The organism is Enterobacter sp. HK-058-C-ECC (genome assembly GCF_047531125.1).
GTDB classification, from domain to species: domain Bacteria; phylum Pseudomonadota; class Gammaproteobacteria; order Enterobacterales; family Enterobacteriaceae; genus Enterobacter; species Enterobacter quasiroggenkampii.
Genome location: NZ_JBLKCH010000010.1, coordinates 93,429 through 149,178, shown reverse-complemented (window position 1 = coordinate 149,178; position 55,750 = coordinate 93,429). Strand labels below are relative to the sequence as shown.

The following is a 55,750-nucleotide window of genomic DNA, read 5'->3' as shown; positions in this document are numbered from 1 at the left end:
TGCTTTATAACGGCCTTTCAGCAAACGGCAGCCCGCCAGCATACACAGCAGGTAGATCATAATAAAAATGCCGTTGGCATAGACGAGCAGCGTATCCAGATTGATCTTCAGGGCGTAAATGCACAGCGTACTCAGCACGCAGCAGCCCAGTACGGCATTCAGGGCATTCAGCGGCAGCTGGCGTTTAGACAGGCGCGCGAGGCGGTTATCAGGTTTATCCAGCGCCTGCGACCACACCAGACGGGCAAAGCTCTGGATATAAATGTTGAGGCTGGCAAAACAGGCCAGATAGCCGATGACGCAGGCGATCCACAGCGCCTTCACACCAAACAGTTCAACCACGATACCCGGCAGCGATGCCGCGGCGGCGAGATCCGCGCCGAACGCGTGGAAGTGCAACACCAGCACGGTACACGCCCAGTAGACCGTACCCGCCAGCAGCAGGCCGATCATCAGCGCGCGCGGGAAATCACGTTCAGGTTGCTTAAATTCCGACGCCAGATGGGCAAAGGCTTCCAGACCGACAAAACACCAAAACATGACGGAGAGCGCGGCAAAAAGCTGCGCGTGGTCGACGTCTGTTACCGCCGGGAAGGGAATCTCCTTTACGGTGATATCGCCCGCCCACCAGATAGCGGCCACAAGCGCGACAATCAGCACTGCAACCAGCGTCTGCAGGTTGGCGCTGGAGCTGGCGCCGCGTGAGCCCACCCACCAGACGATAGCCAGCGTCCCCAGCTCGGCCAGCAACAGCTGCTCGTGATGCCAGCCAAACAGCGCCTGCCCAAAGCCTGTCGCAATATGCAACGCCGCCGGGAGGCCAACCGGAATGACGGAGAGAAACAGCCAGCCGGTCACTCGCTCCAGCCGTGCGCCAAAGGCCAGGCCGACAAAGTGCGCCACGCCGCCCGCGCTGGGAAAATGCCGCCCCAGGATGGCAAACACAATGGCTATCGGGAAAACCAGTACAATCAACACCGGCCACGCCCACAGGCTGTTATTTCCTGCCACCAGCGCCGCCAGTGCGGGTACGGCAAACACGCCCGTACCTAACAAGGAGGTTGAGAGCAGGCCAACGCCCTGCGCCAGCCCCAACTCCTGCTTGAGTCCACTCATTGACATCGCCCTGCCAATACCAAAAGAGAGGCGATGGTAACACTTTCGCAAATTTTTTTTTCAACTCCCCCTTGAAGGGGTAAAAAGCTATCCCCATCTCTCAGGGCACTAGTCGGAAAACCGCATGCGGGCCGGCGTCATCCATAACTGATAATGACTTTCTCAAAGGAGAGCTATCAATGAGTATTCGTCCGTTACATGATCGTGTGATCGTCAAACGTAAAGAAGTTGAAACCAAGTCTGCTGGCGGCATCGTTCTGACCGGTTCTGCAGCAGCCAAATCAACGCGTGGCGAAATCATCGCTGTCGGTAAGGGCCGCATCCTGGAAAACGGAACTGTGCAGCCGCTGGACGTTAAAGTTGGTGACATCGTAATTTTCAACGATGGCTACGGCGTGAAATCCGAGAAGATCGACAATGAAGAAGTGTTGATCATGTCCGAGAGCGACATTCTGGCAATTGTTGAAGCGTAATTTACGCACGAGAATTTGAGGAAATAAGAACATGGCAGCTAAAGACGTAAAATTCGGTAACGACGCTCGTGTAAAAATGCTCCGCGGCGTAAACGTACTGGCAGATGCAGTTAAAGTGACCCTGGGCCCGAAAGGCCGTAACGTAGTGCTGGATAAATCCTTCGGCGCGCCAACCATCACCAAAGATGGTGTTTCTGTAGCACGTGAAATCGAGCTGGAAGACAAGTTCGAAAACATGGGCGCGCAGATGGTGAAAGAAGTTGCCTCTAAAGCGAACGACGCTGCAGGCGACGGTACCACCACCGCGACCGTTCTGGCGCAGGCGATCATCACCGAAGGTCTGAAAGCCGTTGCGGCGGGCATGAACCCAATGGATCTGAAACGTGGTATCGACAAAGCTGTCGCCTCCGCTGTTGAAGAACTGAAAGCGCTGTCCGTACCGTGCTCTGACTCTAAAGCCATTGCTCAGGTAGGTACCATCTCCGCTAACTCCGACGAAACCGTGGGTAAACTGATCGCGGAAGCGATGGATAAAGTCGGTAAAGAAGGCGTGATCACCGTTGAAGACGGTACCGGTCTGGAAGACGAACTGGACGTGGTTGAAGGTATGCAGTTCGACCGCGGTTACCTGTCCCCATACTTCATCAACAAGCCAGAGACTGGCGCTGTTGAGCTGGAAAGCCCGTTCATCCTGCTGGCTGACAAGAAAATCTCCAACATCCGCGAAATGCTGCCAGTGCTGGAAGCCGTTGCGAAAGCAGGCAAACCGCTGGTTATCATCGCTGAAGACGTTGAAGGCGAAGCGCTGGCGACCCTGGTGGTTAACACCATGCGCGGCATTGTGAAAGTGGCTGCGGTTAAAGCACCTGGCTTCGGCGATCGCCGTAAAGCGATGCTGCAGGATATCGCTACCCTGACTGGCGGTACCGTCATCTCCGAAGAGATCGGTATGGAGCTGGAAAAAGCGACCCTGGAAGACCTGGGTCAGGCGAAACGCGTTGTGATCAACAAAGACACCACCACCATCATCGATGGCGTGGGTGAAGAAGCCGCTATTCAGGGCCGTGTTGCTCAGATCCGTAAGCAGATCGAAGAAGCGACTTCCGATTACGACCGTGAAAAACTGCAGGAGCGCGTAGCGAAACTGGCAGGCGGCGTTGCGGTAATCAAAGTCGGTGCTGCGACCGAAGTTGAAATGAAAGAGAAAAAAGCTCGCGTTGACGATGCCCTGCACGCGACCCGTGCTGCGGTAGAAGAAGGCGTGGTTGCAGGTGGTGGCGTTGCGCTGGTGCGCGTTGCCGCTAAACTGGCTGGCCTGACTGCTCAGAACGAAGACCAGAACGTGGGTATCAAAGTTGCGCTGCGCGCAATGGAAGCCCCTCTGCGTCAGATCGTGTCTAACGCCGGTGAAGAGCCATCTGTGGTGGCGAACAAGGTTAAAGCGGGCGAAGGTAACTACGGTTACAACGCTGCAACCGAAGAATACGGCAACATGATCGACTTCGGTATCCTGGACCCAACTAAAGTGACCCGTTCTGCTCTGCAGTACGCGGCCTCTGTTGCTGGTCTGATGATCACCACCGAGTGCATGGTGACCGACCTGCCAAAAGGCGATGCGCCTGACTTAGGTGCTGCTGGTATGGGCGGCATGGGCGGAATGGGTGGCATGATGTAATCATGTTGTTCTGAACCTCTCAGAACGAACCCCGGGCAGAAATGCCCGGGGTTTTTTATTGCGTGCTATTCGAAAGTCCCTTTGACGCATACGGCACCTTCACGCACCATCTGTCGGCCTTTGGCCCAGACGTCGCGGATCTGCAGGTCATCCGTTAGCACCAGGAAATCGGCATCGCATCCGGGCGCGATCCGGCCCTTATGTTCCAGACCGAGAAATGCCGCCACGTTTTGCGTAAACGGAAGAAGCGCCTCTTCCAGCGGCAACTGATGTCGGTTGACCAGCTGTTGCAGGGTTTCGAGCAGGGATTCGAACCCCGCCACGCCTATACCCACCAGATTGCCGCTCTCATCAAATTTCGGCTGGCTGCCGTTACCGTCAGAACTGAGCGTAAGCCGGTTAAACGGCACTTGCGCCTCGCGGGCCATCACGATGGCGCTGGCGGCGTCAATCGGTTCGCTGATGCTGGTCGTGATGTCGATAAAGCCGCCTTCGCGGGCATAGTTCAGCGCGGCATGGAACAGCGCCTGGGCGCGGTTAACGTGGGTTGGCAGCAGTTTTACGCGGGGAACGTCGGCGTTATGCAGGATGCTTAATAGCGGCTCCAGCAGCTTTGGGCTGTTGCCGAGGTGAAACACGGATATGCCCGCTTTGGCACCCAACAGCCCACCTACGCGAGACTGGGCAGCCATACTGGCGAGCTGGTGGTCTGCTGGCGCGGAAGAACGATGGTCAGAGATTGCGCATTTCACGCCGATAATTTTGTCTATCAGCGCCACGTCTTTTTCGACACTGCCGGTGATTGTCGGTGAAGGCAGCCCGTACGCGCCCGTCAGCATCCATGCGCTGATCCCTTCATGTTCGAGCGCCCGCGTTTTTGCCAGCAGCGATTCAGGATGGCGGGTTACGCCGTCGGTGCCGAGCAGGCCAACAACGGAGGTGATGCCTGCGGCCACGAGTGCAGACAGGCGAACCTCAGGCGTGCGGGTGTGAGGGCCTGCCTCACCGCCGCCCCCGATCAAATGCACATGCTGGTCGATAAACCCCGGGCAAACCACCGCCCCGGCGAGATCGCTTTCCGGGCAGTCTGGCCTCGTTGTTCCCTGGCTCGCTTTTTCGATCGCCACGATTTTCCCCGCAGCGATCAGCAGATCGCAACGTCCTTTATCCTCCGGAGCGAAGAGATGCGCGTTGCGGAAAAGGTGGGGGGTCAGCACTGAAAAATCCATTTTTATCTCCTCAGAAGAGTAGCTGCATCACCCACATTGAGAGAAGGGCATTAATGACGCAAAGAGTAATAATATGCGGATAATATTTTGGGTTCACGCCGGCGGTCCCCAGGCAGCGACCGGTGTTTTGCACCGGATTGCCCATCAGATAGATGGCCGGCAGCAGGATGGTAGCATCGTGGCCGTTGAGCGTGCCGGCGGCGACCAGGCTGGCGCAGACGCCCACGCCGCCTCCCATACTCATCACCGAGGCCAGAAGAACCGTTGCCGCCGCGCCCGGAAGGCCCCACAGCGCCATAATCGGCTCACATAGTTTGCCGACAATATCCAGCAGGCCGGTGACCTTGAGCGCCTGAATGATGACAAACGCCATGACGACGTTCGGCAACAGGCTGGTGGTGGCGATGGTAAAGCCGCGGCGGGCGCCATCAATAAACATATCCATGATATTTTTACGCGGCTGGGCGATCATGTTCTTCCTCCTGAAGACGATTTTCCATGTGGGCGATCCACAGGCGCAGGATGTTCGCGCCAACAAACTTAAACACCAGAATGACGGCCAGCGGCGTAATTACCGGGACGGTAATGAAGGTGAAGAGCGCGGCACCGGAAGAAAAATAGTTGGTAATGATGGCGCTACCGCTGGTCTGGAAGGTGGCGAAAATAGCGCGCTCCTGGTCCGTAATCGCGCCTTCATCGGTTAACTCTTTGGTCATCCCTGCCGCCGCATCGGTGTTTTGCAGGTTGGCAATCAGCGCCAGGGAGCAAACGCCCGGCACACCAAGCAGCGGACGTAAAACAGGTGTCATAAGCTGCTGCGCGGCACGCAGCCCGCCCAGACCTTCGGTGACGGCAATAATACCGAGCGATAAAATGACCGAGGGAGCCAGCTCAAGGGCAAACAGAAAACCGTCTTTCGCCCCCGTTCCGCCCGTTCCGCGAAACGTCAGGGCGCCGTTAACCGGGCCAAAGCTGCCGTTTAAGACGGTAAAGTCCAGCACGCGCCACCAGTCAGTGCTTTTTGCGAAAAAACCGGAGAAAAAAACGATGGTCAGCACAAACGCCAGATAGCCCACCCACGTCACTCTTTCCTCTCCTGAGGATGATGCACTCATGTAACCTCCTTTTCGTTGCGTACAAAAGTTGTACGTCGCATCACTAAAAACGATCGGAGAAGAAAACACGATATCCCAAAGGCCAATATCAGAATTCATTTAGGATATCAGGGACGGGATGACTGGAATCAGGCCCGCAGAATTGCTCAACGTTTTTCTTTTGGTCATCTTTTAGGTATAAGATTTACACACGGACAACTACTGTCCAGCTTATTGAAAACGAGGAATAACATGCGCGTAAAAGTCTGTGCAGGGATTGTAGGGGCAGCACTGCTGCTGGCGGGGTGTAGCTCCAGCAATGAGCTGTCGGCAGCGGGCCAGGGCGTTCGCTTTGTGGAAGATAAGCCTGGCACTGAATGCCAGCTGTTAGGCACGGCAACCGGTGAGCAAAGTAACTGGATGTCAGGGCAGCATGGCGAAGAAGGTGGCTCAATGCGCGGTGCGGCGAATGCCCTGCGTAATCAGGCTGCGGCAATGGGCGGCAACGTGATTTACGGCGTAAGCAGCCCAACGCAGAGTATGCTGTCCAGCTTCGTGCCGACCGCCAGCCAGATGACGGGCCAGGTCTATAAGTGCCCAAACTGATGTAATGTGCTGATGGCGCTGCGCCCGGCCCTGTAGGGCAGGTAAGCGTAGCGCCACCTGCCTTTTTAGTGCTGCCGCAGCTGCAAATCCAGCGGCGTCTTGCTCGGCTCTCCGCCAATCTCACGTGCCAGCTTCGGCACCATATAGCCTGAAACCAGCGTTAACAGTTCGCGCATAATCTGCCGGGCTTCTTCATCCGTCACCATGAAATGCGCCGCGCCCTGTACGCGATCCAGCACGTGCAGGTAATACGGCATCACGCCCGCATCAAACAGGGCATTGCTCAGATCGGCCAGCACGCGGGCGCTGTCATTCACGCCGCGCAGCAGCACGCTCTGATTCAGCAGCGTCACGCCCGCTTTACGCAGTCGCGCCATCGCCGCGCAAAACGCATCGTCAATTTCGTTCGCGTGGTTAATATGATTCACCAGCAGCACCTGCAGGCGGGACTGCTCCAGGCGTGACACCAGGTCGTCGGTGATCCGTGCCGGAATGACAATCGGTAAGCGGCTGTGAATGCGCAGGCGCTTAATGTGCGGGATGGCTTCAAGCTGAGTCAGCAGCCAGTCCAGCTCATGATCTTTCGCCATCAGCGGATCGCCGCCGGAAAAAATAATCTCATCCAGCTCCGGATGGGCGGCAATATAGTCCAGCGCGACCTGCCAGTTGCGTTTATTGCCCTGATTTTCGGCGTACGGGAAGTGCCGGCGGAAGCAATAACGACAATTTACCGCACATCCGCCTTTGACCAGCAGCAGGGCGCGGTTGAGATACTTATGCAGTAAACCCGGCACCACGCTGTTCTGCTCTTCCAGCGGATCGGTGCTGTATCCCGGTGCAGTAATGAATTCATCCTGCGAAGTAAGCGTTTGTTTTAATAACGGATCGTCGGGGTTGCCTTTCTCCATCCGCGCCACAAACGCACGGGGAACGCGCAGGGCGAAAAGGCGCTTTGCCTCGCGGCCTGCAAGCAACTCTGGGTGCTGATCGAGGTCTAAAAGACGCAGCAATTCATCAGGACTGGTGATTACATCGGCAAGTTGCGATAACCAATCTTCTCTGGACGGGGTGTTTAGGGTTACAATATGCGCCATTTTGTGGCTTAGCTACCAGTTAACAAATTTAGAGGGCCTTATGGCAACGTACTATAGCAACGATTTTCGTGCTGGTCTTAAAATCATGATGGACGGCGAACCGTACGCGGTTGAAGCCAGCGAATTCGTTAAACCAGGTAAAGGCCAGGCATTCGCACGCGTTAAGCTGCGCCGTCTGCTGACCGGTACCCGTGTTGAGAAAACCTTCAAGTCTACTGACTCTGCTGAAGGCGCTGATGTTGTTGATATGAACCTGACCTATCTGTACAACGATGGCGAGTTCTGGCATTTCATGAACAACTCCACTTTCGAACAGCTCTCTGCTGATGAGAAAGCGGTAGGTGACAGCGCTAAATGGCTGCTGGATCAGGCTGAGTGCATCGTGACCCTGTGGAACGGCCAGCCTATCGCGGTAACCCCACCAAACTTCGTAGAACTGGAAATCGTTGAAACCGATCCAGGTCTGAAGGGTGATACCGCAGGTACCGGCGGTAAGCCAGCCAAACTGTCTACCGGCGCAGTGGTGAAAGTGCCACTGTTCGTACAGACTGGCGAAGTGATCAAAGTGGATACTCGCTCCGGCGAATACGTGTCCCGCGTGAAGTAATTTACGTATGACTGAAGGCGCAGCGCCCGCTGCGCCTGATTTTTGCAGGCAGGGATGATGAAACGTACCGTTAAAATTCTGCTTCTGTTAGCGCTCTCCAGTGCATTACTTTCCGGCTGTAACACCACGCGTGGAATGGGACAAGATATCCAGGATCTGGGTCATATCATTTCTCACGCCGCCAGCTAAGTTCGTCTAATTTTCCTAAAAATGTGTCCTTTTCCGTCAACCGGCGGGATTTTGTCTATCCTTAAGTTGCTATACACAAAACAACTTTGGCTATAAAAGGAAGATATTATGGTTAAGAAGACAATTGCAGCGATCTTTTCAGTCCTGGTACTTTCTTCAGTGTTAACGGCCTGTAATACCACGCGTGGCGTCGGTCAGGATATTTCTGAAGGTGGTAGCGCAATCTCTGGTGCGGCAACAAAAGCTCAGCAGTAACGAATAAACGGTACGGGACCACCCGGGTTTCGTACCGTCAGCTTTCTGATTCCTGCAGGGATAAGAACGGAGAAAAACGCGTATCCATATGTAATTTCATGCGGATATTGCGTTTATAGGTATAAACCGTTTTTCCATTGATACTCAGGTGAGCGGCAATTTTTTGATTGCTCGCGCCGTCCATCCACAATGTCAGCACCTTCTCTTCCTGGCGGGTCAGCAAGGGGGCCGCCGCCGTTGGTCTGTCAGCGCCTGCGCGCGAGCGTAATGCGTCGTTGATAACCGTCGCCACTTCTTTGAGACTGGCGTTTTTCAACAGTGACGACCACACCGGGAACTTCCCAAGCCAGTCGGTCATGCCGCTGTCCTCTCCCGACTGCAGTAAAATAAACGGTAAGCGTTCACTGGCGTTAAGCAGAGAAGAGAGCTGCTGAAAATGGTGAATATCCTGCCTGAAGCCGTACAGGTCAGCGATGACCAGCGCAGGTTTCCATTGCAGAATGTGTTCTCTGGCAAGAAACAGATTATTCAGCCCGGTCACAACGTAGTGTCCCGGGAACAAACCGGAATGATTGAGCCATGCTTCAAACCCCGCGCGGGTGAAGTGACAACGGTCAATCAAAAGAATTTTGAACATATTTTATTCGCAGTCGGCTAGTGGTTTGGCTTCCTGCCATCAGAAAGCACATCATCATAGAGAAGTCGGATGAGTGCTAAAAGCCGGAACTCCGCGCCATACTGCGGCTATTTCTTGCCTTAACGTGTTCAGCAAAAAATGATTGAAAAAAAATAGCACGCTAACCACAATAGGGGGCGTAATCTCTGCCTTACGGGACGACTCGTAAGCGTTTCTTTCACCGGGGACGGCCCCAACTTGCATTAAGTTAAGGAGCCTGACATGTCCTGGATCATTCTTTTTATTGCTGGCCTGCTCGAAGTGGTATGGGCGATTGGTCTCAAGTACACCCACGGATTTACCCGCCTGACGCCCAGCGTCATTACCGTTACCGCCATGATCGTCAGTATCGTTCTGTTATCCTGGGCGATGCGCTCTCTGCCTGTGGGAACGGCTTATGCCGTCTGGACGGGTATTGGCGCGGTGGGGGCTGCCATCACCGGCATTCTGCTGCTTGGCGAGTCAGCGAGTCTGGCGCGTATCGCCAGCCTCGCGTTGATTGTGGCCGGAATCGTTGGGCTTAAGCTCAGTACCCACTAATGGGGCTGTTTTACCCAGATAAGTTTTGACACATCAAACCCTTGCCGGGTCGCGACGTCCAGCATCTGCTGCTTCATTTCGGGTGAAAGAGTTGGCGTGCGGGAGAGTATCCACAGGTAGTCGCGATCCGGCCCGCAGACCAGCGCGTGACGGTACTCTCTGTCGAGCGCGATCACGTTATAGCCGCCATAAAACGGGCCAAAGAAAGAGACCTTGAGCGCGGCTCGCCGCGGGTCGCCAGTGAAGTACGCTTTCCCAACCGACTGCTGCCACATCTCACGATCGGGATTATAGCCCCGGTTGATCACCTGAATACCGCCATCATCCATCGGAGTGTAATTCGCAGTGACCTTCTCTAAGCCCTGCTCAAACCGATGGTCGAGGCGCGCGATTTCATACCATGTTCCAAGGAAGCGTTGTGCATCAAAAGGCGTGACGACGGTAACGCCAGGCGGTGGGGTAGGAGAACTGCAGGCAACCACTAAAAACGCGGCTGTCACCGCGGCGATAACAGGCAGAATGCGCATAGGAGTTTCCTTACTGTTTTTTGTTAAGTGTAGATGACAGCAGGAAAAATGCGGAAGAGTGTGCGGGGTATTTCGCCGCACACTGTGGATTTTATAGGCCGGGTAAGGCGAAGCTGCCACCCGGCAATGTTTTACTGCAGCGCGTCGAGGATACGGTATGCCGCCTCAACGCGTGCCGGGTTCGGATAGCTTTTATTCGCCAGCATCACAATGCCGAGCTGCTTTTCAGGAATAAATGCCACGTAGCTGCCAAATCCGCCGGTAGAGCCCGTTTTATGGACCCAGGAGGCCTTAACCGGTGGTGCCGGTGGATTCACTTCTCTTGCAGGCAACGGCGCCAGCGCCACCTTATTGTCGCTGCCCCCGACCACCGTTTGGGCGTCGACCGGCCAGTTCAGCATTTCCCAGCCCAATCCTTGATACATGGCTCCCACGCGCCAGTAGCGAGACTGTGCCAGGGCGATACCGTGCTGAAGTGGGGAAGCCTGAAGGGAGTCCGGCATCATGTTGACCATCACCCAGCTTGCCATATCCTGCACGTTGGTTTTTACGCCATAGGCTTCCGCGTCCAGCATCCCTGGCGAAACGTGGACCGCTTTACCGTCACGGTATCCCCAGGCGTAATGCGCCTCTTCCGCTTTCGGGACGTTAATCCAGGTATGGTCCAGCTTGAGCGGCTTAAAGACCCGCGTCGTCATGGCCTGCTCATAGCTCATGCCGGAGGGTTTGACCGCCAGCGCGCCAAAAAGACCGATGCTGGTGTTAGCGTAAAGACGCGTGGTGCCCGGCTTCCACTTTGGCTGCCAGTTTTGATAAAAGCGCAGCAGGGAGGCGGTATCCGTGACCTCATCCGGCACCTGCAACGGCAGACCGCCTGCGGTATAGGTTGCCAGATCCAGCATGCGAATGCCCTGCCACTGCTTGCCCGTGAGCTCAGGCCAGTATCTGGTCACCGGATCGCCCAGCGCTATTTCACCGCGCGCAATCGCATCGCCACCCAATACGCCGGTGAAGGTTTTACTTATCGAACCCAGCTCGAACAAGGTTTGCGGGGTGACGGGTTTGTCCGCTGCAACATCAGCTTTACCGAAGGTAAAGTAGTGCGGCTGACCCTGATAAATCACCGCCACCGCCATACCCGGGATGGCCTGCGCTTTCATCAGCGGCGTAACGGTACGTTCCACCACCTCAGCCAGCTGTTTTTCTGACATCGGTGCAGCTAATACTGAGCAGGAGGCGCTGAGCAGCAGGGCACAGCTTAGGGATTTTTTCATCATCAGTTATCTTCCGTAATAGCGGTTCAAGGGAGTGTCCGGGCCCGTCAGACCGCTGTAGTCTGTGAGATTTGACTGTGGCTGACAAACGGTTAAATTTAGCATTAGCTGTTAATTTTTCTAACGGACGAGACCATGACGCGCAGCTATCTTCCTCTTAATTCCCTGCGGGCGTTTGAAGCCGCCGCCAGGCACCTCAGTTTTACGCATGCCGCTATCGAGCTGAATGTCACCCATTCCGCGATTAGCCAGCACGTAAAGGCGCTGGAGCAGCACCTTAATTGCCAGCTGTTCGTCCGCGTTTCCCGTGGGCTGATGTTGACCACGGAAGGCGAGAATTTGCTGCCGGTACTGAATGACTCGTTCGACCGAATTGCCGGAATGCTGGATCGCTTTGCCAGCCAGCGCGCTCAGGAGAAGCTGAAAATTGGCGTGGTGGGTACCTTTGCTACGGGGATGTTATTCTCGCAGCTCGCTGACTTTCGTCGCTGCTATCCGCATATCGATCTTCAGCTGTCGACGCACAACAATCGCGTCGATCCGGCAGCCGAGGGGCTTGATTACGCCATTCGCTATGGTGGTGGGGCGTGGCACGGTACGGAAGCGACATTTCTCTGTTCTGCGCCGCTGGCACCGCTTTGCACGCCTGATATCGCTGCCGCGTTGCATACTCCTGCCGATATCCTGAAGTTTACCCTGCTGCGTTCTTACCGGCGCGACGAGTGGACCGCCTGGATGCAGGCCGCGGGAGAAAACCCGCCTTCACCGACGCACCGGGTGATGGTATTTGATTCGTCCGTGACCATGCTGGAAGCCGCGCAGGCAGGCGTGGGCATAGCGATTGCCCCTGTCGATATGTTTACCCACCTGCTGAACAGTGAGCGCATTGTGCAACCCTTTGCGACGCAGATTGATCTTGGCAGCTACTGGCTCACGAGGCTGCAGTCACGCGCAGAAACGCCCGCAATGAGTGAGTTTGCCCAGTGGCTGGTGGGGAAGATGCAGAAATAAAAGGCCCGCCGGATGGCGGGCCAGAGGCGTCAGAGGGTGACCACCGCAATCAGCGTCACCACGGTCAGGATGGTCGCCAGACCGTAGAATACCCATTTCCCGCTCGGTACATGGATTTTCAGGTCATGCATCGCATGGTGAATACGGTGCAGGCCACACCACAGCGGCAGGACGATCATCAGGAAGATGAACACGCGGCCGATAAAGCTGCTCGCGAACGCCAGTACGCGCTCGTAGCTCAGCGCATCGCCCGGGAACAGCCCCAGCGGCAGCATAATGCCGACCAGCAGAATGATGACGGGGGCAATGATGGCACTCCACATGCCGCCTGCGCCAAAGAGGCCCCAGAAGACCGGCTCATCAGAACGTTTTGGATTTGGATTGATCACAATAGTCTCCTTACCAGAACAGTGCGACAAACAGAATGACCACGGTGACCAGAACCGTCACCGCCCAGAGCCCCTTAATCACCGGCTCTGGCCCCATTTTCTCGCCTTTTACAATGATGTTCGCCGCTTTTGGCGCCAGTTCAAACCAGGTTTTGGTATGCAGCAGCGCGGCCGCAAGCACGATCAGGTTCAGAATGACTATGATCGGGTTTTGCAGGAAACCGACGAAGCTGGCCCAGGTTTCCGGGCCATGCTTGAGGGCAAAAACGCCGTACATCAGCTCAAGGCTGAACCAGACCGCCGGTACCGCCGTGCCTTCACGCAGCATGTAGAAGCGATAAAACGGCAGGTTTTTCCACCAGGTGGACGGCACAGGCCGCACATAGGCTTTGCGTTTAGTCGTCATCATGCACTCCTTAGCGTGGTTTCAGGGTAGCGATAAGAAAGTCTTTCGAGCTTTCCACTTTACCCTGCTGAATAGCGGCGGCCGGGTCGACGTGCTTCGGACAGACTTCGGAGCAATAACCCACAAAGGTACAGGTCCAGACGCCGTTCTGGCTGTTAAGCTGCGCCATACGTTCTTTTTTACCGTGGTCGCGGCTGTCTTCGTTATAGCGGTGCGCCAGGGTAATGGCGGCCGGGCCGATGAACTCGGGGTTCAGGCCAAACTGTGGACAGGCAGCGTAGCAAAGACCGCAGTTGATGCAGCCGGAGAACTGATGGTATTTCGCCATCTGAGCCGGGGTCTGGGTGTTTGGCCCCTGATCCGGCGTGCGCGGGTTGCCGATGATGTAGGGCTTAATGGCTTCCAGGCTTTCGATAAAGTGGGTCATATCGACCACCAGATCGCGTTCAATCGGGAAGTTGCCCAGGGCTTCGACCTTGATGCCTTTGGTATAGTCACGCAGGAAGGTCTTACAGGCCAGCTTCGGCACCTTGTTGACCATCATGCCGCAGGAGCCGCAGATCGCCATGCGGCAGGACCAGCGGTAGCTCAGGTCTGGCGCCAGGTTGTCTTTGATATAGCCGAGCGCGTCCAGCAGGGAGGTTTGCTCGTCGTAAGGGACTTCATAGAAAGCACTGTGCGGTGCGGCATCCACTTCCGGGTTGTAGCGCACCACTTCAACTTTGAGTGTTTGCATCTCAGCCATTCGCCTTCTCCTTCTTCTCGGCGGCTTCTGCTTCTGCACCGTACACGCGTTTAGCCGGTGGCAGCGTGGTGATTTTCACGTCGCTGTAGTCCAGACGTGTGGTGCCATCCGCATCGCGCCAGGCGAGCGTGTGTTTCAGGAAGTTGACGTCGTCACGCTCGGTACAGCCTTCGTCCAGACGCTGGTGGGCACCACGCGACTCTTTACGCGCCAGAGCAGAGTGTGCCATACATTCCGCCACGTTCAGGCCGTGGCCCAGTTCGATGGTATAGAGCAGGTCGGTGTTGAAAACGCTGGAGGTATCGGTGATGCGCACGCGCTTGAAGCGCTCTTGCAGTTCCGCCAGCTTGTCGACGGTTTTTTGCATTAGCTCAGGGGTACGGTAGATACCGCAGCCTTCTTCCATCGACAGACCCATCTCGTCGCGGATCTTAGACCAGTTCTCGTTACCTTCCTGGTTCACCAGATCTTTCAGGCGTTTTTCAACGTCGGCGACCTGTGCATCCAGCGCGGCACCGTTGGCTTCGCCTGCGGTTGCCGCCCGCTCCATCGCGCGCTCGCCCGCCATGCGGCCAAAGACGACCAACTCGGCCAGCGAGTTTGAGCCGAGACGGTTGGCGCCGTGCAGACCCACGGAGGAACATTCACCGACGGCGAACAGACCCTTAATACGGGTTTCACACTGCTGATCGGTTTCGATCCCGCCCATGGTGTAGTGCGCCGTTGGGCGTACCGGAATCGGCTCTTTCACCGGATCGACGCCGACGTAGGCTTTCGCCAGCTCGCAGATGAACGGCAGACGTTCCAGCAGTTTTTTCTCGCCCAGATGGCGCAGATCGAGATAGACCACATCGCCGCGCGGCGTGGAAATAGTGTTGCCTTTGCGCCACTCGTGCCAGAAAGCCTGAGAGACTTTGTCACGCGGGCCGAGCTCCATGTACTTGTTCTTCGGCTCGCCGAGCGGGGTTTCCGGACCCATGCCGTAATCCTGCAGGTAGCGGTAGCCGTTTTTGTTGACCAGAATACCGCCTTCACCGCGGCAGCCTTCCGTCATCAGAATGCCGGATCCTGGCAGACCGGTTGGGTGATATTGCACGAATTCCATATCGCGCAGCGGCACGCCGTGGCTGAGCGCCATACCCATACCATCGCCGGTAACGATGCCGCCGTTGGTGTTATAACGATAAACGCGGCCCGCACCGCCCGTCGCCATCACCACCGCATTAGCGCGGATCTGGACGAGCGTGCCTTCCATCATATTCATCGCCACCAGGCCGCGCGCGTGTCCCTCATCCACCAGAATGTCGAGGACGAAATGCTCATCGAAGCGCTGAATTTGTGGGAACTGAAGGGAGGTCTGGAACAGGGTGTGCAGCATGTGGAAGCCGGTCTTATCGGCAGCGAACCAGGTGCGTTCGATCTTCATGCCGCCGAAGCGGCGAACGTTGACGCTGCCGTCCGGACGGCGGCTCCACGGACAACCCCACTGCTCAAGCTGGGTCATCTCCGTTGGACAATGGTGCACAAAGTAGTCAACGACATCCTGTTCACAAAGCCAGTCGCCCCCTGCAACCGTGTCGTGGAAATGGTATTCAAAGCTGTCATGATCCTGCGCAACGGCGGCGGACCCTCCTTCTGCGGCCACCGTGTGGCTGCGCATTGGATAGACTTTTGAAATCAATGCGATTTTAGCGTTGGGATTAGCTTGCGCTGCAGCAATCGCAGCACGTAATCCAGCCCCGCCAGCGCCTATTACGGCAAGATCGGCCTGAAAAGTTTGCACGACATTCCTCCAGATTTTTGTTATTTCGCAACGCGACAAACTAAAGGTAGTTCACCCGTCCAAAAGGACGATTGCGAAAGCGTTTCCACTGCTCCTTTATGGGTAAAACAGTATAACCGTGTAGATGTCAGGGAAATTTGACGTGTTCGATTTTTTTGCTGTTCTGTCCGGCGATTTATCATTGAGATTGATGAATTGCATCACGCAATTGTTCACCTAAATGAAATGCGCTTTTTTACTGCGCAAAATTTGTCTCTGTCCCTGCTAACGAGTAGACTTCGTGCCCTTGTCTGAAATCGGAGAACAACTCATGAGCGAAACGGCCACCTGGGAGCCGAGCGCATCCATCCCTAATCTGTTAAAACGCGCTGCAATTATGACGGAGATCCGCCGTTTCTTTGCCGACCGCGGCGTCCTGGAGGTGGAAACCCCGTGCATGAGTCAGGCAACGGTAACGGATATTCATCTGGTCCCGTTTGAAACCCGTTTTGTTGGCCCCGGCCACTCTCAGGGCATGAATTTGTATCTGATGACCAGCCCGGAATACCACATGAAACGCCTGCTGGCGGCGGGGTGTGGTCCGGTCTATCAGCTGTGCCGCAGTTTCCGTAATGAAGAGATGGGGCGTCACCACAACCCGGAATTCACCATGCTGGAGTGGTACCGACCGCATTATGATATGTACCGCCTGATGAATGAGGTGGACGATCTGCTGCAGCAGGTCCTGGACTGCTCTGAAGCTGAAACGCTCTCTTATCAGCAGGCCTTCCAGCGCTATCTGGAAATCGATCCGCTGTCGGCGGACAAAACCCAGCTGCGCGAAGTGGCGGCAAAACTGGATCTGAGCAACGTGGCGGATACCGAAGAGGATCGCGACACGCTGCTGCAGCTGCTGTTCACCTTCGGCGTGGAACCACAGATTGGCAAAGACCGTCCGACGTTTGTCTATCACTTCCCGGCAAGCCAGGCGTCACTGGCGCAGATCAGTACCGAAGACCATCGTGTCGCAGAGCGTTTTGAGGTCTATTACAAAGGTATTGAGCTGGCGAACGGCTTCCACGAACTGACCGACGCCCGCGAGCAGGCGCAGCGTTTCGAGCAGGATAACCGCAAGCGCGCCGCGCGCGGCCTGCCACAGCAGCCGATCGATACCAACCTGCTGGAAGCGTTAAAAGCGGGCCTGCCGGATTGCTCCGGCGTGGCGCTGGGCGTAGACCGTCTGGTGATGCTGGCGCTGGGCGCCGAGCAACTGGGCGATGTGATTGCCTTTACGGTCGATCGCGCTTAAAGAATTGCCGGGTGGCGCTGTCGCTTACCCGGCCTACTCGGTCACTTGGCCCTGCCACATTAAAAACTGCCATATTATCAATATACGGGTGTTTTTCTTAATTTGGCCCTTATAGCCACAATATTAGTCTGGTCTTCTGCTACCATCCGCGCAGTTTAATTCCGCTTTGGATGGTTCTATGTCCCACTCACTCAAAAAGATGACCCTCACTGGGCTCATCCTGATGATATTTACCTCAGTGTTTGGCTTTGCCAACAGCCCCTCCGCGTTCTATCTGATGGGCTATAGCGCGACGCCGTTTTATATCGTTTCTGCTCTGTTCTTCTTTATCCCGTTTGCGCTGATGATGGCGGAGATGGGCTCGGCTTACCGGAAAGAAGAGGGCGGGATTTACTCATGGATGAACAACAGCGTCGGCCCGCGTTATGCCTTTATCGGTACGTTTATGTGGTTTTCATCCTACGTCGTCTGGATGGTCAGTACGGCCGCTAAAGTCTGGGTGCCGTTCTCGACGTTTGTTTTCGGCGCCGATAAAACCCAGGTCTGGTCGTTAGCCGGGCTGAGCTCCACGCAGGTCGTTGGGATTCTGGCGGTATGCTGGATGGTTGTCGTGACGCTGGTGGCGTCTAAAGGTATCAATAAAATTGCCCGGATTACCGCCGTGGGCGGGATTTCCGTGATGTGCCTGAACCTGGTGCTGCTGCTGGTGAGTATCGCTATCCTGTGCCTGAACGGTGGTCATTTTGCGCAGGAGGTGAACTTCGTTTCATCGCCGAATCCAGGTTACCAGTCCGGGCTGGCTATGCTCTCCTTCGTGGTGTTTGCCATCTTCGCTTACGGCGGCATTGAAGCCGTTGGCGGTCTGGTCGACAAGACCGAGAACCCGGAGAAAAACTTTGCCAAAGGCATTATTTTTGCCGCCATCGTGATTTCCATCGGCTATTCGCTGGCGATTTTCCTCTGGGGGGTCAGCACCAACTGGCAACAGGTGTTGAGCAACAGCACCACCAACCTCGGGAACATCACCTATGTGCTGATGAAAAGCCTGGGGATGACGCTGGGGCAGGCGATGAACCTGACGCCGGATGCGGCGGCAACGCTGGGCATTTGGTTTGCGCGTATTACCGGTCTGTCGATGTTCCTCGCCTATACCGGCGCATTCTTCACGCTGATCTATTCGCCGCTGAAAGCGATTATCCAGGGTACGCCGAAGGCGCTGTGGCCTGCGCGCATGACCCAGCTCAACACGACGGGGATGCCTGCTAACGCGATGTGGATGCAGTGCCTGCTGGTATGTGCGTTCATTCTGCTGGTGTCATTTGGCGGCGATACGGCGTCTGCGTTTTACAACAAGCTGACCCTGATGGCAAACGTGTCGATGACCCTGCCGTACCTGTTCCTGACCCTGGCGTTCCCGTTCTTTAAGGCGAAGCAGGACCTTGAACGTCCGTTTGTGATCTTCAAAACCCGCGCGGCAACGCTGCTGGCCACCACGGTGGTGCTGCTGGTGGTGGCGTTTGCCAACATCTTCACCATTATTCAGCCGGTGATTGAGGCGAACGACTGGAACAGCGCACTGTGGATGGTAGGCGGTCCCATCTTCTTCTCGCTGCTGGCGATGGGGATTTATGAGAATTACCGTCGACGCGCGACGGCGTACGTCGCAGAAGTGGCGTAGCGGGAATATTCCCCTCCCGAAAGGGAGGGGAGACGCGTTACAGGCTGCCCGCCGGGCGCGTACGCGCCGCTGACGTCAGCGTTCTTCCCGTTTTACGCCCGTCCAGGCTTTCCAGACGCATCTGGAACGGTGGGAACGGCATATCAATACCGTGCTCGCGGAAGCCCGCCAGAATCAGCTGGTGGATCTCATGGCGCAGCGGCATACGGTGCCCCATTTCGGCGGCGTAGATACGCAGCTCAAAAATCTGGATCCCCTGCTGTAAATCCACAAGGAAGACTTCCGGCGCCGGGTTGTCGATCACCAGCGAGCAGCGCTCAGCGGCGGTGTAGAGGATCTGGGTGACCTCTTCGCTGTTAGCGTCCGACGGTGCCGGTACCGTCAGCACCACACGGGTAACGGAGTCTGACAGCGACCAGTTGATGAACTGCTCGGTAATAAACGCCTTGTTTGGCACGATGATCTCTTTCCGATCCCAGTCGCTGATCGTCGTCGCACGGGTGTTGATCTTCGTGATACTGCCGGTCAGATCGCGGATCGTGACGGTATCGCCAATACGGATCGGTTTTTCGAACAGTATGATCAGGCCAGAGATGAAGTTGGCGAAGATCTCCTGCAAACCAAAACCTAACCCGACGCCGAGCGCTGCGACGAGCCACTGGAGCTTCGACCACTCAATGCCGATCATCGAGAAGCCAACCAGTCCACCAAACAGCATGATCAGATACTTGGTAATGGTCGTGATCGCATAGCCCGTACCCGGCGTTAAATCCAGATGCTGCAGCAGCGCCAGCTCCAGCAGCGCCGGGAAGTTGCGCACCAGCTGGGTGGTGATGATCAGCACCAGAATGGCAATCAGCACTGCCCCTAGAGTGATCGGCTCCAGGCTTTCAACGCCCTGCACCGTGGAGGTCACATCCCACAGCGAGATGTTCTCCAGGAAGCCAAATGCGGAGTGGATCTCCGACCACAGGAAGATGACCGACAGGAGTGCAATCAGCATCAGAATAGAGCGAACCAGACGCAGGGACTGGGTACTGATGGCATCCAGATCCAGCTCGACCTCATCCGCCTCCGTCGTGCCTTCCGTACTGTTGACGTGGTTTGGCTCTTCCTCACCCCGCGCGCGCTGGGCGAGGATCTCCGCTCGGCGATGTTTGGCACGATCAAACGCCAGACGGCGGCGCTGAATCAGCATCCAGCGGCGGATCACGTGATACACCACCAGCAGCAGGAACCAGATGGCCACCGAGGTTTCCAGACGTGCCAACAGCGCCTGCGACGTCGCCAGGTAACCCACCGCGGCTGCCAGCATCGCAATCAACGGTGCGCTGAGCAGCAGGTTCCAGAGCAGCCGGTTGAACATGTTGTCGCCGCTGCCGGTTTTATCCAGATAGAGCGGAATACCCGCGCGTTTCAGGCTGAGCGTGACGATAGCCAGCGCTCCACATATCAGCATAAAGCAGAGGCGGCCCAACGAGCCTGAGAATTCGCGGTCGTTGAGATTATCGAACATGATCAGCGCCATAATCAGCGGCACAATCAGCCCGATGCTCATCAGATAGTAACGCATGGCGCGCGCCACGCGATTACGCGGCCAGCCAAAGTGGGCGATAAACAGGCCATTGGGTCGCGCAAAGGTGGCGCAAATCATCACCACCCACAGCAGCGGCACCGTGGCGGTGACGCCATCGCCAATCGCTACCGCGAGCGGATAGGGCCAGGCTTCCCGCAGGCCATAGCCCAGCGTCATCCACAGCACAGGCAGCGGGGAGGCGACAAGAATCGACCAGAATACGGTGCGCAACGTCAGCCAGAAGTGATCCTGGGTAACCTTCCCCACCCGGGAGCTGGAACGCTCGAGGAAGCGGGTGAAATGTCTGCGCGAGTAAATGCTGAAGCCCACCAGAATCAACGCCCCCAGCAGCGGGAAAATGGTCTCTTTGCTGGTGAGCATCATCACGCTGGCCTGTCCCAGCTGGCTGAAGGTATCCAGCGAAATCAGACGGCGCAGATCCTGGACAATCTCTATTGGCCACGAGAAGGTCATCGGACGCACGTCGGACGTCCAGAAGAGATAACGGTGCGTCGCCTCGTTCACCTCTTTCAGCGCATCTTCCAGCTGGCTGTTGGACACTTTTAGCTTGGTCAGCTCCAGAATCAGCGTATCCCCGCCCTGGAGCAGAGAGTTCAGCAGTTCACGCTGGGTACGCATCTGGGCTTCAAGAATGCGGTTTTGCTCGCTGGTCAGAGGCTGTCCGTCAGCCTGACGGATCTGGCGGATTTGCGGCTGTTTGTTGAGAAGATCTTCAAAATGCAGCCGTTGAACGCGCAGCTGGGCCATTTCGGTGTCCAGCTGCTGCGGTTTGGGCATTTCCGGCAGCCGCGCGACCTGGGCGCGCAGCGCTTCGCCCAGCAGGTTTGACGATCCGAGCCACTGGGACTGTTCGCGCAGGGTGTTAAGCGCCTGGCGAACCTGAAGGGTTTGATTGGTGGCCTGACGCTGCTGCGAGGCCACCAGATCCATACGCTGCGCCTGTTGGTTCAGCGCGGCCGAAAGCTCACGGTTGACCTTAAACTGCTGGACGATGCCGGCAGGCAGGTTATCGCTGTTTTCTGCCAGCAGCTCGGTACTTTCCAGCGCGCGCTCCGCTTCACGCTGGCGCTGGCTGTTGAGCTGGTTGCGCAGGGCCTGAAGATACGCGTCCAGCTGCTCGCTCTGCTTCTGAGCGAGTTCTGAGCGCATCCGTGACAGCTCCTGGCGGTTATTGGCGGAAAGCTGCGCCAGCTCAAGCTCATCGACAAGGGCCTTCAGGCGAGCCGATTCTGCCTGCAGGCCCAGATTTTGGGCCTGTGCCTGCGGCGTGTTGCCGTTTTGCGTACCCACGCGGCGCTCAACTTCATTAAGCTGGCGACGGGCGTCGGTTTGCTGCTGCGGAAGCTGGCTGAGAGAGTCGGCAATTTCGCGCGCTCGCTCCTGCTCCTGCTGAGCAAGGCGGCTCTTTTCCAGAAGCTGGCTGCTGACCTGCAGGATCTCCTGGTTCAGCGCGTCGGATGTCATCCCTGCGGGCACATCGCGCGGCTCGTCACGCAAGTTATTGAGCTGCGCGCGCAGTGTCTGCGAGAGTTTGGGGAAGTTGTCGATAACCTGCTGATATTGCTGAGCGCGCTCAAGCGAGCCTTTTCGCTCCTCAAGCGCGTTCAGTGCGGACTGGAGCGACTCGACGGTTTCTGGCTGAGCGGGTTTGGCCGCTTTTGCCTGCTCCAGTTCCTGGGTTATCTGTTTGGCGTCGGGGGCTGTCGCTGCGTACGCCCCCATGCTGAGGCACCAGGCCATCAGTAGAACGATAATCGGGCGCACGTCAGCGATCCTTCTGTTGTTAGCCTTCGTCTTTTTTGTCGTCAACCAGCGGGCTGGCGTCGTGCTCGGCCTGGATCTCTTGCTGTGACAGCGGAGCAGGCTCTGCCTCTGGCGTCACGAAGGTTTCAGTAGAGACCGCCAGCGGCTGGCCCAGCTTTGTCACCGACAGGCTTTCAAGCTGTTCAGCCAGCTTCACTTTGCCCGGCGCAAACAGGTTGATCACGGTGGAGCCCAGCTTAAAGCGACCCATCTCCTGGCCTTTCAGCAGGGCCACAGAGCCTTCCGCTTCACCGGCAGGCCAGGTCCAGCGTTTGATCACGCCTTCGCGCGGTGGGGTAATGGTGCCAGCCCAGACGGTTTCGATGCTGCCGACGATGGTCGCACCGACCAGAATCTGTGCCATAGGGCCGAATTCAGTATCAAACAGGCAGATGACGCGCTCGTTACGGGCAAACAGGTTTGGCACGTTCTGCGCGGTGAGGTGGTTCACGGAGAACAGATCGCCCGGGACGTAAATCATTTCACGCAGGATGCCGTTACACGGCATGTGCACGCGGTGGTAGTCGCGCGGTGACAGATAGGTGGTGGCAAAGGTACCGTTGCGGAACAGATCCGCCATCAGGTAGTTACCCGCCAGCAGCGCTTCCAGGCTGTAGTTATGGCCCTTCGCCTGCAGAATTTTGTCGTCTTCGATGTTACCCAACTGGCTGATCACGCCGTCTGCCGGCATCACCAGGACGTTAGGGTCGGTGTTCACCGGGCGCACGTCGTCACGCAGCGGGCGCACGAAGAATTCGTTGAAGGTGCGGTAGCTGGCGGTATCCGGCTTCTGCGCCTCTTTCATATCGACCTTGTAATATTTTACGAAAAGGTCGATGACCAGTTTGGTCAGCCAGCCTGCGCGTTTGCTCGCGCCCCAGCCCGCCAGGCGAGTGAGCCACAGTTTTGGCAGAATGTATTGAAGCGAAAGTTTAAATGCGTTTAACAAGGTAGCCTCCAGGCCATTGTTTTGTCGTTCCTGATCCGGCGTTAAGCCGCCGGAACCTGAAAAAAGGGGACGATTTTAGCGATGCTTAGCTTAGTTGTCAGTTATCAGAATCAGAAAAGTTTTTACGCGTTTTTACCTGATCCATGCTCTCAAGAATACGGTGGTAATTCTCGAAGCGGGTCTCCGCAATTTCGCCTTTCTCAACCGCTTCACGTATAGCGCAGCCTGGGTCGTTATCGTGTTTACAGTCGCGGTACTTGCAAGCGCCTAAATAATCATGGAATTCGACAAATCCGTTAAAGATTTGTTCCGGCTCCAGGTGCCATAAACCGAACTCTCGCACGCCCGGGGAGTCGATGACATCGCCCCCGTGCGGGAAGTGATACAGGCGTGACGCGGTGGTGGTGTGCTGGCCCAGGCCCGAGACATCAGAGACATCGTTGGTGAGGATCTCTTGTTGCAGACCAAGCAGGTTGTTCAGCAGGCTCGATTTGCCCACGCCGGACTGGCCTGCAAAGATGCTGATGCGATCGGTAAGCGCCTCTTCCAGCGGTTTTAGGCCATCTTTGGTGTAGCTGGAGACCATCAGGACGCGGTAGCCAATCTTGCGATAGATATCCATCTGCTCATTGACGAAGGCCATTCCGTCGTCGTCCAGCAGATCGATTTTGTTCAGCACGATAATCGGCTCAACCTGCAGCGTTTCGCAGGCGACGAGGTATCGGTCGATAATATTGAGCGACAGTTCGGGCAAAATCGCCGATACGATAACAATCTGGTTAATGTTGGCGGCAATCGGTTTGACCCCGTCGTAGAAATCGGGACGGGTTAACACAGACGTGCGCTCATGGACCGCTTCAACGATACCTTTTACCGTCACGCCTTCCGCCGCCTCTTTCCCCGGCCGCCAGACGACGCGGTCGCCGGTCACCAGAGAACGAATGGTCCGGCGGATGTTGCAGCGGTGAATCGCTCCATCGGCGGATTCCACGTCAGCGTGCATACCGAAACGGCTGATGACTACGCCTTCCGTTGGGTCGCCAAACAGGTTGTCGTCGTAATCGACCTTCTCCGCAGTGGTTTTAAGACGGCGCTGGTGATTGGCATTCACGCGGCGCTGCTGCCCTTTGGAGAGTTTATTTTTACTCAATCGCACTGGCTCCTGGTCGCCCGTAGGGGGCAAAACCTCTATGATACACTCTAATTAATACTAGTTAACCTGCTACTGCCGGTTATGCGAGAAGGGTGGAAAATAACATGAGCGCGGATGAAAACAACCTGATTTGGATCGATCTCGAAATGACCGGGCTGGATCCCGAGCGCGATCGCATCATTGAAATTGCAACCCTGGTGACGGACGCCAACCTGAATATCCTGGCGGAAGGGCCAACGATAGCGGTGCATCAGTCCGATGACCAGCTGGCGTTGATGGATGAGTGGAACGTGCGTACCCACACCGGCAGTGGTCTGGTGGAGCGCGTGAAGGCGAGCACCATGGGTGACCGTGAGGCGGAGCTGGCGACGCTTGAGTTCCTGAAACAGTGGGTTCCGGCGGGCAAATCGCCTATCTGTGGGAATAGTATCGGTCAGGATCGTCGTTTCCTGTTTAAGTACATGCCGGAGCTGGAGTCTTACTTCCACTACCGCTATCTGGATGTCAGCACGTTGAAAGAGCTGGCGCGTCGCTGGAAGCCTGAAATCCTCGACGGCTTTAAAAAGCAGGGGACGCATCAGGCGATGGACGATATCCGAGAGTCCGTGGCGGAGCTTTCCTACTACCGCGAAAACTTTATTAAGCTGTGATTTTGAGATCCGGCGCCTTGCGTGGCCGGGTTTTTGTCGTTAAATTGTTCAGCTTGCCGATTAAATAAGCATTTGAACTGAATTTCGAAAAAATCGCTTTAAGGGGGGTTGCAGCTAAAAGGATTTCTCGTATAATGCGCCTCCCGTAACGACAGAGAATTACACGTTACGACAGCAACAAAAGCAGTGCAGATTTGCGGGAATAGCTCAGTTGGTAGAGCACGACCTTGCCAAGGTCGGGGTCGCGAGTTCGAGTCTCGTTTCCCGCTCCAAAATTTGAAAGTGCTTTCACAGCACAGACTGCCCAAGCGGGAATAGCTCAGTTGGTAGAGCACGACCTTGCCAAGGTCGGGGTCGCGAGTTCGAGTCTCGTTTCCCGCTCCAAAATTTGAAAGTGCTTCCACAGCACGGACCACCCAAGCGGGAATAGCTCAGTTGGTAGAGCACGACCTTGCCAAGGTCGGGGTCGCGAGTTCGAGTCTCGTTTCCCGCTCCAAATTCTTCTTCATCTCTAAAATATCCACAGCGAAAAGCGTCGCTGGGGGCGTTTTCTATTGTCTCTGAAATACTCTTGTGAACAGAGTTATCCACAGAAACTGCGCTTAACCGAAACAGGGTTAAAACTTAGCAGGGTGAATAATATCTTCATAACGCACTGTATTTGCAGTATAAAATTTGATTTCAAAATGTTATTGAGATCACTTGACCTCATCTCCAGCCCAGATGGCGCTTGAGTTTGTAATTTTATTCACAGGCTGTGAATAGTTCAGGCATCCCGCGGAAGCCCTTTCTCAATCACCCTCACCAGACGCTGTTTCTTCGGTAGCTGCACCTCGACCACGCAGGCATTACGCTTCTCTATCTGCTGCGCAATCGCCCATTCTATGTGTTCATCAAGAAGTGGGTGCTCACCTCGACGGCTTTCAAGCGCCCGAATATTGGCTTCATCCCACGGGGCATTCCCCAGCGCGACGGCGACATTTCGCAGCCAGCGCAGATGGCCGATACGGCGAATAGCCGAACCCTCCGTCACTTTCAGGAACCAGGCCTCGGACCAGGCGAACAGCTCAATGAGCGGCGGGGCATGGAGCGCCTTACGCGGGCTGAAATCCTCTTCGTCAGTAAGCTGCGAATAGCGGTTCCATGGGCAGATGAGCTGGCAATCATCGCAGCCGTAGATGCGGTTGCCGATAAGCGGTCGGAATTCCTCTGGAATGGCTCCTTCCAGTTCGATAGTCAGGTAGGAGATACAGCGGCGCGCATCAACGGTGTAGGGCTCAACGATGGCGCCGGTAGGGCAGATGGTCATACAGGCCACGCAGCGGCCACAGCCTTCCTCTACCGGGCCGTCTACCGGCAGCGGCAAATCGATCAGCAGTTCACCGAGGAAGAAGAACGATCCGGCGTCGCGGCTAAGGATAAGTGAGTGCTTACCTGTCCAGCCAAGCCCGGCTTTTTCGGCGATCGGACGCTCAAGAATAGGCGCGGAATCGACAAAGGGTCTAAAATTCAGCGAAACACAGTGCTGCTGAATAGTTTCCCCGAGTTTTTTTAAACGGTTACGCAGAAGCTTATGGTAATCACGTCCCAGGGCGTACCGGCTAACGTAACCCAGCGAGGGGTCTTTTAGCGTGCGCGCAAAGGCCGCGTTGGCGGGCAGATAATTCATGCGCACGCTGATGACGCGTAATGTGCCCGGCAAAAGCTCGTGTGGACGGGCGCGCATCATGCCATGACGCGCCATCCACTCCATTTCGCCGTGGTATTGTTTATCCAGCCAGGCCTGCAGTTTCGGCTCGCTGGCGGAAAGGTCGGTATCGGTAATGCCCACCTTCTGGAAGCCAAGCTCAGCACCCCACTGTTTTATTTTTTGCGCTAATTCATTGAGATCGAGGGGCTGTGACATGACGGACCATACGGTGAAGAAAAACCCCGCAAGTATACCACATTCCATCTGGCATGCGGATGACCTCCGGCGCGCCGAAAAAGAGGCTGCAGACAGCCTCGGGATTACCCTGTATGAACTGATGCTGCGCGCGGGTGAGGCGGCATTTGACGTTGCCCGAAGCGCCTTCCCGCAGGCGGCTCACTGGCTGATTCTGTGCGGGCACGGCAACAACGGCGGTGATGGCTACGTCGTTGCACGTCTCGCGGTGGCTGCGGGTCTCCGCGTGACCTTGCTGGCTCTTGAAAGTGATAAACCGCTGCCGGAAGAGGCCTGCGCGGCGCGGGAGGCATGGCTGAACGCAGGCGGTGTGATTCATGCGCCTGATATCGTCTGGCCAGAGGAGGTTGATCTGATTGTTGACGGGCTGCTGGGCACCGGGCTGCGCAGTGCGCCGCGCGAAAACGTTGCCGCGCTTATTGAACACGCTAACAGACATTCCGCGCCGGTAGTCGCCCTGGATATTCCCTCTGGCCTGATGGCACAAACCGGCGCGACGCCGGGGGCGGTGATTCAGGCGGCACATACGGTGACCTTCATCGCCCTCAAGCCGGGGTTACTGACCGGCAAAGCGCGGGATGTCGTCGGCGTGCTGCACCACAGTGCGCTGGGACTGGAGAGCTGGCTCGCCGGGCAGGACATGCGCATCGCGCGTTTTGATGCATCGCAGCTTGCTGAATGGCTCCCGCCGCGCCGGCCGACGTCCCATAAGGGCGATCACGGCAGGCTGGTCATTGTGGGCGGCGACCACGGTACGGCAGGTGCGATTCGCATGACCGGTGAAGCAGCCCTGCGCAGCGGCGCCGGATTAGTGCGAGTGCTCACTCGCATTGAGAATATTGCGCCAATCATCACCGCCCGACCGGAGCTGATGGTCCATGAGCTTACGCTTCAGACGTTAGAGGAAAGTCTCGAATGGGCGGATGTGGTGGTGATCGGTCCCGGGCTTGGACAGCAGGCGTGGGGTAAACAGGCCCTGCAAAAGGTCGAGAATTTTCGCAAACCGATGCTGTGGGATGCCGACGCGCTTAACCTTCTGGCAATAAACCCGGATAAGCGTCACAATCGCATTCTGACGCCACACCCCGGCGAAGCCGCGCGGCTGCTTAACTGCAGCGTGGCAGAAATTGAAAGCGATCGCTTACTTTCTGCTCAGCGTCTGGTAAAACGTTACGGAGGTGTTGCTGTTTTAAAAGGGGCAGGAACCGTTGTCGCCTGTGACGAGACGCAGGGCATTATTGATGCCGGAAATGCGGGCATGGCGAGCGGCGGCATGGGCGATGTGCTTTCCGGCATCATCGGCGCATTGCTTGGACAGAAACTTCCCCTTTATGATGCAGCCTGCGCAGGCTGCGTTGCTCACGGCGTTGCGGCGGATAAACTGGCCGCGCGTTACGGTACACGCGGTATGCTGGCCACCGATCTCTTTTGCACGCTGCGGCGTGTTGTTAACCCGGATGTGATTGACGTAGAAAATGACTAATCGAGCGATTCCTTTACCTGATGAACAAGCCACTTTAGAACTCGGCAAGCGCGTGGCGCAGGCCTGTCAGGGGGCAACCGTCATTTATCTGTATGGTGATTTAGGTGCGGGTAAAACCACCTTCAGCCGGGGTTTTTTGCAGGCGTTAGGGCATAACGGGAATGTGAAAAGCCCAACCTACACGCTGGTAGAACCGTACACCCTTGAAAATCTCATGGTGTACCACTTCGATTTATACCGCCTTGCGGATCCTGAGGAGCTGGAATTTATGGGGATCCGTGATTATTTTGCCAATGATGCCATCTGCCTGGTGGAGTGGCCGCAACAAGGTGCGGGTGTGCTGCCTGACCCGGATGTCGAAATTCACTTAGATTACCAGGCACAAGGGCGTGAGGCACGCATCAGTGCTGTTTCCTCATCAGGCAGTTCCTTACTGGCGCGACTGGCCGGTTAAGCGTAGGGATGACGGGATGATAAATCGCGTTAAAGGTTGGTTGTTGGCTGCCACCGTGCTGCTGTGCGCGCAGGCCGGGGCGGCAAACCTCTCAGATATTCAGGTCTCGAACGGCGAAAGCCAGGCTCGAATCACGTTCAGCTTTATGGGCGATCCTGAGTATGCGTTTTCACAGCCAGACAGCCACAGCGTGGCGCTGGATATCAAACAGACAGGCGTGATCCAGGGACTCCCGCTGCAGTTCAGCGGCAACAACCTGGTGAAAAGTATCCGTTCGGGTACGCCGCAGGATAGCCAGTCGTTACGCCTGGTGGTCGATCTGACCGAAAAGGGCAAAACGAAGGCGGTGAAGCAGCAAAACGGGGCGAACTATACGGTGGTCTTTACCATCAATGCTGATGTCCCGCCACCGCCTCCACCGCCGCCGGTCGTTGCGAAACGCGTCGAAGAACCGGTGTATACGCCGCGTCCTGCTGAACCTGCGCGTAATCCGTTTAAATCGCAGAACGATCGCATCACTGCGGCAACCAGCAGCAATACGGTAACGCGTCCGGCAGCGAGTGCGCGCCGTGCAGCGACCAGCGGTGACAAAGTGATTATCGCCATCGATGCGGGTCACGGTGGACAGGACCCGGGTGCGATTGGCCCAGGGGGAACGCAAGAGAAAAATGTCACCATCGCCATTGCCCGTAAGCTGCGTGCGCTGCTCAACGACGACCCTATGTTCAAAGGCGTGTTGACCCGCGACGGGGATTACTTCATTTCGGTGATGGGGCGTTCGGATGTCGCTCGTAAGCAGAATGCGAACTTCCTGGTCTCCATCCACGCGGATGCTGCGCCAAACCGTAACGCGACCGGCGCCTCGGTATGGGTACTCTCGAACCGTCGCGCCAACAGCGAAATGGCCAACTGGCTGGAAGAGCATGAGAAGCAGTCTGAACTGTTGGGCGGTGCAGGCGATGTGCTGGCAAACAGCCAGTCAGACCCGTATCTCAGCCAGGCGGTGCTGGATTTACAATTCGGTCATTCTCAGCGCGTCGGGTATGATGTCGCCACTAACGTATTGAACCAGCTGCAAAGTATTGGCGTGCTGCATAAGCGTCGTCCTGAACATGCCAGCCTCGGCGTTCTGCGCTCGCCAGATATCCCGTCCATCCTTGTAGAGACGGGCTTTATCAGTAACAACGGCGAAGAGCGTCTATTGGGAAGCGACAGCTATCAGCAGCAAATTGCCGAAGCGATTTATAACGGTCTGCGTAAATACTTTGATGCCCATCCGCTGCAGTCTGCGCCACAGAGTGGCGCAGGCCAGACGGCCAGCGCAGCGCTGCCGGGTGAGATGACCGCGACCAACTAAGGAGAATTCATGCCGATTCAGGTTCTGCCGCCGCAGCTTGCGAACCAAATCGCCGCCGGTGAGGTGGTGGAACGCCCTGCGTCGGTCGTGAAGGAGCTGGTGGAAAACAGCCTCGATGCGGGCGCGACCCGTATTGATATTGATATCGAGCGCGGTGGCGCGAAGCTCATCCGCATTCGCGATAACGGCTGTGGCATAAAAAAAGAGGAGCTGGCGCTGGCGCTGGCCCGTCACGCCACCAGTAAAATTGCTTCTCTGGATGACCTGGAAGCGATTATTAGCCTCGGCTTTCGCGGTGAAGCGCTGGCCAGTATCAGCTCGGTTTCGCGCTTAACGCTGACCTCCCGTACCGCCGAACAGCAGGAAGCCTGGCAGGCTTACGCCGAAGGGCGCGATATGGATGTAACGGTCAAACCCGCGGCGCACCCTGTCGGCACGACGCTTGAAGTATTAGATCTCTTCTACAACACCCCCGCCCGACGCAAGTTCATGCGTACCGAGAAGACCGAATTCGGACATATCGACGAGATCATCCGCCGTATCGCGCTGGCGCGTTTCGATGTCACCATCAACCTCAGCCACAACGGCAAGGTGATGCGCCAGTATCGCGCGGTGGCGGAAGGTGGACAGAAAGAGCGTCGGCTGGGCGCCATTTGCGGGACCCCGTTTCTGGAACAGGCGCTGGCCATTGAGTGGCAGCACGGCGATCTGGCGCTGCGCGGCTGGGTAGCCGATCCGAACGCGAGCAGCGCTGCGTTTGCGGAGATCCAGTATTGCTACGTCAACGGCCGCATGATGCGCGACCGTCTCATCAATCACGCCATTCGCCAGGCCTGCGAAGACAAGCTCGGGGCCGATCAGCAGCCTGCTTTCGTGCTTTATCTGGACATCGACCCGCATCAGGTGGATGTGAACGTTCATCCTGCCAAGCACGAAGTGCGATTCCACCAGTCGCGACTGGTGCATGATTTTATCTATCAGGGCGTGCTGAGCGTGCTGCAGCAGCAGGTTGAAACGTCGTTGCCGCTGGAACACGCAGAACCGGCGCCACGCCCAATCCCGGAAAACCGCGTCGCGGCGGGCCGCAACCATTTTGCGGAGCCCGCCGTCGCGCGTGAACCGGAAGCGCCGCGCTTTTCCTCCGCCGGGGGCGCACCGCGTCCAACAGGTGCCAACTACCCGAATGTTCAGCCCGGCTATCAAAAGCAGCAGGGCGCGTTGTACCGCAAACTGCTGGAAACGCCGGCCGTGGAGCGTAAAACATCCATTCCGGCGCCTCAGCCTTCTCTGGACGGCCACAGCCAGAGTTTTGGCCGGGTGCTGACGATCATCGCGCCGGATATGGCGCTGCTGGAGCGTGACGGTAAATTGATGCTTCTGGCACTGCCGGTGGCCGAACGCTGGCTGAAACAGGTGCAGCTCACGCCGGGCGAAAATGCCGCCTGTGCGCAGCCGCTGTTAATTCCGGTTCGCCTGAAAATATCCCCTGATGAAACAAGGGTATTGCAGCGCGCCGAGGCGCAGCTGGCGCAGATGGGGATTGAAACTGTGCTCGAACCGCAACATGTGACAATTCGTGCAGTGCCTTTACCCTTACGCCAACAAAATTTACAAAACTTGATTCCTGAACTGATAGGCTACCTGGCGCAGCAAACAGCATTTGATGCCGCTAACACCGCGCAGTGGATCGCCCGTCATCTGGCAAGCGAACACACGCCGTGGAGCATGGCACAGGCCATTAGCGTGCTGGCGGAGGTGGAACGCCTCTGTCCGCATCTGGTGAAAACGCCGCCGGGTGGATTATTACAACCTGTTGATTTACAAACGGCGATGAACGCCCTGAAACATGATTGATGTAAGTAAGGCGAGCCTGCCTAAGGCAATTTTTTTAATGGGCCCAACGGCCTCCGGCAAAACGGCGCTCGCCATTGAGTTGCGTAAAGTTTTGCCTGTAGAGTTGATTAGCGTCGACTCCGCCCTCATTTATCGGGGGATGGACATCGGCACGGCGAAGCCTGGCGCAGAAGAGCTGCGTGCGGCACCGCACCGTTTGCTGGATATACTCGACCCGGCTCAGGCTTACTCCGCAGCGGATTTTCGCCGGGATGCCTTAGCCGAGATGGCCGAGATAACGGCGGCGGGGCGTATACCGCTGTTGGTTGGCGGAACCATGCTCTACTTCAAGGCGCTGCTGGAGGGGTTATCACCTCTGCCATCCGCGGACCCGGAAGTAAGAGCGAAAATTGAGCAGCAGGCGGCAGAGCAGGGTTGGGACGTTTTGCATCAGCAACTGGCGGAGATTGATCCGGTTGCCGCAGCACGGATCCATCCAAATGATCCGCAAAGGCTTTCCCGGGCACTGGAAGTTTTTTTCATTTCGGGTAAAACTTTAACGGAACTGACGCAAACGTCAGGAGACGCTCTGCCGTATCAGGTGCATCAGTTCGCCATCGCCCCGGCGAGCCGTGAACTGCTCCATCAGCGAATTGAGCAGCGTTTTCATCAGATGTTAGCTTCAGATTTTGAAGCAGAAGTGCGGGCGTTATTTGCCCGTGGAGATTTGCATACGGACATGCCTTCCATTCGTTGTGTGGGATACCGCCAGATGTGGTCGTATCTTGAAGGTGAGATTTCATACGATGAAATGGTTTATCGAGGTGTTTGCGCCACGAGACAGTTAGCGAAGCGCCAGATCACCTGGTTGCGCGGTTGGGAAGGGGTTCACTGGTTAGACAGTGAAAAACCACAACAGGCGTTAAACGACGTGATTGAGGTTGTTGGTGATATCGCTCACTGAATGTGTACAATTGAGACGTATCGTGCGCAATTTTTCAGAATCGCAAGGTTCTAAGTACAAAACAAGCATATAAGGAAAAGATAGAATGGCTAAGGGGCAATCTTTACAAGATCCGTTCCTGAACGCATTGCGTCGGGAACGTGTTCCAGTTTCTATTTATTTGGTGAATGGTATTAAGCTGCAAGGTCAGATTGAGTCTTTCGATCAGTTCGTGATTCTGTTGAAAAACACGGTCAGTCAGATGGTCTACAAGCACGCTATTTCTACTGTTGTTCCGTCCCGTCCGGTATCTCATCACAGCAATAACGCTGGCGGCGGCACAGGTAGTAACTACCATCATGGCAGCAACGCGCAGGGTTCTTCAACGCCAGCGCAGGACAGCGACGAGACCGAATAAGGTTTCGCACTGTTATCCACACGGGGAGCCAGGGATCCTGCGTTCCCCGCTGATCTTTTTAGAGAGGTTTACGCTTGTTTGACCGTTATGATGCCGGTGAGCAGGCGGTGCTGGTACACATCTATTTTTCGCAAGACAAAGATATGGAAGACCTCCAGGAGTTTGAATCTCTGGTCTCTTCCGCCGGTGTCGAAGCAATGCAGGTGATTACCGGTAGCCGTAAAGCGCCGCACCCAAAGTATTTTGTTGGTGAAGGTAAAGCAGTCGAAATTGCGGATGCCGTAAAAGCAACCGGCGCGTCAGTCGTGTTGTTTGATCATGCGCTGTCTCCAGCCCAGGAGCGCAACCTGGAAGCTCTCTGCGAATGCCGTGTTATCGATCGCACGGGATTGATTTTAGACATTTTTGCTCAGCGTGCACGTACCCACGAAGGGAAACTGCAGGTTGAGCTGGCGCAGCTGCGCCATCTGGCAACGCGTCTGGTGCGTGGCTGGACCCACCTTGAAAGACAAAAAGGCGGGATTGGTTTGCGCGGCCCGGGTGAAACCCAGCTCGAAACCGACCGTCGTTTGCTGCGTGGCCGAATTACCCAGATCCTCTCACGTCTGGAAAGGGTTGAGAAACAGCGTGAGCAGGGGCGTCGGGCACGAACCAAAGCCGACATCCCGACGGTGTCGCTGGTGGGGTATACCAACGCCGGTAAATCCACCCTGTTTAACCAGATAACCGAGGCCCAGGTTTATGCCGCAGACCAGCTGTTTGCGACCCTGGACCCTACGCTGCGCCGTATTGACGTCGCAGACGTCGGTGAAACGGTGCTGGCGGATACCGTAGGGTTTATCCGTCACCTGCCGCATGACCTGGTGGCGGCATTCAAGGCCACCCTGCAGGAGACGCGACAGGCGACGCTGCTGCTGCACGTGATTGATGCGGCAGACGTGCGCGTGCAGGAGAACATCGACGCGGTAAACGTGGTGCTCGAAGAGATCGACGCCCACGAAATTCCCACGCTGTTGGTCATGAACAAGATCGATATGCTGGACGATTTCGAACCGCGTATCGACAGAGATGAAGAGAACAAACCGATTCGGGTCTGGCTTTCTGCCCAGACCGGTATTGGTGTGCCACTGCTTTTCCAGGCTTTGACAGAACGTCTTTCCGGTGAGGTAGCTCAGCACACGCTGCGACTGCCGCCACAGGAAGGCAGGCTGCGCAGCCGGTTTTATCAGCTTCAGGCGATAGAAAAAGAGTGGATGGAGGATGACGGCAGCGTGGGGATGCAGGTGCGTATGCCGATCGTTGACTGGCGTCGCCTCTGTAAACAAGAACCTGCGCTGGTCGACTATATCGTCTGATCAGAAAGGGGATGCCTGAATAATTCGCCCTTGCATAACAAATATGGAGCATATACATGGCGTGGAATCAGCCCGGTAATAACGGACAGGACCGCGACCCGTGGGGAAGCAGCAATAATCAAGGCGGCAACTCTGGGGGAAATGGCAACAAAGGTGGTCGCGAGCAGGGGCCGCCGGATCTGGATGATATCTTCCGCAAGCTGAGCAAAAAGCTTGGTGGTCTTGGCGGAGGTAAAGGTTCTGGCTCAGGTGGAAATTCTACCCAGGGGCCGCGCCCGCAAATGGGTGGCCGCGTAGTGGGTATTGTTGCCGCTGCAGTGGTAATCATCTGGGCTGCTACCGGGTTCTACACCATTAAAGAAGCGGAACGCGGTGTGGTGACCCGCTTCGGTAAGTTCAGCCATCTGGTTGAGCCGGGCCTGAACTGGAAACCGACCTTCATTGACGACGTGACTGCGGTCAACGTGGAATCCGTCCGTGAACTGGCCGCCTCTGGCGTGATGCTGACCTCTGACGAAAACGTCGTGCGCGTTGAGATGAACGTGCAGTACCGCGTGACCGATCCTGAGCGTTATCTGTTTAGCGTGACCAGCGCCGATGACAGCCTGCGTCAGGCGACCGACAGCGCCCTGCGTGGTGTCATCGGTAAATACACCATGGACCGCATTCTGACCGAAGGTCGTACCGTTATTCGTAGCGATACCCAGCGTGAGCTGGAAGAGACCATTCGTCCGTACAACATGGGTATTACCCTGCTGGACGTCAACTTCCAGGCTGCCCGTCCGCCGGAAGAGGTAAAAGCGGCCTTTGACGATGCGATTGCTGCACGAGAAAACGAACAGCAGTACATCCGTGAAGCAGAAGCTTACACCAACGAAGTTCAGCCGCGTGCTAACGGTCAGGCGCAGCGTATTCTGGAAGAAGCGCGTGCGTATAAGACCCAGACCATCCTGGAAGCACAGGGTGAAGTGGCTCGCTTTGCGAAGATCCTGCCTGAATATAAAGCGGCGCCGGAAATTACCCGTGAGCGTCTCTATATCGAGACCATGGAAAAAGTGCTGAGCCACACCCGCAAGGTGTTGGTTAACGACAGTAAAGGCGGAAACCTGATGGTGTTGCCGCTGGATCAGATGCTGAAAGGCGGTTCTGCTCCGGCAGCAAAAGATAACAGCGGTGCGAACAACCTGCTGCGTCTGCCGCCATCCTCAACGGGCAGCGCCAGCACGAACACAACGCCTTCTTCGAACGATGGTGACATTATGGACCAACGCCGTGCTAACGCGCAGCGTAACGACTACCAGCGTCAGGGGGAATAAGGATGCGTAAGTCAGTTATTGCGATCATCGTCATCGTACTGGTCGTGCTTTATACCTCGATCTTTGTGGTGAAAGAGGGCGAGCGTGGGATCAAGTTCCAGTTCAGCAGCGTCGTGCGTGATGGCGACAAACGTCCGGTCATTTACGAACCGGGCCTGCACTTCAAGGTGCCGTTCATTCAGTCTGTGAAAACGCTGGATGCGCGTATCCAGACCATGGACAACCAGGCCGACCGTTTCGTGACCAAAGAGAAGAAAGACCTGATCGTTGATTCCTATATCAAATGGCGCATCAGTGATTTCAGCCGTTACTTCCTGGCAACGGGCGGCGGTGACGTTTCCCAGGCGGAAGTGCTGCTGAAACGTAAGTTCTCTGACCGTCTGCGTTCCGAGATTGGTCGTCTGGATGTGAAAGACATCGTGACCGATTCCCGTGGGCGTCTGACCCTGGAAGTTCGCGATGCGCTGAACTCCGGCACCGCGGGCACTGAAGATGAAGTTTCAACGCCAGCAGCTGACGATGCAATTGCCAAAGCGGCTGAACGCGTTCAGGCAGAAACCAACGGTAAAGTGCCGGTGATCAACCCGAACAGTATGGCTGCGCTGGGTATCGAAGTGGTGGACGTGCGTATCAAGCAGATCAACCTGCCGGTGGAAGTGTCCGAGGCGATTTACAACCGTATGCGCGCCGAGCGTGAAGCGGTCGCCCGTCGTCACCGTTCACAGGGCCAGGAAGAGGCGGAGAAGCTGCGTGCTGCTGCGGACTACGAAGTGGCCAAGACGCTGGCGGAATCTGAGCGCCAGGGCCGTATCCTGCGCGGTGAAGGTGATGCGGAAGCCGCGAAACTGTTTGCTGATGCCTTCAGCCAGGATCCTGACTTCTATGCCTTTATCCGTAGCCTGCGTGCTTACGAGAATAGCTTCCAGAGCAACCAGGATGTGATGGTGCTCAGCCCGGACAGCGATTTCTTCCGTTATATGAAGACGCCGACTAACGCAACGCGATAAACTCAGGCTCGTTTGAGTATTCAAACCACCGCTCCCCACGGAGCGGTGGTTTTCTTTTATAAGGAACAAAAATGAATTCAACGATCTGGCTCGCGCTGGCCCTGGTCCTGGTGCTGGAAGGTCTGGGACCGATGCTCTATCCACGCGCCTGGCGTCGAATGATCGCCACCATGAGCCAACTGCCGGATAATATTTTACGTCGTTTTGGCGGCGGTCTTGTGGTTGCGGGCATCGTGATCTACTACATGTTGAGGAAAACGATTGGCTGATCAAAAAGTAGGCGCAATCGGCGTATTTTGAGGTCAAAAAGTGCTGTATATCTGAAAAAGCGATGGTAGAATCCATTTTTAAGCAAACGGTGATTTTGAAAAAAATGGGTAACAACGTCGTCGTACTGGGCACCCAATGGGGTGACGAAGGTAAAGGGAAGATTGTTGATCTTCTGACTGAACGGGCTAAATATGTTGTGCGCTACCAGGGCGGTCACAACGCAGGCCATACTCTCGTAATCAACGGTGAAAAAACCGTCCTCCATCTTATTCCATCAGGCATTCTTCGCGAAAACGTCACCAGCATCATCGGTAACGGCGTTGTGCTGTCTCCAGCGGCGCTGATGAAAGAGATGAAAGGTCTGGAAGACCGTGGTATCCCTGTTCGTGAGCGTCTGCTGCTCTCCGAAGCCTGCCCGCTGATCCTGGATTATCACGTGGCGCTGGACGTTGCGCGTGAAAAAGCGCGTGGCGCGAAAGCGATCGGCACCACCGGTCGTGGTATCGGCCCGGCTTACGAAGATAAAGTTGCACGTCGCGGTCTGCGCGTGGGCGATCTCTTCGACAAAGCGACCTTCGCTGAAAAGCTGAAAGAAGTGATGGAGTATCACAACTTCCAACTGGTGAACTTCTACAAAGCTGACGCTGTTGACTACCAGAAAGTGCTGGATGACGTCATGGCGATTGCAGACATTCTGACCGGTATGGTTGTTGATGTATCCGATCTGCTGGACCAGGCGCGCAAGCGTGGCGATTTCGTCATGTTCGAAGGTGCGCAGGGTACGCTGCTGGACATCGACCACGGTACCTATCCGTACGTCACCTCCTCTAACACCACTGCGGGTGGCGTGGCGACCGGCTCTGGCCTGGGTCCACGTTATGTGGATTACGTTCTGGGTATCATCAAAGCGTACTCCACTCGCGTGGGTGCGGGTCCATTCCCGACCGAACTGTTTGATGAAACCGGCGAGTTCCTGTGCAAGCAGGGTAACGAGTTTGGCGCGACCACCGGTCGTCGTCGTCGTACCGGCTGGCTGGATGCGGTTGCCGTGCGTCGTGCAGTGCAGATCAACTCCCTGTCTGGCTTCTGCCTGACCAAGCTGGATGTACTGGACGGCCTGAAAGAAGTGAAAATCTGCGTAGGCTACCGTATGCCAGATGGCCGCGAAGTGACCACCACTCCGCTGGCTGCTGACGACTGGGAAGGCATTGAGCCAATCTACGAAACCATGCCGGGCTGGTCTGAGACCACTTTCGGTGTGAAAGAGCGTAGCGGCCTGCCGCAGGCGGCGCTGGATTACATCAAGCGTATTGAAGAACTGACCGAAGTGCCGATCGATATTATTTCTACCGGCCCGGATCGTACTGAAACGATGATCCTGCGCGACCCGTTCGACGCATAATCTTCGTGACTGCTGGCCTGCGGGGAGACCCGTAGGCCGGATAAGCGTAGCGCCATCCGGCGACCGCTCCTGGATCTCCGCTTTTTCGCCCCGTCTGTCAAATAAATTAGCCGCTAACTATCTGGCTGGTTTATCATCATTAATGAATATCTCTGCGGTTTGTCCGCGATTTCCCTTTTTCCTGAGGTTGATGTGCAGTTAACAAGTTTCACCGATTACGGCTTACGCGCGCTGATCTACATGGCGTCGTTACCCGATGGGAAAATGACCAGTATCTCTGAAGTCACAGAGGTCTACGGCGTATCCCGTAATCATATGGTCAAAATAATCAATCAACTTAGCCGTGCCGGATACGTTGCTGCCGTCCGCGGGAAGAATGGTGGGATCCGTCTTGGTAAACCGGCACAGAGTATTCGTGTTGGCGATGTGGTACGTGAACTGGAGCCGCTCTCTCTGGTGAACTGCAGCAGCGAGTTCTGCCACATCACGCCCGCTTGCCGCCTGAAACAGGTGCTTTCTAAGGCCGTGCAAAGTTTTCTCATGGAACTGGATAACTACACGCTGGCCGATTTGGTTGAAGAGAATCAACCGCTTTATAAATTATTGCTGGTGGAATGAAGAAAATTTCCACCGGAGCTGACAACGGAGGAACCGACATGTCACACGATCCTTTCCAGGAACGCGAAGCCGAAAAATACGCGAATCCTATCCCCAGCCGCGAGTTCATCATTGAACACTTAACAAAACGCGAAAAACCCGCCAATCGTGAAGAACTTGCTGTTGAATTAAACATTGAAGGTGAAGAGCAAATTGAAGCCCTTCGCCGCCGCCTGCGCGCGATGGAGCGTGACGGGCAACTGGTCTTTACCCGCCGCCAGTGCTACGCGCTGCCAGAACGCCTCGATCTGCTGAAAGGGACCGTCATTGGTCACCGCGATGGCTTCGGCTTCCTGCGCGTAGAAGGCCGTAAAGACGATCTGTATCTCTCATCTGAACAGATGAAAATGTGCATCCACGGCGACCAAATTCTGGCGCAGCCGCTGGGCGCCGACCGTAAAGGCCGCCGCGAAGCGCGCGTCGTGCGCGTGCTGGTGCCAAAAACCAGCCAGATTGTCGGCCGCTACTTTACCGACGCGGGCGTGGGGTTCGTGGTGCCGGACGACAGCCGTCTGAGCTTCGATATTCTGATCCCACCTGAAGAGGTGATGGGTGCCCGCATGGGCTTTGTGGTGGTGGTGGAACTCACCCAGCGCCCAACCCGTCGCACCAAAGCGGTAGGTAAAATCGTCGAAGTGCTGGGCGATAATATGGGCACCGGCATGGCCGTTGATATGGCGCTGCGCACCCACGAAATTCCGTACATCTGGCCGAAAGCGGTTGAAGAGCAGATCGAAAGCCTGCGTGAAGAAGTGCCGGAAGAATCCAAAGCGGGCCGCGTGGATCTCCGCTCCCTGCCGCTGGTCACGATCGACGGTGAAGACGCCCGTGACTTTGATGACGCCGTCTACTGCGAGAAAAAACGCGGCGGCGGCTGGCGTCTGTGGGTAGCGATTGCAGACGTAAGCTACTATGTTCGTCCGCACACCCCGCTGGATAACGAAGCGCGCAGCCGCGGTACCTCGGTCTACTTCCCGTCGCAGGTTGTACCGATGCTGCCGGAAGTGCTCTCTAACGGTCTGTGCTCCCTGAACCCGCAGGTTGACCGCCTCTGTATGGTGTGCGAGATGACCATCTCCAACAAAGGGCGCTTAACCGGCTACAAGTTCTACGAAGCGGTGATGAGTTCGCATGCGCGTCTGACCTATACCAAGGTCTGGCATATGCTGCAGGGCGACCAGGATCTGCGCGAACAGTATGCGCCGCTGGTCAAACACATCGAAGAGCTGCATAACCTCTACAAAACGCTGGATCAGGCGCGCGAAGAGCGCGGCGGGATCTCCTTTGAGAGCGAAGAAGCGAAGTTTATCTTCAACGCCGAGCGCCGCATTGAGCGTATCGAACAGACCCAGCGTAACGATGCGCACAAGCTGATCGAAGAGTGTATGATTCTGGCGAACATCTCGGCGGCACGCTTCGTTGAGAAAGCCAAAGAACCGGCGCTGTTCCGTATTCACGATAAACCGTCGACGGAAGCCATCACCGCGTTCCGCTCCGTGCTGGCCGAATTGGGTCTGGAGCTGCCGGGCGGCAACAAGCCAGAGCCGCGCGATTACGCCGAGCTGCTGGAATCCATTAGCGATCGTCCTGATGCAGAAATGCTGCAGACGATGCTGCTGCGCTCAATGAAGCAGGCGATTTACGATCCGGAAAACCGCGGTCACTTCGGCCTTGCGTTGCAGTCTTACGCCCACTTTACGTCGCCGATCCGTCGTTACCCTGACCTCTCTTTGCACCGTGCGATCAAGTATCTGCTGGCACAGGAGCAGGGACATAAAGGGAATACCACCGAAACCGGTGGCTACCACTATTCGATGGAAGAGATGCTGCAGCTGGGTCAGCACTGCTCCATGACCGAACGCCGTGCCGATGAGGCCACCCGCGACGTGGCGGACTGGCTGAAGTGTGACTTTATGCTGGACCAGGTCGGCAACGTCTTCAAAGGCGTGATTGCCAGCGTGACCGGCTTTGGCTTCTTCGTTCGTCTGGACGAGCTGTTTATCGACGGTCTGGTGCATGTCTCCAGCCTGGATAACGACTACTACCGCTTCGACCAGGTCGGACAGCGTCTGATCGGCGAATCTGGCGGCCAGACCTATCGTCTGGGCGACCGCGTGGAAGTGAAGGTTGAGGCCGTGAATATGGACGACCGTAAAATCGACTTCAGCCTGATCTCCAGCGAGCGCGCCCCGCGTAACGTCGGTAAAACCGAGCGCGAAAGAGCGAAAAAAGGCGGAAACGGCAAAACGAGCGGCAAGCGCCGTCAGGCCGGTAAGAAGGTGAACTTCGAGCCGGATAGCGCGTTCCGCGGCGAGAAGAAGCAGAAGCCGAAGGCGGCGAAGAAAGAAGCCCGTTCAGCGAAGAAACCTTCCGCGAAGACACAGAAAATAGCGGCCGCCACAAAAGCGAAGCGCGCGGCTAAGAAAAAGCAGGCGGAGTAAATTCTCCCCTCACCCTGACCCTCTCCCCAACCGGGAGAGGGGAAATACTTATTACGAGAACCATCAATGAGTGAAATGATTTACGGCATCCACGCGGTGCAGGCCCTTCTCGAGCGCGCACCGGAGCGTTTTCAGGAAGTGTTTATTCTGAAAGGGCGTGAAGACAAACGTCTGATGCCGCTGATCCACGCTCTGGAAGCACAGGGCGTGGTGATCCAGCTGGCGAACCGCCAGTTCCTGGATGAAAAAAGTGACGGGGCGGTGCACCAGGGCATTATTGCCCGCGTGAAGCCGGGCCGTCAGTATCAGGAAAACGATCTGCCGGATCTGATCGCCGAGCTGGAGAATCCATTCTTCCTGATCCTCGATGGCGTAACCGATCCGCACAACCTCGGCGCGTGTCTGCGCAGCGCGGATGCGGCGGGCGTGCATGCGGTGATCGTGCCGAAAGATCGCTCCGCGCAGCTGAACGCGACGGCGAAGAAAGTGGCCTGCGGCGCGGCTGAAAACGTTCCGCTGATCCGCGTGACCAACCTGGCGCGCACCATGCGTCTGCTGCAGGAAGAGAACATCTGGATCGTCGGTACCGCCGGTGAAGCGGATCATACTCTGTACCAGAGCAAAATGACCGGCCGTCTGGCGCTGGTGATGGGGGCGGAAGGCGAAGGCATGCGTCGTCTGACCCGCGAGCACTGCGACGAGCTGATCAGCATCCCGATGGCGGGCAGCGTGTCCTCTCTGAACGTGTCTGTTGCGACGGGCATCTGCCTGTTTGAAGCGGTGCGTCAGCGAGGGTAGCCTGTTGTGCCGGGTGGCGGCTTCGCCTTACCCGGCCTACAAAGGCACGGTACCGTAGGCCCGGTAAGCGTAGCGCCACCGGGCATTAACCTCACTCCTCTAACGACCGCAGATGGTCATCCTTCCTCAGCGTCATCAGCGCGAAAATACTCACCACCGCCGTTGCCATCACGTAGTACGCCGGAATATCCAGATTACCCGTCTGCTTAATCAGCCCGGTAATAATTAACCCCGCACAGCCTGAGAAAATCGCGTTCGATAACGAGTAGGCCAGCCCCAGCCCGGTATAGCGTACGCGCGTCGGGAACATCTCAGAGAGCATCGCCGGGCCCGGCCCTGCCAGCATGCCCACCAGGCCGCCCGCAATCAATACCACTATCGCTTTCACCGCCAGCGTGCTGGACTCCGCCTGCAGAAGTTTCAGCAGCGGCAGGGCGAGGATCAGCAGCAGCGCGGTGGCGATAATCATCACCGTGCGACGCCCGATCCTATCGCTCAGGATCCCCGACGGAATGATGGTCAGCGCAAACCCAACGTTCGAAATCACCGCGATCAGCAGCGCCTGGTTAAACCCGGTGTGCAGCGCCGACTGCAGATAGGTCGGCATAATCACCAGGTAGGTATATCCTGCCGCAGACCAGACCATCACGCGGCCAATCCCCATCACGATGGCCCGGAGCGTGGCGGCAATATCCGCCTGAGCGACAGCCGGTTTATCCTGCTGCTGCACAAAGCTGGGTGTCTCTTCCATACTGACACGAAGCCACAGCGCAACAACGCCCATGGGCAGCGCCAGGAAGAAAGGAATGCGCCAGCCCCAATCGTGCAGGGCCTCAGGCGTGAGGAGGGCAGAGAGCAGCGCCACGATACCTGCACCCGCTAACAGCCCCAGCGCCACGGTAAAGGACTGCCACGCGCCATAGAGCCCGCGCTTGCCGCGCGGAGCAAACTCCGTCATCAGCGAGACCGCACCGCCGTACTCGCCGCCAGCGAACAGTCCCTGCAGGATGCGCAGCAGCGTAATAATGAGCGGTGCGGCAATCCCGATGCTGGCGTAGACCGGCACAATGCCGATGGCGGCTGTGGCCAGCGTCATGAGCACCAGCACAATAATGAGCGTCGGCTTACGGCCAATTCGGTCGCCGATGCGTCCAAACACCACCGCACCCAGCGGACGGAAGAAGAAGGCGATGGCGAATGAGGCGTAGGTGAGGATCAGGCTGGTAAGCCCCGCTTCCCCTTCAAGCTGGAAGAAGTTCTTCGCAATGACGGTCGCCAGAAAACCGTAGACCGCAAACTCATACCACTCGATAAAGTTACCAATGGAGCCGGCAATTAATGCTCGCTTGTGCGCATCCGGTTGCATAACGATCCTCACTGAAAAGGGTAAGAATAAATTATTCAACAAAAGCGAAGTCATGAAATAGTTTATTCTTATGTTCTGTGAGCTATTTCACGAATGATATCAGCGGGATCGTGAACGTGTGACTCCCCTCCCATGCAGCGTGTGCGCGGTCTGTCCATACTTATCGTCATTGCCACTGAAGGAGGGAGACAGTATGCACTGGCAGACCCATACCGTTTTCAATCAACCCGCACCACTCTCTAACAGCAACCTTTTTCTCTCGGACTGCGCGCTGCGTGACGCAGTTTCGCGCGAGGGTGCCGAGTGGGATATCGAGCTGCTCGCCAGCATCGGACAGCAGTTAGGCACCGCAGAGTCGCTGGAGCTGGGCAGGCTGGCGAACGTGAATCCGCCGGAGTTGCTTCGTTATGACGCCACCGGAGAGCGACTGGATGACGTCCGCTTTCATCCGGCATGGCACCTGCTGATGCAGGGGCTGTGTGCCAATCGGGTACATAACCTGGCATGGGAAGAGGAAGCGCGTAAAGGGTCGTTTGTCGCGCGGGCCGCACGCTTTGTGCTGCATGCTCAGGTGGAAGCGGGCACGCTTTGCCCGGTCACCATGACGTTTGCCGCCACGCCGCTTCTGCAGCAGGCGCTTCCCAAAATATTTCACGACTGGCTGACGCCGCTACTCAGCGATCGCTACGATCCGCATCTGGCGCCTGGCGCGCAAAAGCGCGGCCTGCTGATCGGTATGGGGATGACGGAAAAGCAGGGCGGCTCGGACGTGCTGAGCAACACCACCAAAGCGGAAAAATGCAGCGACGGCAGCTACCGGCTGGTGGGACATAAATGGTTTTTCTCCGTCCCGCAAAGCGATGCGCATCTCGTGCTGGCGCAGGCGAAGGGCGGGTTGTCCTGCTTTTTTGTGCCGCGCTTTTTGCCTGACGGACAGCGCAACGCCGTCCGGCTGGAGCGTCTTAAGGACAAGCTCGGGAACCGCTCCAACGCCAGCAGCGAGGTAGAGTTTCTTGATGCCTCCGGCTGGCTGCTGGGGGGAGAGGGCGAAGGGGTGCGGCAGATCCTCAAAATGGGCGGTCTGACGCGCTTTGACTGCGCGCTGGGCAGCCACGGACTGATGCGTCGGGCGCTCTCGGTGGCGCTGTACCATGCCCATCAGCGTCAAACCTTTGGCAAAAATCTCATCGATCAGCCGCTCATGCGCGAAGTGCTAAGCCGGATGGCGCTGGTGCTGGAGGGGCAAACGGCGCTGCTGTTCCGCCTGGCGCGGGCGTGGGATAAACGCGCGGATCCGCAGGAGGCGGCATGGGCGCGGCTGTTTACCCCGGCCGCGAAATTTAGCGTGTGCAAAGCGGGCATCCCGTTTGTGGCTGAAGCGATGGAGGTGCTGGGCGGAGTCGGGTACTGCGAGGAGAGCGAACTTCCCCGCCTGTATCGCGAGATGCCGGTGAATAGCATCTGGGAAGGGTCCGGCAACATCATGTGCCTGGACGTGCTGCGCGTGCTGGCGAAGCAGCCGGGTATTCACGATCTGCTTGCCGATGAGTTTGCACAGGTCAAAGGGCAGGACAGACACTTCGACCGCAGCTGGCGACAGCTTCAGCAAAAACTGCGTAAACCGCAGGAGGCGCAGGGGCGGGAAATTGCGCAGCAGCTTTTCCTGCTGGGTGCCGGGAGCGAAATGCTGCGACACGCATCGCCCCCGGTGGCGCAGGCGTGGTGCCGCATGATGCTGGATACCCGTGGCGGCACGCTGATGAGCGAGCAGGTGCAAAGTGACCTGCTGCTGCGTGCGACGGGCAGAGTCGGTTAGTCTTTTAGCTGGAACAGACTTACCAGCTGGGCCAGATGTGATCCCTTCTCACGCAGCGTTTGAGCCGTTTGTTCGCTGCGTGAGATACGATCGGCATTAATATGCGACGCTTCGCCAATGTGGGTCATGGCGAGATTCACCTGGCCAATCCCGGCGGACTGCTCGCGTGAAGCATGGTTAATCTCGGTGACCAGCTGGCTGATGTTATCGATATGAATAATGATGTCATCCATCGCCAGGCGCGTCTTTTCAGACAGCGCATGGCCCTCACTCACTTTCCTGAGCGTATCGCCAATCAGCTGTTCAATCTCCTTCACCGCGTTAGCGCTGCGTCCTGCCAGGGCGCGAACTTCCTGCGCGACTACCGCAAACCCTTTTCCGTGCTCGCCCGCGCGGGCCGCTTCCACTGCCGCATTCAGCGCCAGGATATTGGTCTGGAAAGCGATAGTCTCAATCACGCGCGTGATGTCTTCGATGCGTTTTGACGCTTCGCGAATGTCGTCCATCGTCGACACCGCGTGGGTGACCGTCTCACCGCCCTGATGCACCGCGAGCGAGGTTTCACCCACCAGCTGCTGCGTTTGCTCCATGTTGGCGGCATTTTGCTGCACGGTGGCGGCCAGCTGCTCCATGCTGGCGGAGGTCTCTTCCACGCTGCTGGCCTGCTTGTTGATCTGCTCTGAAATCTCGCCGGTATCGGCGGCCAGCGCGTTGGTGCCCAAATGGATCTCGCCTGCGGCCTCGCGGACCTGCAGGACAATTTTTTGCAGGCCGCCACCGATGCCGTTGATAGCGTCGATCAGCTGGCCGACTTCGTCCTGGCGCGTCACGGGCAGGCTGGAACGGAGATCCCCTGCGGCATATTGCCGGGCAAGATGGATCACATTGCGCAGCGGTCGGGTCAGCACGCGGCGAATAATGACCACGAACAGACCAGCAAACAGGATAGATAAGACCACGCCGGCCAGCAGGAAGCGATCGCGCATGGCGTTGACGCTTGCGAGCAGCACCGATTTATCCACTTCGCCGACAATAGTCCAGTTCCAGCCTGGCAGCGGGGTATACGCCATTTTAAGCGTGCGGCCGTCGTCGCTTACGCGTTCCAGCGTGCCGGGCTTGTCACCCAGAAGCTGCTGCTGCGTCGCGTCGTCCCACTTCGGCAGCTGTCCCTCTTCACCGGCATGGAACAGGTATTGCCCGCGCGTTTTGCCGTTGCTGCGATCCAGCACGAAGAAGTGACCGCTCTCACCCAGGCGGCGGTTGAGAATTTTCTCGCGCATGACATTCCAGGAGTGAGTGATGTCCACCCCGACAAAGACGATCGCAATGACCTGTCCTTCGGCGTTTTTTACGGGCTGATACTGGGTGATGTAGCGTTTGCCAAACAGCAGCGCCAGGCCGCGGTAGACTTCACCTTTGTTGACGGCGGCAAAGGCCGGACTGGAAGTATCCAGCACGGTGCCCATTGCCCGCTCGCCATTCTCTTTGCGCAGGGAGGTCGCTACGCGAACAAAGTCGTTTCCGCTGCGTACAAACAGCGTCGAGATGGCTCCCGTACGGTTCAGGAAGTCGTCCGACAGGGTGTTATTTTCATGCAGCCCGGTGTCGCCGCCTTTCAGAAGCGGGACGCTGAGCCCGTTGATCGTCTGGGGTTGAGAAGGGTCACTATTCAGGGGCTGCGGTAAAAAGGTGGTAAACAGCCGGGTATAACTCTCAACCTCTTCACTCAGGCTGGTGTTAAACATCTGCACCATGTCGACCATGCCGGTGGACTGATTATGCAGGTCTTCTACCGCAAGGGCTTCAAGCTGCTGGCTGGCTTTTTGACTGAGCAGAAAAGTGAAAAGCAGAAACAGCGTGGCGACACTGACGCCCGTAAGCAGCGACAGCTTCGCCCCCAGGCCTGCACGGCGAAAAACATTGATCATAAATTGCTCATCATTGAAAAGGTATGGTTCTTCAACGGCAGAGCGGGGATTACGTTTACTGAATTAATGTAACAAGATGTTATTTTGTTGTTATTGATTGGTTTTTGATTAGATAAAAAATTTGCAAAAGCGAAAAGCCACTAAAAATAAGTGGCTTTTATCAGGAGGGATATTACACGTAGAGAATGGCCTGTACCCGCCAGTGGTCGATATGGTTATCTTCCTGCATCTGGATGATGCGATACCATGAAGCACCCTGCTCATCGGCCTTTAATGCCACAACGCGTTCAACGTCTTGCGGGCTCCCCGAGATATTATTCACGGAGATCTGGCCAATTTCATTCAGGCCAGTTACACAGTCAGCACTGGCGAATTCTGCTGACTGCGCAGTGGTGCTCACCAGGCCTGCTGAGAGCAACAGAGAGGTCAAAGCAAGAGTTCGTTTCATCGTCAGCTCCATTTCACATATCTCCGGTATCCGCCGGGCAATCCTTCGCGAATAAACTCCCTTCCATTGACGCGGGCATGGAGTTTATTGTGGACAGGAAAATGTCTATGGACGCAAAGCAGTGTAAATCTCGTTCAAAGGAAAACCATTATTTACGGTACAAAATGGCCTGTGAATACCACTGTCCCGTTATGATGGTTTCGTCGATCATAATGATGACGTAATAATCTGCTTTGGCGGCGACGGCTTGTGCTTTGATTGCCGCTGCTGCGTCATCCGGCGAGCCGCGAACCAGCGCGGAGACGGTGCCCATTCGTTGTAATCCTTCCGTCTGATTACGACGAATCTCCTGTGGATGATCGGCGACCGGTGGAGCGGGTTGCGGCGTTCCCTGCAGCGCGCTACAGCCACTGAGCAGAAACACCAGCACTAAAGCAGCAAACCTGCGCATAACCATATCTCGTTTCCTGATAGCCATAGTGTAGTTGTCTGTGAATTTAGTTTTGGGGGAATGTTCCCGAAGTGTTATCTGGGACGTATATTTCGAATGAAAATGATGTGAAAGCGTAACCCAGTTCTCAACATTATGAATCATACATTCGTACAGGGTCGACAATGATTGAAATTGAAATACGCCCCCTCGGGGACCATGAAATTTTACACGCTATGCCAGCGGGTAAACGTGATAAACCGCTGCCTGTTGTGGTTTTTTATCACGGGTTTACCTCATCGAAGCTGGTTTACAGTTATTTTGCGGTTGCGCTGGCGCAGGCGGGTTTTCGCGTGGTGATGCCGGATGCGCCTGACCACGGCGCCCGCTTTATGGGTAACGAACAGGCGCGTCTTGGGCAGTTCTGGCACATTCTGCACGGGAGTCTGACCGAGTTTGCCGGGTTGCGCGATGCGCTTTATGAGGCAGGGCTGGTGGCAGAGAATCGTCTGGCCGTGGCCGGAGCGTCGATGGGCGGTATGACGGCGCTGGGGATTATGACGCATCATCCGGAAGTGAAGTCAGTCGCCTGCCTGATGGGCTCGGGCTATTTTACATCGCTGGCGAAGACGCTCTTTCCCCCTCAGGATTTAGCGGAAATCACCGCGACGCTCGAAGAGTGGGACGTGACCCGGGCATTGCCGCGCCTGGCGGATCGCCCGCTGCTGCTGTGGCACGGCGACGCGGATGATGTGGTCCCGCCCGAGGGAACCTTCCGACTACAGCAGGCGTTAATGAATGCAGGCCTGGACGGTAATCTCACCTGTCTGTGGGAAGCGGGCGTCCGCCACCGCATCACGCCCACGGCGCTGGACGCTACGGTGGCGTTTTTCCGCCAGCACCTTTAAACGCGCAGCACTTTTACGCCCTGATCTTCCAGCTTCTGGAGGATCTCTGGGTTGGCGCCTTTGCCGGTGATCACCATGTCGATCTGCTCGGCACGGCTGAACAGCATGCCAGCGCGCTCGCCCACTTTGCTGCTGTCGACCAGCACAACGAGCTTGCCCACAACGTTGAGCATGTTTTGTTCCGCCATCGCGGTCAGCATATCGGTTTTATACAGGCCATCTGCCGTCAGGCCTTTGCCGCTGGTAAACATCCAGTGCCCGGCATAGAGACTGTTTTCGCTGTCCTGAGGGCTAAGGGTGATGGACTGGCTTTTGTTGTACTGCCCGCCCATGATCACCACGCTCTCATGCTCCTGGTCGATCAGATAGTTGGCGAGCGGTAAGTAGTTGGTGATGATTTGCACCGGCTTGCCGCACATTTCACGGCCCAGCAGAAATGCCGTGGAACCGCAGTTGATCACGACGCTCTCACCGGGATTCACCAGCTGCGACGCGGCTCTGGCAATCCGCACTTTTTCATCATGATTTTGCGCCTGATGAATATTCATTGGCGTCCAGCGAGGGCGCTGCTGGCTGATCGCTTCCGCGCCGTTGCGGACCTTTTTCAGCTTGCCGCTTTCATCCAGCTTGTTGATATCCCGCCGCGCCGTTGCCGGGGAGATCCCTAAACGTTCGATCACTTTCTCGACGGTGATAAACCCGGTTTGCGCCAGGAGTTCCAGGAGAATTTGATGCCGTTGCGCTTCCGTCATGAGCTATTCCGATAAGAATTGATTTGAAAAGATGATATTTGAAATAGCGTGAAATTACTAAAAGAAATATGACATCGCCAGACATCAAGTCTGGCGATGTGGCTGCACAATCAGAGGAAGGACTTGAACGGCAGGTCTGGCTCAATGGTGAAGCAATCATCGAAACCACGTGGGTAGTGATATTCAAGATTATCTTTGTCCAGCGGCCAGGTGAACTTGCCGCCGACCTGCCAGATGAACGGCTTGAAGCCATACTTCAGGCGGTCTTTTTTCATCTCCCACAGCACGCGGATTTCCTGCGGATCGGCCTGGAAGTTTGACCAGATATCGTGGTGGAACGGAATCACCACTTTGGTATTCAGCGCTTCCGCCATGCGCAGCATGTCGGCGCTGGTCATTTTGTCGGTAATGCCGCGCGGGTTCTCACCGTAGGAGCCCAGCGCCACGTCGATCTGGTGCTCGTTGCCGTGCTTCGCGTAGTAGTTGGAGTAGTGAGAGTCGCCGCTGTGGTACAGGGAGCCGCCAGGGGTTTTAAACAGATAGTTAACCGCGCGCTCATCCATACCGTCCGGCAGTACACCCGCGGCTTTCTGATCGGCAGGCAGGGTAATCAGTGCGGTACGGTCAAAGGCATCCAGCGCATGGATTTCAATATCTTTAATTTTCACCACGTCGCCAGGCTTCATCACGATGCAGCGCTCTTTCGGCACGCCCCAGCCAATCCACAGATCCACGCAGGTCTGCGGCCCGATAAACGGCACATCGTCAGCACAGTTTTGCATCACCGCTGCCGCCACGTTCACATCGATATGATCGTTGTGATCGTGAGTGGAGAGCACGGCGTCGATCTGGCGAATGGCAAACGGATCGAGCACAAACGGCGTGGTACGCAGGTTCGGCTGCAGTTTTTCCACGCCCGCCATGCGCTGCATCTGGTGGCCCTTTTTCATCAGCGGGTTGCCGTGGCTCTGCTTGCCGGTGCCGCACCAGAAATCGACGCAGATATTGGCGCCGCCTTCTGATTTCAGCCAGATACCGGTGCAGCCCAGCCACCACATCGCAAAGGTACCAGGAGAAACCTGTTCCTGCTCGATCTCTTCATTCAGCCAGCTGCCCCATTCCGGGAAGGTGCTCAGAATCCATGACTCACGGGTGATGGTGTTCACTTTACTCATCGTTTTTGACTCCTGGTTTAATCAAAAATAATCACATGGTGATTTGATGTGATTAATGCTGTCACCATTTGACGCGCTTTGCAATGGTAAAAATGCGGATTTTTATCCGTTCAACTTCACAGATCCTCCGCTTCTTACTTGTTATAGTAGTAAGCGTAAATCATTAATTTGATGAATTATAAGGATTAATTTGTTTCCGTGATGTTGTAGCGAAAATCATTATTAACGGCATGGAAATAAATTGCGTGATACGTCACAAATAATCAAATGCAATCTTGTGGTGATTATTTGTGATTAATAGAGTGATGACACCAACCGCACAGGGATTACCCCTCGTGTTCTCATTTCTGGAGAGAGTTATGGAGATCCTCTACAACGTCTTTACCGTGTTCTTTAATCAGGTAATGACCAACGCCCCGCTGCTGCTGGGTATCGTGACGTGTCTGGGCTATATCCTGCTGCGCAAAAGCGTCAGCGTGATTATTAAAGGCACCATCAAAACCATTATCGGTTTCATGCTGTTACAGGCGGGGTCTGGCATTCTGACCAGCACCTTTAAGCCGGTCGTCGCCAAAATGTCCGAAGTGTATGGCATCAACGGTGCGATTTCTGACACTTACGCCTCAATGATGGCGACCATCGAGCGCATGGGTGATGCCTATAGCTGGGTGGGGTATGCAGTGCTGCTCGCCCTGGCGCTGAACATCATCTACGTTCTCCTGCGTCGTATTACCGGCATTCGCACCATCATGCTCACCGGACATATCATGTTCCAGCAGGCGGGGCTGATCGCGGTTTCTCTCTATATCTTCGGTTACCCAATGTGGACCACGATTATCTGCACCGCGGTGCTGGTCTCGCTCTACTGGGGTATCACCTCCAACATGATGTACAAGCCGACTCAGGAAGTGACGGACGGCTGCGGTTTCTCCATCGGCCATCAGCAGCAGTTTGCTTCCTGGATTGCCTATAAAGTTGCGCCGTACCTGGGCAAAAAAGAAGAGAGCGTTGAAGACCTCAAGCTGCCTGGCTGGCTGAATATCTTTCACGACAACATCGTTTCGACCGCAATTGTCATGACCATCTTCTTCGGTGCCATTCTGCTCTCCTTCGGTATTGACGTGGTGCAGGCGATGGCAGGCAAAACCCACTGGACGGTTTACATCCTGCAGACCGGTTTCTCCTTCGCGGTGGCGATCTTCATCATCACTCAGGGCGTACGTATGTTCGTCGCCGAACTGTCGGAAGCGTTCAACGGTATCTCCCAGCGCCTGATCCCTGGCGCGGTACTGGCCATCGACTGTGCTGCTATCTATAGCTTCGCGCCAAACGCGGTGGTCTGGGGCTTTATGTGGGGCACTATCGGCCAGCTGATTGCGGTGGGCATTCTGGTCGGCTGCGGCTCCTCAATCCTGATTATTCCAGGCTTTATCCCGATGTTCTTCTCCAACGCCACCATCGGCGTATTCGCTAACCACTTCGGCGGCTGGCGTGCGGCGCTCAAAATCTGCCTGGTGATGGGCATGGTGGAAATCTTCGGCTGCGTGTGGGCGGTCAAGCTCACCGGTATGAGCGCCTGGATGGGTATGGCGGACTGGTCAATTCTGGCACCGCCGATGATGCAGGGCTTTGCCTCCATCGGGCTGGTCTTTATGGCCATCATCATCCTGATTGCTCTGGCTTATATGTTCTTCGCTGGCCGTTCGCTGCGAGCAGAAGAAGACGCGGAAAAACAAACAGCAGAAGTCTCTGCTCATTAAGGAGTTTCGATTATGACCGTACGTATCCTGGCTGTGTGTGGTAATGGGCAAGGCAGCTCCATGATCATGAAGATGAAAGTGGACCAGTTTTTAACCCAGTCCAACATCGACCACACGGTGAACAGCTGCGCAGTGGGTGAATACAAAAGTGAGCTGAACGGCGCGGACATCATCATCGCCTCTACTCATATCGCCGGCGAAATCAGTGTGTCGGGCAATAAATACGTGGTGGGCGTGCGCAACATGCTGTCGCCTGCGGATTTCGGACCAAAACTGCTGGAAGTGATTAAAGAGCACTTTCCACAAGACGTGAAGTAAGGACGCCACATGAAACTACGTGATTCGCTGGCAGAGAATAATTCCATCCTTTTACAGGCTGAGGCCAGCACCTGGCAGGAAGCGGTAAAGCTGAGCGTGGATCTGCTGGTTAAGGCTGACGTTGTCGAGCCGCGTTACTACCAGGCCATTCTGGATGGCGTGGCGCAGCATGGCCCCTATTTTGTGATTGCGCCGGGCCTGGCGATGCCGCATGGCCGCCCGGAAGAGGGCGTCAAGAAAACCGGCTTCGCGCTGGTGACGCTGAAAACGCCGCTGGTGTTTAACCACGAAGATAACGACCCGGTCGACATCCTGATCACCATGGCCGCTGTTGACGCTAACACCCACCAGGAGGTGGGCATCATGCAGATCGTCAATCTGTTTGATGACGAAGCCAATTTCGACCGTTTACGCGCCTGCCGTACCGAGCGGGACGTGCTGGATTTAATTGATAACGCCACAGCGGCGGCTGTTTAAGAGGAATTGAAAATGTCATTACCCATGTTGCAGGTTGCGCTCGATAACCAGACCTTGTCCCACGCTTATGAAACGACCCGTCTGATTGCGGAAGAAGTCGATATCATCGAAGTGGGTACCATTCTCTGCGTGGGCGAGGGCGTTCGCGCTGTTCGCGACCTGAAGGCGCTTTATCCGCACAAAATCGTGCTGGCAGATGCCAAAATAGCCGACGCAGGCAAAATCCTCTCCCGCATGTGCTTCGAAGCCAACGCCGACTGGGTCACCGTCATTTGCTGTGCGGATATCAACACCGCCAAAGGCGCGCTGGACGTGGCAAAAGAGTTTAACGGCGACGTGCAGATTGAGCTGACCGGTTTCTGGACCTGGGAGCAGGCCCAGGAGTGGCGTGATGCGGGTATTCAGCAGGTGGTGTATCACCGCAGCCGCGACGCGCAGGCCGCAGGGGTGGCGTGGGGCGAAGCGGATATCAGCGCGATCAAACGTCTGGCGGATATGGGCTTTAAAGTCACCGTTACCGGCGGTCTGGCACTGGAAGATCTGCCGCTGTTCAAGGGCATTCCGATTCACGTCTTTATTGCCGGTCGCAGCATTCGTGATGCGGCGTCTCCGGTGGAAGCGGCGCGTCAGTTCAAACGTTCAATCGCTCAGCTTTGGGGCTAGGGAGCGGGTATGTTGTCCAAACAGGTCCCGCTTGGCATCTATGAAAAGGCACTCCCTGCGGGGGAGTGCTGGCTGGAGCGGTTACAGCTGGCAAAACAGCTGGGCTTCGATTTTGTCGAAATGTCCGTTGATGAGACGGACGAACGCCTCTCTCGTCTCGACTGGGGCCGTGAACAGCGCCTGGCGCTGGTGAGCGCCATCGCCGAAACGGGCGTACGCGTGCCGTCGATGTGCCTGAGCGCCCACCGCCGTTTCCCTCTCGGCAGTGAAGACGATGCTGTACGCGCTCAGGGGCTGGAGATCATGCGTAAAGCCATTCGCTTTGCGCAAGACGTGGGTATCCGCGTGATCCAGCTGGCGGGTTATGACGTTTATTACCAGGAAGCCAACGATGAAACGCGCCGTCGTTTCCGTGACGGGCTGAAGGAGAGCGTTGAGATGGCCAGCCGTGCGCAGGTCACGCTGGCGATGGAGATCATGGACTACCCGTTGATGAACTCCATCAGCAAGGCGCTGGGCTACGCGCACTATCTGAATAACCCGTGGTTCCAGCTTTATCCTGATATCGGCAACCTGTCGGCATGGGATAACGATGTGCAGATGGAACTGCAGGCAGGTATGGGGCATATCGTGGCGGTGCACGTCAAAGATACCCGTCCTGGCGTGTTTAAAAACGTACCGTTCGGCACCGGGGTGGTGGATTTCGAACGGTGCTTCGAGACGCTCAGGCAGACAGGCTATTGCGGGCCTTATCTGATCGAGATGTGGAGCGAAACGTCGGAAAACCCTGCGGCGGAAGTAGCAAAGGCGCGGGACTGGGTGCGCGAGCGTATGGCGCGCGCGGGGTTACTGGAGGCTGAACATGCTTAAGCTGAAACAGCAGGTCTTTGAAGCCAACATGGATCTGCCGCGCTATGGCCTGGTCACCTTCACCTGGGGTAACGTCAGCGCTATCGATCGCGAGCAGGGGCTGATCGTGATTAAGCCGAGCGGTGTGGCGTATGACACCATGAACGCTGACGACATGGTAGTGCTGGATCTTGACGGAAACGTCGTAGAGGGAAAATGGCGTCCCTCTTCAGATACGGCGACCCATCTGGCGCTTTATCGTCGTTATCCCTCACTCGGCGGCGTTGTGCATACCCACTCGACCCATGCCACGGCCTGGGCACAGGCGGGGCTGGCGATTCCGGCGCTGGGAACAACGCATGCGGACTACTTCT

General features: G+C 56.4%; 55 protein-coding genes and 3 tRNA genes (2 of these 58 only partly in view). 36 read left to right on the top strand and 22 right to left on the bottom strand.

From position 1 onward, the window contains the following. A protein-coding gene (gene yjeH, locus ACMWJS_RS18405; RefSeq protein WP_414747392.1) for an L-methionine/branched-chain amino acid transporter crosses the window boundary here: on the bottom strand, window positions 1-1,116 show its 5' portion. It extends 105 nt beyond the left edge of the window; 1,116 of the gene's 1,221 nt are visible here — the first part of the coding sequence; the start codon lies at window positions 1,114-1,116; its stop codon lies beyond the left edge, outside the window. A 179-nt stretch (window positions 1,117-1,295) separates the two neighbouring features. On the opposite strand from yjeH, the gene ACMWJS_RS18400 reads away from it, so the two are divergent. Together ACMWJS_RS18400 and groL are read left to right on the top strand one after the other, a co-directional pair. Further along, the gene (locus ACMWJS_RS18400; RefSeq protein ID WP_003855929.1) at window positions 1,296-1,589 is read left to right on the top strand and encodes a co-chaperone GroES; all 294 of its coding nucleotides are present in this window, start codon (window positions 1,296-1,298) and stop codon (window positions 1,587-1,589) included. A 31-nt stretch (window positions 1,590-1,620) separates the two neighbouring features. Continuing rightward, window positions 1,621-3,264 carry a chaperonin GroEL gene (gene groL, locus ACMWJS_RS18395; protein WP_047748209.1) on the top strand — a complete coding sequence of 548 codons (1,644 nt, stop codon included), beginning with the start codon at window positions 1,621-1,623 and terminating at the stop codon, window positions 3,262-3,264. Between the two features lie 65 nt (window positions 3,265-3,329). On the opposite strand, the gene iadA is transcribed toward groL, so the two are convergent. Genes iadA through ACMWJS_RS18380 form a run of 3 tightly spaced genes read right to left on the bottom strand, consistent with a single transcriptional unit; the run spans window position 3,330 to window position 5,608 of the window. After that, window positions 3,330-4,493 (bottom strand): beta-aspartyl-peptidase, encoded by a 1,164-nt coding sequence (gene iadA / locus ACMWJS_RS18390; protein ID WP_262752773.1) that lies wholly within the window; start codon window positions 4,491-4,493, stop codon window positions 3,330-3,332. A gap of 10 nt (window positions 4,494-4,503) precedes the next feature. Beyond that, window positions 4,504-4,965 carry a YjiG family protein gene (locus ACMWJS_RS18385; RefSeq protein ID WP_334763474.1) on the bottom strand — a complete coding sequence of 154 codons (462 nt, stop codon included), beginning with the start codon at window positions 4,963-4,965 and terminating at the stop codon, window positions 4,504-4,506. Further along, window positions 4,946-5,608, bottom strand: coding sequence for a nucleoside recognition domain-containing protein (locus tag ACMWJS_RS18380; protein ID WP_048027835.1), 663 nt, complete (start codon window positions 5,606-5,608; stop codon window positions 4,946-4,948). The genes ACMWJS_RS18385 and ACMWJS_RS18380 overlap by 20 nt, the downstream gene beginning before the upstream one ends. 231 nt (window positions 5,609-5,839) lie before the next feature. On the opposite strand from ACMWJS_RS18380, the gene ACMWJS_RS18375 reads away from it, so the two are divergent. Then, entirely contained in the window at window positions 5,840-6,193 is a 354-nt protein-coding gene (locus tag ACMWJS_RS18375; RefSeq protein WP_045909554.1) for a DUF4156 domain-containing protein, read from the top strand. Window positions 6,194-6,258: 65 nt separating this feature from the next. Here ACMWJS_RS18375 and epmB read toward each other — a convergent pair whose 3' ends face one another. Next, on the bottom strand, window positions 6,259-7,287 hold the full coding sequence (gene epmB, locus ACMWJS_RS18370; RefSeq protein WP_049122278.1) for an EF-P beta-lysylation protein EpmB: 1,029 nt from the start codon (window positions 7,285-7,287) through the stop codon (window positions 6,259-6,261). A 40-nt stretch (window positions 7,288-7,327) separates the two neighbouring features. Here epmB and efp point away from each other — a divergent pair, with 40 nt between their 5' ends. The 3 genes from efp to ecnB all read left to right on the top strand — a co-directional run bounded on the left by efp (window position 7,328) and on the right by ecnB (window position 8,338). After that, window positions 7,328-7,894: an elongation factor P gene (gene efp, locus ACMWJS_RS18365; protein ID WP_008502940.1), complete on the top strand. Its 567-nt coding sequence runs from the start codon at window positions 7,328-7,330 to the stop codon at window positions 7,892-7,894. A 57-nt stretch (window positions 7,895-7,951) separates the two neighbouring features. Next, entirely contained in the window at window positions 7,952-8,083 is a 132-nt protein-coding gene (locus tag ACMWJS_RS18360) for an entericidin A/B family lipoprotein (RefSeq protein WP_024907352.1), read from the top strand. A gap of 108 nt (window positions 8,084-8,191) precedes the next feature. Beyond that, window positions 8,192-8,338, top strand: a complete 147-nt coding sequence (gene ecnB, locus ACMWJS_RS18355) for a lipoprotein toxin entericidin B (protein WP_003025482.1) — start codon at window positions 8,192-8,194, stop codon at window positions 8,336-8,338. A 37-nt stretch (window positions 8,339-8,375) separates the two neighbouring features. Here ecnB and ACMWJS_RS18350 read toward each other — a convergent pair whose 3' ends face one another. After that, window positions 8,376-8,975, bottom strand: a complete 600-nt coding sequence (locus ACMWJS_RS18350; RefSeq protein WP_048027839.1) for a response regulator transcription factor — start codon at window positions 8,973-8,975, stop codon at window positions 8,376-8,378. 261 nt (window positions 8,976-9,236) lie between these two features. Here ACMWJS_RS18350 and sugE point away from each other — a divergent pair, with 261 nt between their 5' ends. Beyond that, a complete protein-coding gene (gene sugE, locus ACMWJS_RS18345; RefSeq protein ID WP_008502938.1) occupies window positions 9,237-9,554 on the top strand; it encodes a quaternary ammonium compound efflux SMR transporter SugE in 318 nt (105 codons plus the stop codon). On the opposite strand, the gene ACMWJS_RS18340 is transcribed toward sugE, so the two are convergent. After that, entirely contained in the window at window positions 9,551-10,081 is a 531-nt protein-coding gene (locus ACMWJS_RS18340; RefSeq protein ID WP_262802712.1) for a lipocalin family protein, read from the bottom strand. The two genes, sugE and ACMWJS_RS18340, sit on opposite strands and share 4 nt — an antisense overlap. Before the next feature lie 131 nt (window positions 10,082-10,212). Then, a complete protein-coding gene (gene blaACT, locus ACMWJS_RS18335) occupies window positions 10,213-11,358 on the bottom strand; it encodes an ACT family cephalosporin-hydrolyzing class C beta-lactamase (protein ID WP_414747391.1) in 1,146 nt (381 codons plus the stop codon). 132 nt (window positions 11,359-11,490) lie between these two features. Here blaACT and ampR point away from each other — a divergent pair, with 132 nt between their 5' ends. Further along, entirely contained in the window at window positions 11,491-12,366 is an 876-nt protein-coding gene (gene ampR / locus ACMWJS_RS18330; protein ID WP_196347148.1) for a LysR family transcriptional regulator AmpR, read from the top strand. Window positions 12,367-12,395: 29 nt separating this feature from the next. On the opposite strand, the gene frdD is transcribed toward ampR, so the two are convergent. The 4 genes from frdD to frdA are packed head-to-tail and all read right to left on the bottom strand — an operon-like array spanning window position 12,396 to window position 15,689. Continuing rightward, window positions 12,396-12,755 (bottom strand): fumarate reductase subunit FrdD, encoded by a 360-nt coding sequence (frdD, locus tag ACMWJS_RS18325; protein WP_032662398.1) that lies wholly within the window; start codon window positions 12,753-12,755, stop codon window positions 12,396-12,398. Between the two features lie 10 nt (window positions 12,756-12,765). Then, a complete protein-coding gene (gene frdC, locus ACMWJS_RS18320; protein ID WP_045909548.1) occupies window positions 12,766-13,161 on the bottom strand; it encodes a fumarate reductase subunit FrdC in 396 nt (131 codons plus the stop codon). 10 nt (window positions 13,162-13,171) lie between these two features. Continuing rightward, on the bottom strand, window positions 13,172-13,906 hold the full coding sequence (locus ACMWJS_RS18315; protein ID WP_045909547.1) for a succinate dehydrogenase/fumarate reductase iron-sulfur subunit: 735 nt from the start codon (window positions 13,904-13,906) through the stop codon (window positions 13,172-13,174). After that, window positions 13,899-15,689, bottom strand: a complete 1,791-nt coding sequence (gene frdA / locus ACMWJS_RS18310; RefSeq protein WP_262823400.1) for a fumarate reductase (quinol) flavoprotein subunit — start codon at window positions 15,687-15,689, stop codon at window positions 13,899-13,901. Before frdA ends, ACMWJS_RS18315 begins: the two co-directional genes overlap by 8 nt. Before the next feature lie 310 nt (window positions 15,690-15,999). Between frdA and epmA the strand changes: the two genes are divergently transcribed. Together epmA and yjeM are read left to right on the top strand one after the other, a co-directional pair. Continuing rightward, a complete protein-coding gene (gene epmA, locus ACMWJS_RS18305) occupies window positions 16,000-16,977 on the top strand; it encodes an elongation factor P--(R)-beta-lysine ligase (RefSeq protein ID WP_045909545.1) in 978 nt (325 codons plus the stop codon). Window positions 16,978-17,155: 178 nt separating this feature from the next. After that, entirely contained in the window at window positions 17,156-18,655 is a 1,500-nt protein-coding gene (yjeM, locus tag ACMWJS_RS18300) for a glutamate/gamma-aminobutyrate family transporter YjeM (RefSeq protein WP_048225263.1), read from the top strand. Window positions 18,656-18,692: 37 nt separating this feature from the next. On the opposite strand, the gene mscM is transcribed toward yjeM, so the two are convergent. The 3 genes from mscM to rsgA form a co-directional block, all read right to left on the bottom strand. Beyond that, window positions 18,693-22,016, bottom strand: coding sequence for a miniconductance mechanosensitive channel MscM (gene mscM / locus ACMWJS_RS18295; RefSeq protein WP_045909543.1), 3,324 nt, complete (start codon window positions 22,014-22,016; stop codon window positions 18,693-18,695). 19 nt (window positions 22,017-22,035) lie between these two features. Next, window positions 22,036-23,004: an archaetidylserine decarboxylase gene (gene asd, locus ACMWJS_RS18290; RefSeq protein ID WP_414747390.1), complete on the bottom strand. Its 969-nt coding sequence runs from the start codon at window positions 23,002-23,004 to the stop codon at window positions 22,036-22,038. A gap of 97 nt (window positions 23,005-23,101) precedes the next feature. Then, the gene (gene rsgA / locus ACMWJS_RS18285; RefSeq protein WP_008502927.1) at window positions 23,102-24,154 is read right to left on the bottom strand and encodes a small ribosomal subunit biogenesis GTPase RsgA; all 1,053 of its coding nucleotides are present in this window, start codon (window positions 24,152-24,154) and stop codon (window positions 23,102-23,104) included. Window positions 24,155-24,261: 107 nt separating this feature from the next. On the opposite strand from rsgA, the gene orn reads away from it, so the two are divergent. The 4 genes from orn to ACMWJS_RS18265 all read left to right on the top strand — a co-directional run bounded on the left by orn (window position 24,262) and on the right by ACMWJS_RS18265 (window position 25,303). Then, window positions 24,262-24,807, top strand: a complete 546-nt coding sequence (gene orn, locus ACMWJS_RS18280; protein ID WP_008502926.1) for an oligoribonuclease — start codon at window positions 24,262-24,264, stop codon at window positions 24,805-24,807. 196 nt (window positions 24,808-25,003) lie between these two features. Continuing rightward, window positions 25,004-25,079: transfer RNA gene (locus ACMWJS_RS18275), tRNA-Gly, on the top strand. 36 nt (window positions 25,080-25,115) lie between these two features. Continuing rightward, a tRNA-Gly gene (locus tag ACMWJS_RS18270) sits at window positions 25,116-25,191 on the top strand. A 36-nt stretch (window positions 25,192-25,227) separates the two neighbouring features. Beyond that, window positions 25,228-25,303 (top strand) — tRNA-Gly (locus ACMWJS_RS18265). A gap of 270 nt (window positions 25,304-25,573) precedes the next feature. Here ACMWJS_RS18265 and queG read toward each other — a convergent pair. Further along, window positions 25,574-26,713 carry a tRNA epoxyqueuosine(34) reductase QueG gene (gene queG / locus ACMWJS_RS18260; protein ID WP_048027851.1) on the bottom strand — a complete coding sequence of 380 codons (1,140 nt, stop codon included), beginning with the start codon at window positions 26,711-26,713 and terminating at the stop codon, window positions 25,574-25,576. Here queG and nnr point away from each other — a divergent pair. From nnr to rlmB, 14 genes are all read left to right on the top strand, one after another. Beyond that, complete coding sequence (gene nnr / locus ACMWJS_RS18255) at window positions 26,712-28,235, top strand: bifunctional ADP-dependent NAD(P)H-hydrate dehydratase/NAD(P)H-hydrate epimerase (protein WP_414747389.1); 1,524 nt, start codon at window positions 26,712-26,714, stop codon at window positions 28,233-28,235. The genes queG and nnr overlap by 2 nt on opposite strands. Further along, window positions 28,228-28,689 carry a tRNA (adenosine(37)-N6)-threonylcarbamoyltransferase complex ATPase subunit type 1 TsaE gene (gene tsaE, locus ACMWJS_RS18250; RefSeq protein ID WP_013095283.1) on the top strand — a complete coding sequence of 154 codons (462 nt, stop codon included), beginning with the start codon at window positions 28,228-28,230 and terminating at the stop codon, window positions 28,687-28,689. Before nnr ends, tsaE begins: the two co-directional genes overlap by 8 nt. A 16-nt stretch (window positions 28,690-28,705) precedes the next feature. Continuing rightward, window positions 28,706-30,046 (top strand): N-acetylmuramoyl-L-alanine amidase AmiB, encoded by a 1,341-nt coding sequence (gene amiB / locus ACMWJS_RS18245; RefSeq protein ID WP_063622713.1) that lies wholly within the window; start codon window positions 28,706-28,708, stop codon window positions 30,044-30,046. A gap of 9 nt (window positions 30,047-30,055) precedes the next feature. Further along, window positions 30,056-31,900, top strand: a complete 1,845-nt coding sequence (gene mutL / locus ACMWJS_RS18240; protein WP_229226624.1) for a DNA mismatch repair endonuclease MutL — start codon at window positions 30,056-30,058, stop codon at window positions 31,898-31,900. Continuing rightward, window positions 31,893-32,843, top strand: a complete 951-nt coding sequence (miaA, locus tag ACMWJS_RS18235) for a tRNA (adenosine(37)-N6)-dimethylallyltransferase MiaA (protein ID WP_045907964.1) — start codon at window positions 31,893-31,895, stop codon at window positions 32,841-32,843. The genes mutL and miaA overlap by 8 nt, the downstream gene beginning before the upstream one ends. A gap of 85 nt (window positions 32,844-32,928) precedes the next feature. Further along, entirely contained in the window at window positions 32,929-33,240 is a 312-nt protein-coding gene (hfq, locus tag ACMWJS_RS18230; RefSeq protein ID WP_008502919.1) for an RNA chaperone Hfq, read from the top strand. Window positions 33,241-33,314: 74 nt separating this feature from the next. After that, window positions 33,315-34,595 carry a ribosome rescue GTPase HflX gene (gene hflX / locus ACMWJS_RS18225; RefSeq protein ID WP_023310136.1) on the top strand — a complete coding sequence of 427 codons (1,281 nt, stop codon included), beginning with the start codon at window positions 33,315-33,317 and terminating at the stop codon, window positions 34,593-34,595. A 56-nt stretch (window positions 34,596-34,651) separates the two neighbouring features. Continuing rightward, on the top strand, window positions 34,652-35,911 hold the full coding sequence (hflK, locus tag ACMWJS_RS18220; protein WP_045907965.1) for an FtsH protease activity modulator HflK: 1,260 nt from the start codon (window positions 34,652-34,654) through the stop codon (window positions 35,909-35,911). 2 nt (window positions 35,912-35,913) lie between these two features. Beyond that, complete coding sequence (gene hflC, locus ACMWJS_RS18215) at window positions 35,914-36,918, top strand: protease modulator HflC (RefSeq protein ID WP_008502916.1); 1,005 nt, start codon at window positions 35,914-35,916, stop codon at window positions 36,916-36,918. 71 nt (window positions 36,919-36,989) lie between these two features. Continuing rightward, on the top strand, window positions 36,990-37,187 hold the full coding sequence (locus ACMWJS_RS18210; RefSeq protein WP_003855996.1) for a DUF2065 domain-containing protein: 198 nt from the start codon (window positions 36,990-36,992) through the stop codon (window positions 37,185-37,187). Window positions 37,188-37,291: 104 nt separating this feature from the next. Next, the gene (locus ACMWJS_RS18205; protein ID WP_006178975.1) at window positions 37,292-38,590 is read left to right on the top strand and encodes an adenylosuccinate synthase; all 1,299 of its coding nucleotides are present in this window, start codon (window positions 37,292-37,294) and stop codon (window positions 38,588-38,590) included. 192 nt (window positions 38,591-38,782) lie between these two features. Next, window positions 38,783-39,208 carry a nitric oxide-sensing transcriptional repressor NsrR gene (gene nsrR, locus ACMWJS_RS18200; RefSeq protein ID WP_414747388.1) on the top strand — a complete coding sequence of 142 codons (426 nt, stop codon included), beginning with the start codon at window positions 38,783-38,785 and terminating at the stop codon, window positions 39,206-39,208. 38 nt (window positions 39,209-39,246) lie between these two features. Then, window positions 39,247-41,688 carry a ribonuclease R gene (rnr, locus tag ACMWJS_RS18195; RefSeq protein ID WP_069720061.1) on the top strand — a complete coding sequence of 814 codons (2,442 nt, stop codon included), beginning with the start codon at window positions 39,247-39,249 and terminating at the stop codon, window positions 41,686-41,688. Window positions 41,689-41,754: 66 nt separating this feature from the next. Then, window positions 41,755-42,486, top strand: a complete 732-nt coding sequence (gene rlmB, locus ACMWJS_RS18190) for a 23S rRNA (guanosine(2251)-2'-O)-methyltransferase RlmB (protein WP_039024652.1) — start codon at window positions 41,755-41,757, stop codon at window positions 42,484-42,486. Window positions 42,487-42,577: 91 nt separating this feature from the next. Here the strand turns inward: rlmB and ACMWJS_RS18185 are convergent, their stop codons facing one another. After that, on the bottom strand, window positions 42,578-43,852 hold the full coding sequence (locus ACMWJS_RS18185; RefSeq protein WP_196347140.1) for an MFS transporter: 1,275 nt from the start codon (window positions 43,850-43,852) through the stop codon (window positions 42,578-42,580). A gap of 193 nt (window positions 43,853-44,045) precedes the next feature. Between ACMWJS_RS18185 and ACMWJS_RS18180 the strand changes: the two genes are divergently transcribed. After that, complete coding sequence (locus tag ACMWJS_RS18180) at window positions 44,046-45,668, top strand: isovaleryl-CoA dehydrogenase (RefSeq protein WP_414747387.1); 1,623 nt, start codon at window positions 44,046-44,048, stop codon at window positions 45,666-45,668. On the opposite strand, the gene ACMWJS_RS18175 is transcribed toward ACMWJS_RS18180, so the two are convergent. The 3 genes from ACMWJS_RS18175 to bsmA form a co-directional block, all read right to left on the bottom strand. After that, window positions 45,665-47,596, bottom strand: coding sequence for a methyl-accepting chemotaxis protein (locus tag ACMWJS_RS18175; protein ID WP_414747386.1), 1,932 nt, complete (start codon window positions 47,594-47,596; stop codon window positions 45,665-45,667). The two genes, ACMWJS_RS18180 and ACMWJS_RS18175, sit on opposite strands and share 4 nt — an antisense overlap. A gap of 172 nt (window positions 47,597-47,768) precedes the next feature. Further along, the gene (gene yjfN, locus ACMWJS_RS18170; protein WP_021240708.1) at window positions 47,769-48,056 is read right to left on the bottom strand and encodes a DUF1471 family protease activator YjfN; all 288 of its coding nucleotides are present in this window, start codon (window positions 48,054-48,056) and stop codon (window positions 47,769-47,771) included. Window positions 48,057-48,192: 136 nt separating this feature from the next. Continuing rightward, complete coding sequence (bsmA, locus tag ACMWJS_RS18165) at window positions 48,193-48,522, bottom strand: biofilm peroxide resistance protein BsmA (RefSeq protein WP_414747385.1); 330 nt, start codon at window positions 48,520-48,522, stop codon at window positions 48,193-48,195. A 137-nt stretch (window positions 48,523-48,659) separates the two neighbouring features. Between bsmA and yjfP the strand changes: the two genes are divergently transcribed. Continuing rightward, entirely contained in the window at window positions 48,660-49,382 is a 723-nt protein-coding gene (gene yjfP / locus ACMWJS_RS18160) for an esterase (RefSeq protein ID WP_414747384.1), read from the top strand. On the opposite strand, the gene ulaR is transcribed toward yjfP, so the two are convergent. Together ulaR and ulaG are read right to left on the bottom strand one after the other, a co-directional pair. Further along, on the bottom strand, window positions 49,379-50,134 hold the full coding sequence (ulaR, locus tag ACMWJS_RS18155; RefSeq protein WP_045907973.1) for an HTH-type transcriptional regulator UlaR: 756 nt from the start codon (window positions 50,132-50,134) through the stop codon (window positions 49,379-49,381). The genes yjfP and ulaR overlap by 4 nt on opposite strands. A 110-nt stretch (window positions 50,135-50,244) precedes the next feature. Further along, entirely contained in the window at window positions 50,245-51,309 is a 1,065-nt protein-coding gene (gene ulaG, locus ACMWJS_RS18150; RefSeq protein ID WP_262751468.1) for an L-ascorbate 6-phosphate lactonase, read from the bottom strand. A gap of 359 nt (window positions 51,310-51,668) precedes the next feature. Here ulaG and ulaA point away from each other — a divergent pair, with 359 nt between their 5' ends. The 6 genes in view from ulaA to ACMWJS_RS18120 are tightly spaced (at most 12 nt apart) and all read left to right on the top strand, a layout consistent with a single transcriptional unit that may run on beyond the window. Next, on the top strand, window positions 51,669-53,069 hold the full coding sequence (gene ulaA / locus ACMWJS_RS18145; RefSeq protein ID WP_032675818.1) for a PTS ascorbate transporter subunit IIC: 1,401 nt from the start codon (window positions 51,669-51,671) through the stop codon (window positions 53,067-53,069). 12 nt (window positions 53,070-53,081) lie between these two features. Next, window positions 53,082-53,387, top strand: coding sequence for a PTS ascorbate transporter subunit IIB (gene ulaB / locus ACMWJS_RS18140; protein WP_003856022.1), 306 nt, complete (start codon window positions 53,082-53,084; stop codon window positions 53,385-53,387). A 9-nt stretch (window positions 53,388-53,396) separates the two neighbouring features. Beyond that, window positions 53,397-53,864, top strand: coding sequence for a PTS ascorbate transporter subunit IIA (gene ulaC / locus ACMWJS_RS18135; RefSeq protein WP_414747383.1), 468 nt, complete (start codon window positions 53,397-53,399; stop codon window positions 53,862-53,864). A gap of 12 nt (window positions 53,865-53,876) precedes the next feature. After that, entirely contained in the window at window positions 53,877-54,527 is a 651-nt protein-coding gene (ulaD, locus tag ACMWJS_RS18130; protein ID WP_008502901.1) for a 3-keto-L-gulonate-6-phosphate decarboxylase UlaD, read from the top strand. A 9-nt stretch (window positions 54,528-54,536) separates the two neighbouring features. After that, entirely contained in the window at window positions 54,537-55,397 is an 861-nt protein-coding gene (locus ACMWJS_RS18125) for an L-ribulose-5-phosphate 3-epimerase (protein WP_045907974.1), read from the top strand. Continuing rightward, window positions 55,390-55,750, top strand: the 5' portion of a protein-coding gene (locus tag ACMWJS_RS18120) for an L-ribulose-5-phosphate 4-epimerase (RefSeq protein ID WP_414747382.1). Its footprint extends 326 nt past the window's final position; 361 of the gene's 687 nt are visible here — the first part of the coding sequence; its start codon is at window positions 55,390-55,392; its stop codon lies off the right edge, out of view. Before ACMWJS_RS18125 ends, ACMWJS_RS18120 begins: the two co-directional genes overlap by 8 nt.

Excerpts from the sequence above, each read along its gene's own strand:
- ACMWJS_RS18400 (WP_003855929.1), top strand. The coding sequence starts at position 1,296 with ATGAGTATTCGTCCGTTACATGATCGTGTGATCGTCAAACGTAAAGAA.
- groL (WP_047748209.1), top strand. The coding sequence starts at position 1,621 with ATGGCAGCTAAAGACGTAAAATTCGGTAACGACGCTCGTGTAAAAATG.
- iadA (WP_262752773.1), bottom strand. The coding sequence starts at position 4,493 with ATGGATTTTTCAGTGCTGACCCCCCACCTTTTCCGCAACGCGCATCTC.
- ACMWJS_RS18385 (WP_334763474.1), bottom strand. The coding sequence starts at position 4,965 with ATGATCGCCCAGCCGCGTAAAAATATCATGGATATGTTTATTGATGGC.
- ACMWJS_RS18380 (WP_048027835.1), bottom strand. The coding sequence starts at position 5,608 with ATGAGTGCATCATCCTCAGGAGAGGAAAGAGTGACGTGGGTGGGCTAT.
- ACMWJS_RS18375 (WP_045909554.1), top strand. The coding sequence starts at position 5,840 with ATGCGCGTAAAAGTCTGTGCAGGGATTGTAGGGGCAGCACTGCTGCTG.
- epmB (WP_049122278.1), bottom strand. The coding sequence starts at position 7,287 with ATGGCGCATATTGTAACCCTAAACACCCCGTCCAGAGAAGATTGGTTA.
- efp (WP_008502940.1), top strand. The coding sequence starts at position 7,328 with ATGGCAACGTACTATAGCAACGATTTTCGTGCTGGTCTTAAAATCATG.
- ACMWJS_RS18360 (WP_024907352.1), top strand. The coding sequence starts at position 7,952 with ATGAAACGTACCGTTAAAATTCTGCTTCTGTTAGCGCTCTCCAGTGCA.
- ecnB (WP_003025482.1), top strand. The coding sequence starts at position 8,192 with ATGGTTAAGAAGACAATTGCAGCGATCTTTTCAGTCCTGGTACTTTCT.
- ACMWJS_RS18350 (WP_048027839.1), bottom strand. The coding sequence starts at position 8,975 with ATGTTCAAAATTCTTTTGATTGACCGTTGTCACTTCACCCGCGCGGGG.
- sugE (WP_008502938.1), top strand. The coding sequence starts at position 9,237 with ATGTCCTGGATCATTCTTTTTATTGCTGGCCTGCTCGAAGTGGTATGG.
- ACMWJS_RS18340 (WP_262802712.1), bottom strand. The coding sequence starts at position 10,081 with ATGCGCATTCTGCCTGTTATCGCCGCGGTGACAGCCGCGTTTTTAGTG.
- blaACT (WP_414747391.1), bottom strand. The coding sequence starts at position 11,358 with ATGATGAAAAAATCCCTAAGCTGTGCCCTGCTGCTCAGCGCCTCCTGC.
- ampR (WP_196347148.1), top strand. The coding sequence starts at position 11,491 with ATGACGCGCAGCTATCTTCCTCTTAATTCCCTGCGGGCGTTTGAAGCC.
- frdC (WP_045909548.1), bottom strand. The coding sequence starts at position 13,161 with ATGACGACTAAACGCAAAGCCTATGTGCGGCCTGTGCCGTCCACCTGG.
- ACMWJS_RS18315 (WP_045909547.1), bottom strand. The coding sequence starts at position 13,906 with ATGGCTGAGATGCAAACACTCAAAGTTGAAGTGGTGCGCTACAACCCG.
- epmA (WP_045909545.1), top strand. The coding sequence starts at position 16,000 with ATGAGCGAAACGGCCACCTGGGAGCCGAGCGCATCCATCCCTAATCTG.
- yjeM (WP_048225263.1), top strand. The coding sequence starts at position 17,156 with ATGTCCCACTCACTCAAAAAGATGACCCTCACTGGGCTCATCCTGATG.
- orn (WP_008502926.1), top strand. The coding sequence starts at position 24,262 with ATGAGCGCGGATGAAAACAACCTGATTTGGATCGATCTCGAAATGACC.
- nnr (WP_414747389.1), top strand. The coding sequence starts at position 26,712 with ATGACGGACCATACGGTGAAGAAAAACCCCGCAAGTATACCACATTCC.
- queG (WP_048027851.1), bottom strand. The coding sequence starts at position 26,713 with ATGTCACAGCCCCTCGATCTCAATGAATTAGCGCAAAAAATAAAACAG.
- tsaE (WP_013095283.1), top strand. The coding sequence starts at position 28,228 with ATGACTAATCGAGCGATTCCTTTACCTGATGAACAAGCCACTTTAGAA.
- amiB (WP_063622713.1), top strand. The coding sequence starts at position 28,706 with ATGATAAATCGCGTTAAAGGTTGGTTGTTGGCTGCCACCGTGCTGCTG.
- mutL (WP_229226624.1), top strand. The coding sequence starts at position 30,056 with ATGCCGATTCAGGTTCTGCCGCCGCAGCTTGCGAACCAAATCGCCGCC.
- miaA (WP_045907964.1), top strand. The coding sequence starts at position 31,893 with ATGATTGATGTAAGTAAGGCGAGCCTGCCTAAGGCAATTTTTTTAATG.
- hfq (WP_008502919.1), top strand. The coding sequence starts at position 32,929 with ATGGCTAAGGGGCAATCTTTACAAGATCCGTTCCTGAACGCATTGCGT.
- hflK (WP_045907965.1), top strand. The coding sequence starts at position 34,652 with ATGGCGTGGAATCAGCCCGGTAATAACGGACAGGACCGCGACCCGTGG.
- hflC (WP_008502916.1), top strand. The coding sequence starts at position 35,914 with ATGCGTAAGTCAGTTATTGCGATCATCGTCATCGTACTGGTCGTGCTT.
- ACMWJS_RS18210 (WP_003855996.1), top strand. The coding sequence starts at position 36,990 with ATGAATTCAACGATCTGGCTCGCGCTGGCCCTGGTCCTGGTGCTGGAA.
- ACMWJS_RS18205 (WP_006178975.1), top strand. The coding sequence starts at position 37,292 with ATGGGTAACAACGTCGTCGTACTGGGCACCCAATGGGGTGACGAAGGT.
- rnr (WP_069720061.1), top strand. The coding sequence starts at position 39,247 with ATGTCACACGATCCTTTCCAGGAACGCGAAGCCGAAAAATACGCGAAT.
- rlmB (WP_039024652.1), top strand. The coding sequence starts at position 41,755 with ATGAGTGAAATGATTTACGGCATCCACGCGGTGCAGGCCCTTCTCGAG.
- ACMWJS_RS18185 (WP_196347140.1), bottom strand. The coding sequence starts at position 43,852 with ATGCAACCGGATGCGCACAAGCGAGCATTAATTGCCGGCTCCATTGGT.
- ACMWJS_RS18180 (WP_414747387.1), top strand. The coding sequence starts at position 44,046 with ATGCACTGGCAGACCCATACCGTTTTCAATCAACCCGCACCACTCTCT.
- ACMWJS_RS18175 (WP_414747386.1), bottom strand. The coding sequence starts at position 47,596 with ATGATCAATGTTTTTCGCCGTGCAGGCCTGGGGGCGAAGCTGTCGCTG.
- yjfN (WP_021240708.1), bottom strand. The coding sequence starts at position 48,056 with ATGGAGCTGACGATGAAACGAACTCTTGCTTTGACCTCTCTGTTGCTC.
- bsmA (WP_414747385.1), bottom strand. The coding sequence starts at position 48,522 with ATGGCTATCAGGAAACGAGATATGGTTATGCGCAGGTTTGCTGCTTTA.
- yjfP (WP_414747384.1), top strand. The coding sequence starts at position 48,660 with ATGATTGAAATTGAAATACGCCCCCTCGGGGACCATGAAATTTTACAC.
- ulaR (WP_045907973.1), bottom strand. The coding sequence starts at position 50,134 with ATGACGGAAGCGCAACGGCATCAAATTCTCCTGGAACTCCTGGCGCAA.
- ulaG (WP_262751468.1), bottom strand. The coding sequence starts at position 51,309 with ATGAGTAAAGTGAACACCATCACCCGTGAGTCATGGATTCTGAGCACC.
- ulaA (WP_032675818.1), top strand. The coding sequence starts at position 51,669 with ATGGAGATCCTCTACAACGTCTTTACCGTGTTCTTTAATCAGGTAATG.
- ulaB (WP_003856022.1), top strand. The coding sequence starts at position 53,082 with ATGACCGTACGTATCCTGGCTGTGTGTGGTAATGGGCAAGGCAGCTCC.
- ulaC (WP_414747383.1), top strand. The coding sequence starts at position 53,397 with ATGAAACTACGTGATTCGCTGGCAGAGAATAATTCCATCCTTTTACAG.
- ulaD (WP_008502901.1), top strand. The coding sequence starts at position 53,877 with ATGTCATTACCCATGTTGCAGGTTGCGCTCGATAACCAGACCTTGTCC.
- ACMWJS_RS18125 (WP_045907974.1), top strand. The coding sequence starts at position 54,537 with ATGTTGTCCAAACAGGTCCCGCTTGGCATCTATGAAAAGGCACTCCCT.